Annotated in this window: 61 protein-coding genes, 4 pseudogenes and 1 riboswitch (2 of these 66 only partly in view); of the genes and pseudogenes, 35 read left to right on the top strand and 30 right to left on the bottom strand. The window is 34.7% G+C overall.

Annotated elements, in window-relative coordinates:
• The 4 genes from JCM15579_RS11970 to JCM15579_RS11955 all read left to right on the top strand — a co-directional run.
• Positions 1-1742 carry the 3' portion of a TonB family protein gene (locus JCM15579_RS11970; protein ID WP_054720395.1) on the top strand. The gene continues 70 nt to the left of window position 1, outside the view, so only the last 1742 of its 1812 coding nucleotides appear in the window; the start codon falls outside the window, past its left edge; its stop codon occupies positions 1740-1742.
• Between the two features lie 100 nt (positions 1743-1842).
• A complete protein-coding gene (locus JCM15579_RS11965) occupies positions 1843-2547 on the top strand; it encodes an energy transducer TonB (protein ID WP_054720393.1) in 705 nt (234 codons plus the stop codon).
• A 59-nt stretch (positions 2548-2606) separates the two neighbouring features.
• Positions 2607-3311: an energy transducer TonB gene (locus tag JCM15579_RS11960; RefSeq protein ID WP_054720390.1), complete on the top strand. Its 705-nt coding sequence runs from the start codon at positions 2607-2609 to the stop codon at positions 3309-3311.
• Between the two features lie 190 nt (positions 3312-3501).
• Positions 3502-4221 carry an energy transducer TonB gene (locus JCM15579_RS11955; protein ID WP_054720388.1) on the top strand — a complete coding sequence of 240 codons (720 nt, stop codon included), beginning with the start codon at positions 3502-3504 and terminating at the stop codon, positions 4219-4221.
• 76 nt (positions 4222-4297) lie between these two features.
• Here the strand turns inward: JCM15579_RS11955 and JCM15579_RS11950 are convergent, their stop codons facing one another.
• The gene (locus JCM15579_RS11950; RefSeq protein ID WP_054720386.1) at positions 4298-4957 is read right to left on the bottom strand and encodes a B3/B4 domain-containing protein; all 660 of its coding nucleotides are present in this window, start codon (positions 4955-4957) and stop codon (positions 4298-4300) included.
• Positions 4958-5113: 156 nt separating this feature from the next.
• Here JCM15579_RS11950 and JCM15579_RS11945 point away from each other — a divergent pair, with 156 nt between their 5' ends.
• The 3 genes from JCM15579_RS11945 to folK are packed head-to-tail and all read left to right on the top strand — an operon-like array spanning position 5114 to position 6584.
• Positions 5114-5836, top strand: a complete 723-nt coding sequence (locus JCM15579_RS11945) for an SDR family NAD(P)-dependent oxidoreductase (RefSeq protein WP_054720383.1) — start codon at positions 5114-5116, stop codon at positions 5834-5836.
• Positions 5837-5845: 9 nt separating this feature from the next.
• Positions 5846-6208, top strand: a complete 363-nt coding sequence (folX, locus tag JCM15579_RS11940) for a dihydroneopterin triphosphate 2'-epimerase (protein ID WP_054720381.1) — start codon at positions 5846-5848, stop codon at positions 6206-6208.
• 4 nt (positions 6209-6212) lie between these two features.
• On the top strand, positions 6213-6584 hold the full coding sequence (gene folK, locus JCM15579_RS11935) for a 2-amino-4-hydroxy-6-hydroxymethyldihydropteridine diphosphokinase (RefSeq protein WP_054720380.1): 372 nt from the start codon (positions 6213-6215) through the stop codon (positions 6582-6584).
• On the opposite strand, the gene JCM15579_RS11930 is transcribed toward folK, so the two are convergent.
• A complete protein-coding gene (locus tag JCM15579_RS11930) occupies positions 6569-6970 on the bottom strand; it encodes a (deoxy)nucleoside triphosphate pyrophosphohydrolase (RefSeq protein WP_054720378.1) in 402 nt (133 codons plus the stop codon). The two genes, folK and JCM15579_RS11930, sit on opposite strands and share 16 nt — an antisense overlap.
• On the bottom strand, positions 6967-7350 hold the full coding sequence (locus JCM15579_RS11925) for a C-GCAxxG-C-C family (seleno)protein (protein WP_054720376.1): 384 nt from the start codon (positions 7348-7350) through the stop codon (positions 6967-6969). Before JCM15579_RS11925 ends, JCM15579_RS11930 begins: the two co-directional genes overlap by 4 nt.
• Before the next feature lie 184 nt (positions 7351-7534).
• Here JCM15579_RS11925 and JCM15579_RS11920 point away from each other — a divergent pair, with 184 nt between their 5' ends.
• Entirely contained in the window at positions 7535-8209 is a 675-nt protein-coding gene (locus tag JCM15579_RS11920; RefSeq protein WP_054720374.1) for a hypothetical protein, read from the top strand.
• 6 nt (positions 8210-8215) lie between these two features.
• Here the strand turns inward: JCM15579_RS11920 and JCM15579_RS11915 are convergent, their stop codons facing one another.
• Positions 8216-8626 carry a hypothetical protein gene (locus JCM15579_RS11915; protein ID WP_054720372.1) on the bottom strand — a complete coding sequence of 137 codons (411 nt, stop codon included), beginning with the start codon at positions 8624-8626 and terminating at the stop codon, positions 8216-8218.
• A gap of 220 nt (positions 8627-8846) precedes the next feature.
• Here JCM15579_RS11915 and JCM15579_RS11910 point away from each other — a divergent pair, with 220 nt between their 5' ends.
• The 10 genes and pseudogenes from JCM15579_RS11910 to JCM15579_RS20835 all read left to right on the top strand — a co-directional run bounded on the left by JCM15579_RS11910 (position 8847) and on the right by JCM15579_RS20835 (position 14351).
• Positions 8847-9212, top strand: coding sequence for a hypothetical protein (locus tag JCM15579_RS11910; protein WP_157471450.1), 366 nt, complete (start codon positions 8847-8849; stop codon positions 9210-9212).
• Positions 9213-9223: 11 nt separating this feature from the next.
• Positions 9224-9323, top strand: a riboswitch (TPP riboswitch).
• Between the two features lie 94 nt (positions 9324-9417).
• Positions 9418-9870, top strand: a complete 453-nt coding sequence (locus tag JCM15579_RS20845; RefSeq protein WP_218186155.1) for a class I SAM-dependent DNA methyltransferase — start codon at positions 9418-9420, stop codon at positions 9868-9870.
• Positions 9855-10118 carry a hypothetical protein gene (locus JCM15579_RS20840; RefSeq protein WP_218186154.1) on the top strand — a complete coding sequence of 88 codons (264 nt, stop codon included), beginning with the start codon at positions 9855-9857 and terminating at the stop codon, positions 10116-10118. The genes JCM15579_RS20845 and JCM15579_RS20840 overlap by 16 nt, the downstream gene beginning before the upstream one ends.
• Positions 10119-10215: 97 nt before the next feature.
• Positions 10216-11012: pseudogene (gene thiM, locus JCM15579_RS22315) on the top strand (hydroxyethylthiazole kinase).
• On the top strand, positions 11009-11662 hold the full coding sequence (thiE, locus tag JCM15579_RS11895) for a thiamine phosphate synthase (protein WP_054720368.1): 654 nt from the start codon (positions 11009-11011) through the stop codon (positions 11660-11662). Before thiM ends, thiE begins: the two are co-directional and overlap by 4 nt.
• A complete protein-coding gene (gene tenA, locus JCM15579_RS11890; RefSeq protein ID WP_054720366.1) occupies positions 11659-12306 on the top strand; it encodes a thiaminase II in 648 nt (215 codons plus the stop codon). Before thiE ends, tenA begins: the two co-directional genes overlap by 4 nt.
• A gap of 15 nt (positions 12307-12321) precedes the next feature.
• Positions 12322-13140 (top strand): bifunctional hydroxymethylpyrimidine kinase/phosphomethylpyrimidine kinase, encoded by an 819-nt coding sequence (gene thiD, locus JCM15579_RS11885; RefSeq protein ID WP_054720364.1) that lies wholly within the window; start codon positions 12322-12324, stop codon positions 13138-13140.
• A complete protein-coding gene (locus JCM15579_RS11880) occupies positions 13128-13805 on the top strand; it encodes a TenA family protein (RefSeq protein WP_054720362.1) in 678 nt (225 codons plus the stop codon). The genes thiD and JCM15579_RS11880 overlap by 13 nt, the downstream gene beginning before the upstream one ends.
• Positions 13789-14205 (top strand): isochorismatase family protein, encoded by a 417-nt coding sequence (locus tag JCM15579_RS11875; protein ID WP_218186153.1) that lies wholly within the window; start codon positions 13789-13791, stop codon positions 14203-14205. Before JCM15579_RS11880 ends, JCM15579_RS11875 begins: the two co-directional genes overlap by 17 nt.
• Positions 14172-14351: a cysteine hydrolase family protein gene (locus JCM15579_RS20835; protein ID WP_218186152.1), complete on the top strand. Its 180-nt coding sequence runs from the start codon at positions 14172-14174 to the stop codon at positions 14349-14351. The genes JCM15579_RS11875 and JCM15579_RS20835 overlap by 34 nt, the downstream gene beginning before the upstream one ends.
• A 148-nt stretch (positions 14352-14499) precedes the next feature.
• On the opposite strand, the gene JCM15579_RS11870 is transcribed toward JCM15579_RS20835, so the two are convergent.
• From JCM15579_RS11870 to JCM15579_RS21485, 5 genes are all read right to left on the bottom strand, one after another.
• On the bottom strand, positions 14500-15744 hold the full coding sequence (locus JCM15579_RS11870; RefSeq protein WP_054720360.1) for a S41 family peptidase: 1245 nt from the start codon (positions 15742-15744) through the stop codon (positions 14500-14502).
• A 233-nt stretch (positions 15745-15977) separates the two neighbouring features.
• Positions 15978-16742 carry a LytR/AlgR family response regulator transcription factor gene (locus tag JCM15579_RS11865; protein ID WP_054720358.1) on the bottom strand — a complete coding sequence of 255 codons (765 nt, stop codon included), beginning with the start codon at positions 16740-16742 and terminating at the stop codon, positions 15978-15980.
• Complete coding sequence (locus JCM15579_RS11860) at positions 16732-18435, bottom strand: sensor histidine kinase (RefSeq protein ID WP_172677424.1); 1704 nt, start codon at positions 18433-18435, stop codon at positions 16732-16734. Before JCM15579_RS11860 ends, JCM15579_RS11865 begins: the two co-directional genes overlap by 11 nt.
• A gap of 224 nt (positions 18436-18659) precedes the next feature.
• Positions 18660-19916, bottom strand: a complete 1257-nt coding sequence (locus JCM15579_RS21490) for a (Fe-S)-binding protein (RefSeq protein WP_245625885.1) — start codon at positions 19914-19916, stop codon at positions 18660-18662.
• 26 nt (positions 19917-19942) lie between these two features.
• Positions 19943-21589 carry an FAD-binding oxidoreductase gene (locus tag JCM15579_RS21485; protein WP_245625884.1) on the bottom strand — a complete coding sequence of 549 codons (1647 nt, stop codon included), beginning with the start codon at positions 21587-21589 and terminating at the stop codon, positions 19943-19945.
• A 219-nt stretch (positions 21590-21808) separates the two neighbouring features.
• Here JCM15579_RS21485 and pta point away from each other — a divergent pair.
• The 8 genes and pseudogenes from pta to JCM15579_RS11825 all read left to right on the top strand — a co-directional run bounded on the left by pta (position 21809) and on the right by JCM15579_RS11825 (position 31166).
• A pseudogene (gene pta / locus JCM15579_RS11850) lies at positions 21809-22809 on the top strand (phosphate acetyltransferase).
• A 51-nt stretch (positions 22810-22860) separates the two neighbouring features.
• Positions 22861-24069 (top strand): acetate/propionate family kinase, encoded by a 1209-nt coding sequence (locus JCM15579_RS11845; protein ID WP_054720355.1) that lies wholly within the window; start codon positions 22861-22863, stop codon positions 24067-24069.
• Positions 24070-24543: 474 nt separating this feature from the next.
• A complete protein-coding gene (locus JCM15579_RS11840; protein ID WP_054720353.1) occupies positions 24544-27576 on the top strand; it encodes a sensor histidine kinase in 3033 nt (1010 codons plus the stop codon).
• A gap of 221 nt (positions 27577-27797) precedes the next feature.
• The gene (locus tag JCM15579_RS11835; RefSeq protein ID WP_054720351.1) at positions 27798-28703 is read left to right on the top strand and encodes a bifunctional enoyl-CoA hydratase/phosphate acetyltransferase; all 906 of its coding nucleotides are present in this window, start codon (positions 27798-27800) and stop codon (positions 28701-28703) included.
• 57 nt (positions 28704-28760) lie between these two features.
• Positions 28761-28883 (top strand): hypothetical protein, encoded by a 123-nt coding sequence (locus JCM15579_RS21990; protein WP_262493518.1) that lies wholly within the window; start codon positions 28761-28763, stop codon positions 28881-28883.
• A 23-nt stretch (positions 28884-28906) separates the two neighbouring features.
• A complete protein-coding gene (locus tag JCM15579_RS20830) occupies positions 28907-29134 on the top strand; it encodes a phosphate acetyl/acyltransferase (RefSeq protein ID WP_218186151.1) in 228 nt (75 codons plus the stop codon).
• Positions 29134-29670 carry a phosphate acyltransferase gene (locus tag JCM15579_RS20825; protein ID WP_218186150.1) on the top strand — a complete coding sequence of 179 codons (537 nt, stop codon included), beginning with the start codon at positions 29134-29136 and terminating at the stop codon, positions 29668-29670. Before JCM15579_RS20830 ends, JCM15579_RS20825 begins: the two co-directional genes overlap by 1 nt.
• Positions 29671-30011: 341 nt before the next feature.
• Complete coding sequence (locus tag JCM15579_RS11825; protein WP_083464657.1) at positions 30012-31166, top strand: twitch domain-containing radical SAM protein; 1155 nt, start codon at positions 30012-30014, stop codon at positions 31164-31166.
• Between the two features lie 121 nt (positions 31167-31287).
• On the opposite strand, the gene JCM15579_RS11820 is transcribed toward JCM15579_RS11825, so the two are convergent.
• The 12 genes and pseudogenes from JCM15579_RS11820 to JCM15579_RS11760 form a co-directional block, all read right to left on the bottom strand.
• The gene (locus JCM15579_RS11820) at positions 31288-31704 is read right to left on the bottom strand and encodes an RDD family protein (protein ID WP_054720347.1); all 417 of its coding nucleotides are present in this window, start codon (positions 31702-31704) and stop codon (positions 31288-31290) included.
• 31 nt (positions 31705-31735) lie between these two features.
• Positions 31736-32323, bottom strand: coding sequence for a hypothetical protein (locus JCM15579_RS11815; RefSeq protein WP_157471449.1), 588 nt, complete (start codon positions 32321-32323; stop codon positions 31736-31738).
• A 108-nt stretch (positions 32324-32431) separates the two neighbouring features.
• Positions 32432-33181, bottom strand: a complete 750-nt coding sequence (locus tag JCM15579_RS11810) for an energy transducer TonB (RefSeq protein WP_083464656.1) — start codon at positions 33179-33181, stop codon at positions 32432-32434.
• An 80-nt stretch (positions 33182-33261) separates the two neighbouring features.
• Positions 33262-33696 (bottom strand): hypothetical protein, encoded by a 435-nt coding sequence (locus tag JCM15579_RS11805; RefSeq protein ID WP_054720340.1) that lies wholly within the window; start codon positions 33694-33696, stop codon positions 33262-33264.
• A 61-nt stretch (positions 33697-33757) separates the two neighbouring features.
• The gene (locus JCM15579_RS11800; RefSeq protein ID WP_054720339.1) at positions 33758-34171 is read right to left on the bottom strand and encodes a hypothetical protein; all 414 of its coding nucleotides are present in this window, start codon (positions 34169-34171) and stop codon (positions 33758-33760) included.
• Positions 34172-34226: 55 nt separating this feature from the next.
• Positions 34227-34841 (bottom strand): hypothetical protein, encoded by a 615-nt coding sequence (locus JCM15579_RS11795; RefSeq protein WP_054720337.1) that lies wholly within the window; start codon positions 34839-34841, stop codon positions 34227-34229.
• Between the two features lie 76 nt (positions 34842-34917).
• Positions 34918-35637, bottom strand: coding sequence for an ABC transporter ATP-binding protein (locus JCM15579_RS11790; RefSeq protein ID WP_054720335.1), 720 nt, complete (start codon positions 35635-35637; stop codon positions 34918-34920).
• 20 nt (positions 35638-35657) lie between these two features.
• Positions 35658-37042, bottom strand: a pseudogene (locus tag JCM15579_RS11780) (DUF5687 family protein).
• Positions 37043-37202: 160 nt separating this feature from the next.
• Positions 37203-37619: a flotillin-like FloA family protein gene (locus JCM15579_RS11775; RefSeq protein WP_054720329.1), complete on the bottom strand. Its 417-nt coding sequence runs from the start codon at positions 37617-37619 to the stop codon at positions 37203-37205.
• An 85-nt stretch (positions 37620-37704) separates the two neighbouring features.
• Positions 37705-38118 (bottom strand): hypothetical protein, encoded by a 414-nt coding sequence (locus JCM15579_RS11770; protein ID WP_054720327.1) that lies wholly within the window; start codon positions 38116-38118, stop codon positions 37705-37707.
• Positions 38119-38354: 236 nt separating this feature from the next.
• Positions 38355-38666: a hypothetical protein gene (locus JCM15579_RS11765; protein ID WP_054720325.1), complete on the bottom strand. Its 312-nt coding sequence runs from the start codon at positions 38664-38666 to the stop codon at positions 38355-38357.
• A 10-nt stretch (positions 38667-38676) separates the two neighbouring features.
• Positions 38677-39153: a hypothetical protein gene (locus JCM15579_RS11760; protein WP_054720323.1), complete on the bottom strand. Its 477-nt coding sequence runs from the start codon at positions 39151-39153 to the stop codon at positions 38677-38679.
• A gap of 508 nt (positions 39154-39661) precedes the next feature.
• Between JCM15579_RS11760 and JCM15579_RS11755 the strand changes: the two genes are divergently transcribed.
• From JCM15579_RS11755 to JCM15579_RS20250, 3 genes are all read left to right on the top strand, one after another.
• Positions 39662-39862: a hypothetical protein gene (locus JCM15579_RS11755; protein ID WP_054720321.1), complete on the top strand. Its 201-nt coding sequence runs from the start codon at positions 39662-39664 to the stop codon at positions 39860-39862.
• 392 nt (positions 39863-40254) lie between these two features.
• Positions 40255-40701, top strand: a complete 447-nt coding sequence (locus JCM15579_RS11750) for a hypothetical protein (protein ID WP_054720318.1) — start codon at positions 40255-40257, stop codon at positions 40699-40701.
• Between the two features lie 74 nt (positions 40702-40775).
• Complete coding sequence (locus tag JCM15579_RS20250; protein ID WP_172677423.1) at positions 40776-41171, top strand: carboxypeptidase-like regulatory domain-containing protein; 396 nt, start codon at positions 40776-40778, stop codon at positions 41169-41171.
• Between the two features lie 381 nt (positions 41172-41552).
• Here the strand turns inward: JCM15579_RS20250 and JCM15579_RS11735 are convergent, their stop codons facing one another.
• From JCM15579_RS11735 to trhO, 3 genes are all read right to left on the bottom strand, one after another.
• Positions 41553-42158, bottom strand: coding sequence for a hypothetical protein (locus tag JCM15579_RS11735; RefSeq protein WP_054720312.1), 606 nt, complete (start codon positions 42156-42158; stop codon positions 41553-41555).
• Positions 42159-42261: 103 nt separating this feature from the next.
• Complete coding sequence (locus tag JCM15579_RS11730; RefSeq protein ID WP_054720310.1) at positions 42262-43272, bottom strand: tRNA dihydrouridine synthase; 1011 nt, start codon at positions 43270-43272, stop codon at positions 42262-42264.
• An 88-nt stretch (positions 43273-43360) separates the two neighbouring features.
• Complete coding sequence (trhO, locus tag JCM15579_RS11725; protein ID WP_054720308.1) at positions 43361-44401, bottom strand: oxygen-dependent tRNA uridine(34) hydroxylase TrhO; 1041 nt, start codon at positions 44399-44401, stop codon at positions 43361-43363.
• A 267-nt stretch (positions 44402-44668) separates the two neighbouring features.
• Here trhO and JCM15579_RS11720 point away from each other — a divergent pair, with 267 nt between their 5' ends.
• On the top strand, positions 44669-45715 hold the full coding sequence (locus tag JCM15579_RS11720) for an NAD(P)/FAD-dependent oxidoreductase (protein WP_054720307.1): 1047 nt from the start codon (positions 44669-44671) through the stop codon (positions 45713-45715).
• 217 nt (positions 45716-45932) lie between these two features.
• On the opposite strand, the gene JCM15579_RS11715 is transcribed toward JCM15579_RS11720, so the two are convergent.
• The gene (locus tag JCM15579_RS11715; protein ID WP_054720305.1) at positions 45933-46490 is read right to left on the bottom strand and encodes an SHOCT domain-containing protein; all 558 of its coding nucleotides are present in this window, start codon (positions 46488-46490) and stop codon (positions 45933-45935) included.
• Between the two features lie 11 nt (positions 46491-46501).
• Positions 46502-46708 carry a hypothetical protein gene (locus tag JCM15579_RS11710; protein WP_054720303.1) on the bottom strand — a complete coding sequence of 69 codons (207 nt, stop codon included), beginning with the start codon at positions 46706-46708 and terminating at the stop codon, positions 46502-46504.
• 774 nt (positions 46709-47482) lie between these two features.
• Here JCM15579_RS11710 and JCM15579_RS11705 point away from each other — a divergent pair.
• Genes JCM15579_RS11705 through JCM15579_RS11695 form a run of 3 tightly spaced genes read left to right on the top strand, consistent with a single transcriptional unit; the run spans position 47483 to position 50984 of the window.
• A complete protein-coding gene (locus tag JCM15579_RS11705; RefSeq protein ID WP_172677422.1) occupies positions 47483-48145 on the top strand; it encodes a polysaccharide biosynthesis/export family protein in 663 nt (220 codons plus the stop codon).
• A 30-nt stretch (positions 48146-48175) separates the two neighbouring features.
• A complete protein-coding gene (locus JCM15579_RS11700) occupies positions 48176-50560 on the top strand; it encodes a GumC family protein (RefSeq protein ID WP_054720300.1) in 2385 nt (794 codons plus the stop codon).
• 28 nt (positions 50561-50588) lie between these two features.
• Complete coding sequence (locus JCM15579_RS11695) at positions 50589-50984, top strand: BT0820 family HAD-type phosphatase (RefSeq protein ID WP_054720297.1); 396 nt, start codon at positions 50589-50591, stop codon at positions 50982-50984.
• 58 nt (positions 50985-51042) lie between these two features.
• On the opposite strand, the pseudogene rsgA reads toward JCM15579_RS11695, so the two are convergent.
• Positions 51043-51932: pseudogene (gene rsgA, locus JCM15579_RS22470) on the bottom strand (ribosome small subunit-dependent GTPase A).
• 549 nt (positions 51933-52481) lie between these two features.
• On the opposite strand from rsgA, the gene JCM15579_RS11680 reads away from it, so the two are divergent.
• Both JCM15579_RS11680 and JCM15579_RS11675 read left to right on the top strand, forming a co-directional pair.
• Positions 52482-53528 carry a 3-deoxy-7-phosphoheptulonate synthase gene (locus JCM15579_RS11680; protein WP_054720291.1) on the top strand — a complete coding sequence of 349 codons (1047 nt, stop codon included), beginning with the start codon at positions 52482-52484 and terminating at the stop codon, positions 53526-53528.
• A 364-nt stretch (positions 53529-53892) separates the two neighbouring features.
• Positions 53893-54972: a zinc metalloprotease gene (locus JCM15579_RS11675; RefSeq protein WP_054720289.1), complete on the top strand. Its 1080-nt coding sequence runs from the start codon at positions 53893-53895 to the stop codon at positions 54970-54972.
• 46 nt (positions 54973-55018) lie between these two features.
• On the opposite strand, the gene JCM15579_RS11670 is transcribed toward JCM15579_RS11675, so the two are convergent.
• The 3 genes from JCM15579_RS11670 to JCM15579_RS11660 form a co-directional block, all read right to left on the bottom strand.
• A complete protein-coding gene (locus JCM15579_RS11670; RefSeq protein WP_054720287.1) occupies positions 55019-55768 on the bottom strand; it encodes a L,D-transpeptidase family protein in 750 nt (249 codons plus the stop codon).
• A 10-nt stretch (positions 55769-55778) separates the two neighbouring features.
• Positions 55779-56270 carry a hypothetical protein gene (locus JCM15579_RS11665; RefSeq protein WP_054720285.1) on the bottom strand — a complete coding sequence of 164 codons (492 nt, stop codon included), beginning with the start codon at positions 56268-56270 and terminating at the stop codon, positions 55779-55781.
• A gap of 126 nt (positions 56271-56396) precedes the next feature.
• A protein-coding gene (locus JCM15579_RS11660) for a S9 family peptidase (RefSeq protein ID WP_054720283.1) crosses the window boundary here: on the bottom strand, positions 56397-56686 show its end. Its footprint extends 2218 nt past the window's final position; 290 of the gene's 2508 nt are visible here — the last part of the coding sequence; its start codon lies off the right edge, out of view; the stop codon is at positions 56397-56399.

Below are 56686 nucleotides of genomic sequence, written 5' to 3'. Positions count from 1 at the left end.
GGTTGTTTCTGAAAAGGGATACCTTTTTCAGGATCAACCGTGTGTTCTTGATGCTGACCTTGGCCGCCTCGTTACTAATTCCATCTCTTAAAATACCTTTTCAGGTAGAAACAAATCCCGTAACATCTGATTATGCAATGCTTGATGCAGTAGTACTGACTTCTCAGCAATATTTGAGTGCGAATATGTTGCAGGAAGTTGTTGTAACTGCTGATAATCATATTAATTGGTATCAATATATTGGATTTATTTACCTGATTGGATTATTACTACTGACGCTTCGCTTTGCCAAAAACCTAATTCAATTGTTTATTTGGACCAGAACGAATAATCGAATTCGTGAGAATGGAGTTCAGTTGGTAGTAATGAAGGATGATTATCCGCCATTCTCTTTCTTAAACGCCATTTTCATTAGCAATAAGGATTATAAAAAGCCAGGATTTGCATCAATATTGGCACATGAAAGAGTGCATGTTGATCAGTTGCACACCTTTGATCTTTTGGTATTGGAAGTACTTACGGTAGTGTTTTGGATTAATCCATTTGTTTGGATGTACAAGAGTTCCATTCAGGAAGTACACGAGTATTTGGCTGATGATAAGGTGGTAAATGGTTCGGTTAATCCGAACGAATACAAAATGCATATTGTCAATCAATTTGCAGGAGGCGATTTATTTCGATTGGCAAACAATTTTGGTCAATCAACATTGAAAAAAAGAATTTCGATGTTAGGCAAAATTAAAACTCCAAAGATTGCGTTGGTTAAACTTTTATTGTTGCTTCCAATTGTTTTGGTATTGCTATCTGCCTTTGCTTTTACGATAGAAGAAAAGGAAAAACTTTCCCAGGATTTTTCTTTTAATGAATTTATTCCTGATGGATTAAAGCAATTCTATTCTTTTTCAGATAGACAATATTCTAATTACGATGATGAATTGAATTTCGTTCATGGATCTGCTGTAAATGGTATTTCAGCCTTAAAGTATAAGGAAGAAGTAAGTCCGAATCAGATTTATAGAATTGCCGATGAAATGCCTGAATATCCTGGAGGTATAAATGTACTGAAGAAATATATCGCCAATGAAATGAGATACCCTAAGGCAGCAGAGAAGAACAAAACAGAAGGAAAAGTATTTATAAGTTTTGTTGTTGGAAAATCAGGGGAAGTTAAAAATGTATATGTGAATAAAGGAGTTTCCCCTGAACTCGATAAGGAAGCATTGAGAGTGGTAAAGGGATTACCTAATTGGACACCAGGCAAGCACAAGGGCAACTTGGTAAATGTTGCTTATACATTACCAATTGATTTTAAATTGAAAGACTTTGTACTTGAACAACCAATAGTGATTAGAAAACCAGTTCTTGCAAGACTTAAAAATGCTTCGGATTATCATACTGATAATTTAGCGAAATTGGAAAATTATAATCAAGAATATACTGTTGTTGAGAAAATGCCAGAATTCCCAGGTGGAAATGGAAGCTTAAGAACGTGGGTTGCTAGAAATTTAAAATATCCGATCCTAGCTGCTGAGCAAGGTTACGAAGGAAAAGTGTATGTGAAGTTCAATGTGAATAAAGATGGTAGTGTTTCGGATGCAAAAATTATTAAAGGTGCTAATGTGGAGTTAAATGAAGAGGCTCTTCGTGTTATAAATAGTATGCCTTACTGGATTCCTGGAGAGCAACAAGGAAGAAAAGTTAAGGTGAGTTATACAATTCCTATTCGTTTTGCTTTGAAATAATAAAATTTTTTACGTATATTAACTAAGAAATTAGTTCTAATGACTAATTTCTTAGGAATAAACACAAAACCAATTTATTGTCTAACCAAAATTCAATGTTATGGAAGTAAAAAAGAATCCCCGCTACGATTTAGAAAAGAAAAGAGGAATGTTCTTACAAATCGGTTTTTTACTTAGTTTTTTAATTGTTTTAGCCGCTTTCGAGTACAAAACACCAGTTTCTAAAACCGAGGAATTAACCATGGACGTCCTTGAAGAAATGGACGAGATTATTCCGATTACTGTTCAGGATAAACCAAAACCTAAAGAGCAGCCAAAAGTAAAGCTGATGGAGTTGGCAGAACTTTTATTGGCAGATGATGACGAAGAAATTGAAGATCTTGAGATTGAGGATGCAGACTTATCAGAAGATGATGAATTTGCTATTGTTGCTGTAAATGAAGATGAAGAGGAAGTTGATGAAGATACGCCATTTGTGAAAGTAGAACAGATGCCAGTTTTTAATCCCAGAAAGAACAAAACCTACGAACAGGGACAACGTGATTTATTCATTACCATGCAAAAAATGGCTCGTTACCCAACAATTGCGCAGGAAAATGGCATACAAGGAAAAGTGTTTGTAAGATTTGTTGTTACCAAAACTGGTGAAATTGCTAACATTAAAGTGGTTCGTTCAGTTGATTCATCATTGGATGAAGAAGCCATTAGAGTGGTTAGTAACTTGCCTAAGTTTAAACCCGGTATGCAAAGAAATAAACCTGTAAGTGTTTGGTTTAGCGGATATATTTCGTTTGTGCTGCAATAATTTTTTTATAGATATTAACTAAGAAATTAGTTGTTATTGAACCTTTAATTCTAAGAGCTATGAAAGAGAAGAAGAATGCTAAATATAATTTGGAGAAGAAAAGAATCATGTTTTTGCAGTTTGGATTAATTTTCAGTTTTGCATTGGTTTTAACTGCTTTCGAATATGAGGTTCCATTTGACGAACCTAAAGATGTTGTTCTCGAGGTATTGGATGATATGGATATGTTGATACCAATTACCTATCGTGAGCCTGAAAAACCTAATGAGCCGCCAAAAGTTAAAAAGATAGAATTGCTTGCGCCCTTATTAGTGGATAATGAAGAAGACGGAATTGATTTTGAGCCTGAGGATACATTTGGTGATCCTAATGATGAGGTACCATTAACAGTGATTGAGGAAGTTCCTGAAGAATTTGTTGAAGAAACACCGTTTGCAGTTGTGGAACATATGCCAGTTTTTAATCCTGATAAAAATGAGAATTACAAAGAGGGTAATATGGATCTTTTTAAGACTTTGCGATCCTCCGTTAGATATCCTGTTGCTGCACAAGAATCATGTATTCAGGGAAGAGTATTTGTAAGATTTGTAGTGACCAAAACAGGTGAGATTTCTGATATTCAAATTACAAGATCAGTTGATCCATTGCTTGACAATGAGGTGATTAGAGTGTTAAAAAGCTTGCCAAAATTTAAGCCTGGTATGCAACGATTAAAACCTGTTGCAGTTTATTATTCTGCTTTTGTGAATTTTAAATTGCAATAAGCTGAAAATCAAAATGCAAACACCTGTATTGCCGAAACAATAAAGATTAAAATTCGTACTATATAATAAATAAAACGTTCTTTGAACTCATCCTCTCATGAGGTTAGTATTTTGGAATGATTCCAGTGGGAATTATGCTATAAATGCACCTGTTGTTGATTATAATTTGTTACCATAAAAATGAACAGCTATGATTCCTAAAAAGAATCCAAATGTTGATTTGGAAAAACGGAAATCCTTATTCTTTGAAATTGGGATGGTCGTGGCTCTGGCTGTAACCTTTGTTTCATTTGAATGGAGATCCAATGTAAAACAAGCTACCCAATTTACTTCGGAAGTCGAATTTACAGTTGATGAGGAAATGGTTCCGATTACCAGACAGGAAGAAATAAAGGCTCCACCCAAACTACCTCCTAAAATCAAAATTGCGGATGTTATTACCATTGTTGATGATGATGTTGAACTGGAAGAAGAATTAGAAATTGTCGAGGAAGAAATCAATCAGGAAACAGAAGTGGATATTCAGCCTATTAGAGAAGTTGTTGCGGAAGAAGAGGAAGAGGATGAAGCTCAGATTTTTGTGATTGTTGAAGAAATGCCAATCTTCCGCCCAGATATCTGTAAAACCCAAAAGGAGGGAGATGCAGAACTTTATCGACACATTTATAAGAGCCTAAGGTATCCTGTATTGGCTCAGGAAAATGGAATTACCGGTAGAGTATTTGTAAAATTTATAGTAGGTAAAGATGGAGGCATTTATGATGTGGAAGTATTGCGAGGTGTGGATCCTTCTTTAGATCAAGAGGCAATTCGGGTAATAAAGAATTTGCCAAAATTTTCACCTGGAAAACAGCGAGGTAAACCTGTAAACGTATCTTATACATCGGTAATTAAATTTGTATTACAATAAACTAACCTTAGTAAGAGGTGAAATTACTACACAGACTTGAAATGGAAGTCCGCATTTGATGTGCGGACTTTTTAATTTAGATGATTTGAGTTTCAATATTGTTTGCTTTTGCATGTTTTTGTAGTAATGAAACAGCAAAGTTCATTGCTTTTTGCAAATCAATATCTCCCTGAAAGCTTAAAATGATCATTAAAAATTGTGTACAGTTCTTGGTGATGGCTGTACGATTAGAATCGCTGGTAGGACTTCCAAAGGCTCCTAATTCATCTCTGAAAATGGGTAAGAATTCAATATTTAATTCTCCACGTCCTATTCCTTTATAGGGTTCATTTTTCTTGCCAATTCCTAACTGAACCTCACCATTTATTTTCTCTGCATTGTAACCACCAATAGAAAACCCACTGCTAATCGAAACTAGATTTAGAAGATCTACAACATTGTTAATTTTGTATAATCCTTTGCCACTTGCAACTCTTCTTAGTAAAGACTCGGCAGACGGTCTATATCTGCTTGGATCTTTCCCAATTTTTCGATAGCCTAATTTTGTGCTTTTTACACTAGGTAGTTGTCTTATTTTTTCAGAATCCAATTCCTTTTCCTTTCTCTCAATGAACTCATTGATTTCTTTCCAAAGTTCTGGACAATTCTCAAGTGTTTCAACATCACATTGAATAACTCCTAGTTTAAGATCAGGCCATATACTTTTAAGTTCCTCCTCAATTCTAATATTTATCATCTTTTACCTATTAAATTTCAGAATGGTTAAATCCAACGATCAAAAATAGGAATTATAAAATGATATTTTCTGTGAATCTTTAAATTATCTTATCATAAATTTTTTTGGCGATTGAATATTTTTTAATTTTAATGGAAAGCGATAAAATCATCTGAAATGACAAAGAAAAATGTCCTAATAACCGGAGCAATAAAAAGAATTGGAAAAGAAGTGGCCGAACATTTGGCAGCTAAAGGATATAATATTGCATTGCACTATAACTTATCTAAAAAAGAAGCCCTCGAATTACAGGCAAAATTGATCAATATTTATCCATTACAAAAATTCAAAATATTTCAATGTGACTTAAGCGATGAGTTAGAATTAGAACAATTGATTGATAGGGTGATGAAGTACTTCAAGCGATTGGATGTACTGGTAAATAATGCTTCGGTTTTTGATCCTGGAGTAATTCGCGAAACAGATGTAAAACTTTTGAACCTACAGATGGATGTGAATTTAAAAGCTCCATTCATTCTGTCACGAGATTTTGTTTTAAATAACAATAAGGGATTAGTTATTAATTTTTTGGATACGAGAATTTCAGGATATTCAAACTCTCATGCAGCTTATAGCATTTCTAAAGTAGGATTAGCACATCTTACAAAAATGATGGCATTGGAATGTGGTCCAAACATACGAGTAAATGGAATTGCTCCAGGTGCGACATTACCTCCTAAGGGAAAAGGAGAGGAATATTTAAAGAATTTGGCCAATAAAACTCCGATGAAAGTACCTGGTGGACTACGGCCAATTCTTCAATCGATAGATTACATTTTGGAAAACGAAAACTTAACCGGGCAGATATTGTACTGCGATGGAGGAGAACAACTCTTATAAAATTAGATTATGGCAATTATTCGCGTTAAAAATTTACTGATTAGAACATACATTGGATTTAATCCTGAAGAACTAAGAAACAAACAGGATGTGGTAATTAACATGAGCATTAAAGCCGATGTTAGTAAGGCCATTAAGAATGATGATGTTGACAACTCGTACAATTACAAGGTGATTACGAAAAAGGTAATTGCTTTGGTACAGGAAGGCAAATTTAAAATGCTTGAAAACTTGACTCAGCAGGTTCTAGATTTGATCATGAAAAATCCCAATGTGGAGTGGGCAAAAGTTGAAGTGGATAAGCCACATGCGTTGCGATTTGCTGAATCTGTATCTATAGAACTTGAAGCGAACCGAATATCTAATTTATAAAAATATGAACTCGTGTATTATTGGAATAGGATCAAATATAAATCCTAATGAAAATATCAAAAGGATGTTATGTTTGCTCGCAAAAGATCATAGGGTGGGAAAGCACTCGTCTTGGATTAGAACTGCTCCAATTGGCATTACCGATCAGGATGATTTTATTAATGGAGCAGTTAAAATTGAAACACAACATGATATCGATGAGTTTCGAAATTACTTAAAACGACTTGAGGATAGGATGGGGCGCGACAGAAGTTTACCCAAATTTGGTCCAAGAGTGATTGATCTTGATATTGTAGTGTGGAATGGAGAAATCATAGATGAAGATTACCATACTAGAGATTTTTTGCGTGATTCGGTAAATCAATTGCTTGATTGAAAATGCTGAAGAAGTAAATCTACCAACTTGATATCGGCCGGAGCCCAATCTAGGTTTTCTAATTCATTGAAATGTACCCACTTGATATTTTGGTGTACTATTTTTTGAAATTCGCCAGATACATGTTCAACAAAAAATGCTTTTAGGCAAACGATTTTACTGCCATAATTGTGAGTGTTCTCGCCCAGAAAGCCTGTTACTCTTGATTGAATGCCAAATTCTTCATGAAGTTCACGCACCATGCATGCTTCAGCAGTTTCGTTTGCTTCGATTTTTCCACCAGGAAATTCCCATTTCAATCCTAAATCATCGTGGTGATTTCTTTGTGCTACCAAAATAAAATCACCTTTTTGGATAATTGCTGCAGTTACCTGAATGGGTTTCATTCTGAATCCTTTTGTTCAGAATGAATTTCGTCCAGCAAATTGGCAGCCAGTTTTACCAGGTTTTTGCATGACATTGAGTAATTAAACCTGATATCGAAGCAAGTCAAATAATCTGATTTTTCTTGAAATCTTCTGGTGAACTCCTCTTTTAAATCAGGATTATCTTTAATCAGTTCCAAAGCAGCATAGTAGGCTCCACAGTATCCATTGGGTGCTTTACCATTACCATATTTGGCAAGCTCAACGATTTGATTGTTTGTGATTTGGTATTCCTCCTGAAATGCTTTAAATATTGCTTGTGCACAATTGTAATATCCCGGAGGTTTATGAAAATATTTTAAAGCGGCATCTGCTTTTGTTCTCTTATGGAAAAAACTCATTACAAAGGTTCAAGTTGGTTATCAACAAATGTAGCGGTTTCCAAGATCAAACACCAATTAAATTAGGTCTTTTAGAACATGAAATTTATCATGTTTATATAATAATCAAGAAAAAATATTATATTTAACAATGTTTAATATGTAATTTGAATTATAGTTTAAGTGTAGTTAAATCTTTAGTCGTATGAATAAAATTAATCCATGGGCTTTTGGAATTGTATTTCTTTCTCTTATTGCTTTTTATGCATGGAATGGTTTTAAATTTCCAATCTTTTTTGGGGATGAAACATGTAAGCAGGATGCGGTGATCTATGATACAAAAATACATACCGTTTCTTTTGGTGGACAGGTTAATTGGAAACAGACAGTAAGATATTTTTATAGCGTGGATAATAACTGGTATGATGGTTCCTATACTTTAAAAGGGGGACAATCAAGACAAAAAATTGGAAACCTGATTTCTCTTGAAATTTCAAAATTGCAACCAGAAAAACATAGGGTTAGAGCATTTTATAAATTTGGCAGGAATGCTGGTGATATCGATAAACATTTTGAGACTAGGCAGTTATCTGGTTATAAAAAAATTAATCTTACCAATCGTGTCTTTAGTCTAATTGATTTTAGTGTACAGGAAGATTCGATATCCCAATATTATGGAATTATCCATGTAAGAAATGACTCAATTAAAGAATTGGTGCCAATTATTCATTATTATAAATCAAAAACATATTTAGAGTATCAATTAATTGATGAGACTTTAAGGAGTGAATTTCACAATAAGTATCAAATTATGGAATTCCAAAAAGATGAAAAATCAATCCATTTGAAACCTTTGGAGGAAACTTTTTATAAATCCTGATCGTTTTTAGATATCCAACTTTTTCTGTAGTAAGTTTATTTTTTGCTGCAAACCAAGTGAGAAGTTGGTAGAATTTTCGGCTACAAAACGAAATATAATTAAAGATTTCTCATAATATTCGTTTGCAAGTGTTTTTTGTTCTTTAGCATTCTGTATTTCAGCTTCAGCATAAAATAATTCTGCTAACACCTGCAAATGTTCATCGGTATAGTTGTGTTCTTGCAATAAACTGTTGGTAAGTTTATCTTTTGGCAAACTCCTAAAGAAAGAAGCATCTTCTTTAAGAAAATCACGATATGCATTCTCAAGAATCTGAGATGCTTTTTTTGTGTTCTTTTTTTTCAATAAACCTAAAATTAGAGCGATCAATTCACCAATCATCTCAATCATTCTTAAAACATAGTCTCTTTGATACATTTTTCTTATTTAAATTTTAACCGATGAACCTAAATTGGGGCAAAGTTCTTTTCTCCAAATTTACAAAATACAAAATTACATCCTACTTATTGTTATGTGATAGTTTTAAAAAATATAATAGCATAATATGTTTGACTTTTAATTAATTCTATTGTTGAATATCAAATTTGTTTAGATGATATGATAAATGTATATTTAAGTCATAATAATTGATATGAATATGAAAACGACAGTTTGTTTATTGGCATTTGTATTGGTTTCTCTTTCAGGTTTTACACAAGTATTAAATGATGAGGATTATTTAAGCAAGTGGCAAGAATATAAAGAACAAAAAGCTCCTTTTAATTTTGATGTAAAAAAGGAAGAGATTATAATAGAGTGTTTTAAGGAGTTTGATAAGTCAAATTTGGGTAATTTAAACTACCAGAAAGAATCGTTTACTGTTGGACAGGAGATAATTGGAGTTGCCTTACATCTGACAGAAGCAATTTATGAAAGTGTTCGATATCACGAACGAATAGCCCAGGATCCAGCCAAATATTTTATTCCGGGTTATTATACAAATACAAGAGATTTCATGAAATAATTTTACCTTTGTCAACACGTTAGGGGTGCTTGAATCATTTATTCAGGCTGAGATTTTACCCTTTTACCTGATCTGCATAATAGTAGCGTAGGGAAACGATTTGTCTGATATAAATTATTACCATATAGATATAACCGTTTCACTTTCGTGGAGCGGTTTTTTTGTTTCCTACTGTTGTGCACAATACTTAAAACAAAAGCATAAAATGGGATCAAAATTTAATCAATATGCATCGGATTATGATGCATGGTTTTTAGAAAACGAAAATGTTCTTTATTCGGAAGTAAAATTAGTGGCACATTTCTTAGAAAATGCAGGAGATGTATTCTCGGTAGGATGTGGAAGTGGACTATTCGAAACCATTTTGGACAAAGAATTTGGCATAAGCATTAAAAATGGAATTGAACCATCAGAAGGAATGGCTGCTCTTGCCAAAGAGCGAGGCTTAAATGTTGAAATTACTACTGCCGAGGAAATGGAATTGGGAGAGGAGAAATTCGATACGATTCTATTTAATGGTACACCAAGCTATATTACTGATTTACAAAAGGCTGTTGATAAAGCTTATGAAGCGCTACGTCCAGGAGGTAAAATTGTAATGATTGATGTACCAAAGAAAGTTCGTATGGGGTTCTTTACAATTTGGCCAAATCAGTAGGTACTTGGGAGCATGAATTATTAGGAGGAGTTCATCCCAGGGATCCATATCCAATAGAATTGGTAAAAGTTGCCAAGTGGAGAACGACTTTGGAGAAAATAGAAATGATTAAAAATGCTAACTTTAAGGATCTTCAATTTGCACAAACACTAACAAAGCATCCTCTGTATTCGAATCAGGTGGCCGAAGAACCAATTGAAGGATATGATTGTGGTGATTATGTTGCGATTTGTGCTGTTAAAAAATAGAAAGATGAAACGAGCATGATTAAAATAACTATTAAAGACTCAATACAATGATTATTTTAATCTTGAGGCTTCTATCTAACCTAAAATTATTAAACAAATGAATCACAAAGTAATTGTAGAAAACCTGGAAGCAATCAGAAAAAGTTCTCCTTTGGTGCACAACATTACCAATTATGTGGTGATGAATAATACCGCAAATGCACTTCTTGCCATTGGGGCTTCGCCTGTGATGGCACATGCTCAGGAAGAAGTGAAGGACATGGTTGGCATTGCTTCGGCATTGGTTCTAAACATGGGAACTTTATCAAAGGAATGGGTTGAATCAATGATTATTGCTGGATTGAGAGCTAATGAAAGTAAAATTCCAATTGTATTTGATCCTGTAGGTGCGGGCGCTACACCTTACCGCAATGAAATAGCCACGAGAATTATTAACAATTGCAATCCAGAAATTATCAGAGGAAATGCATCTGAAATAATGGCTTTGGTAAATCAGGAAATGAAAACCAAGGGGGTTGATAGTGTTGAATCTACGAGTTCAGCAATCGATTCTGCAAATATTTGGCTCAATTGCACGAATGTATTGTGGTAGTTAGTGGAGAAGTAGACTATATCACAGATGGTAATCGAGTTGAAAATGTTGCCTTTGGAACTTCGATGATGGAAAAGGTAACAGGAATGGGATGTACGGCAACTGCCATATTAGGAGCTTTTGTTGCAACCAATAGTGATATGTTCGAAGCAGCTGTTAACGGAATGACTGTAATGGGAATAACTGGAGAATTGGCAACAGCGAAATCTAATGGACCTGGAAGCTTGCAAATGAATTTCTTGGACTGTTTGTATAATCTAAGCAAAGTTGAAATTGAACAAGCATTTTGTACGGTAGAATGATAAGGGAAGATTTAAGTTTATATCTGGTAACAGATAAAGAACTGGCCAATGGGAAAGCCCTTGAAGATATTGTTGAAAAGGCAATAAAAGGAGGTGTTTCTATGGTTCAAATTCGCGATAAGAATTCTTCTACCAGAGAATTTTACAATCAGGCTTGTGCAATTAAGAAGATTCTGGAGCCATATAAAGTACCTCTAATTATAAATGATAGACTAGATATTGCTTTGGCAGTGGATGCAGATGGTTTGCACATTGGTCAGAGTGATTTACCTTTTGATGTAGCACGTAAGATTTTAGGGGCGAAAAAAATTATTGGACTATCGGTGGAGAATATTGAACAGGCAAAGCAAGCAAACCAGCTAGATGTTGATTACATTGGTTTATCGCCAGTATTTTCTACTCAAACCAAAAATGATATTGCCAAGCCATTGGAACTAGGTGGAGTGGAGGAGATTATGAGTTTTTCCAAGCATCCAGCTGTGGCTATTGGTGGTATCAATTCGGCAAATACAGCAGATATTATTAAGGCTGGAGCCGATGGAATTGCTGTTGTTTCGGCGATTGTTTGTGCAGAAGATCCGCGCAATGCAGCAAAAGAACTGAAGGAAATCGTTAACAAGAGTTTATCACTAAAAGCAATTGATTCATGAAATGGTCAGAAGAAGCCTGGAGAAGAATTGAAGGAATTTATACACAAATACTAGAGCATCCTTTTATAATTGAACTGATGAGTGGTGAACTGGACAAAGAAAAATTTAAATTTTATTTGACTCAGGATTCACTTTATTTGGCAGAGTTTGGTAAAGTGTTGGCTGGAATTGCTGTTAAACTGGAAGATTCGGAGCAAAGAAAAGACTTTTTAAACTTTGCCAGTGATACCGTTGCGGTTGAGCAAGCATTGCATCAGTTTTATTTAAAAGATAAAAGACAGAATGGTAGCGTATCACCTTCTTGTCTGCTTTACACCTCTTTTATTCATAAGCAATTGGCTACCGCCTCGGTTGAAGAAGCCGCAGCAGCTGTCTTGCCTTGTTTTTGGATTTACAAAAAAGTGGGAGATTATATTCTGAAAAATCAGGATCGAAAAGACAATCCATACCAAAATTGGATAGATACCTACGGAGGTGAAGAGTTTGCGATTGCGGTTGAAAAAGCAATAAAAATTTGTGATCATCTGGCTGTGCATACTTCCATAGAGAAGAGAAAGCGAATGTGGAATGCTTTTGTTAAAGCATCTAAAATGGAGTGGATGTTTTGGGATAGTGCCTATAAAAAGGAAACATGGCCTGTTTAAAATAAATGTTAAAAAATGAAATATAATAGAGTACTAAGCATTGCAGGAAGTGATTCTGGCGGTGGAGCAGGAATACAGGCTGATATTAAAGCCATTTCGGCATGTGGATCGTATGCAGCCACTGCTATCACTGCAATAACAGTACAAAATACTGTGGGCGTGAGCAATGTGCATGCAATTCCCAATCAGATATTAGCAGAGCAAATAGATGCGGTTTTGAGTGATATTGGTGCTGATGCCATAAAAATAGGAATGTTGCATTCTTCGGAAACCATTCATGTTGTAGCCGATGCTCTGAAAAAATATCAAATCAAAAATGTGGTTCTCGACCCCGTAATGTTGGCAACCTCGGGTGATAAGTTGTTGTTGGATGAGGCCATTACAACATTAAAAAAGGTGCTGATACCAATGGTGAAAGTGATCACGCCCAATATTCCTGAAGCAGAAATTCTTCTGGGAAGACAAATCCCAACACAGGAAGATGTGTTTGAATGTGCTGCTGAGTTGGCGAATCAATACGAGGTTTCGGTATTGCTTAAAGCTGGGCATTTGAATGAAGATGAGTTGATTGATGTATTTTACGATTTTGAAAAGCAGGAATGTGTAGAGATGAAGTCGAATCGATTGATAACAAAAAATACTCATGGTACAGGGTGCACCATGTCATCAGCATTTGCTGCTTTTCTGTCGCAGGGGTGTGATCTTCAGGAATCTGCTAAAAATGCCAAAGATTACATCAATAATGCAATAATTGCCGGAGCAGATTACGAAATAGGAGAAGGGCACGGACCTGTAAATCATTTTTACCATTTTTTGGAAACATGCAAGCAGTAGGCACTTTTACAAAAGAACTTTGGGAAGCTGCTTTCCCTTTATATCAACAATTAATTTCCTGTCGCTTTGTTACCGAACTGGCGGCAGGTACTTTAAGCAAAGAGAGTTTCTCTCATTATCTTACTCAGGATATTCTATATTTGAAAAAGGATGCCGAAGCGCTTGGAATGGTAGCAGCAAGAAGTCAAAATGATACGAATAGAGATTTCTTTAAAAGGCTTGAAAAAGATGGATTAGAGGTTGAGTTTGTGTTAAGGGATGAATATTTAAAGCATTTTAATCTGCAAGAGGCAAGAGTTCAGTCAAAGGCTTTTGCCGATTATTCCAATTTCTTGTTGAGTCATGCACAGAACTCACCTATAGAAGTAGCTTATGCTGCATTATTACCTTGTTTTTGGGTTTATGGTGCTGTTGCAAATACCATTATTCAAAAGAATGTTAGCAGTAATCCTTATCAGAAATTTATCGATACCTATACTGGTGATGAGTACCAATATTACACTCAAAAATTTATCGAAATAGTTGAGAGCAATTCTGTTGAATCAGAACATAAAGTGCAAGTAAAAGAAGCTTTTGTTGAAGCCTGTAAACATGAATTAGCTGTTTACGAAGAATCTTACGATATTGCTTTAAACTTAATCGTGAAGTATGAAAATAGACCATAAAACAGCATTGTTATTAATCGATCTTCAAAAAGGATTTGAAGATATTGAGTATTGGGGTGGAGGAAGAAACAATCCGGATGCAGAGCTGAATGCCTCAAAAATTCTAAAAGTCTGGCGCGATAAAGGATTGCCGTTATACCATATTCAGCATTGTTCTACTACCCAAGGTTCACCTTTGGAACCCAATATGCCTGGTAATGAGTTCATGGAATTGACAAAACCAATTGAGAATGAGCCCATCATTCAGAAGAATGTAAATTCTGCCTTCATTGGAACTGATTTGAAAGAGCAACTCGATGAAAAAGGGATCACAAAATTGGTGATTGTTGGTCTAACTACTGATCATTGTATTTCTACACAAGCAGAATGGCTGGGAACTTTGGCTTCGAAACCTATTTAATCGAAGATGCGCTTGCCACCTTCGATAAAATAGGAGTGAATGGAGAAAAATATCCTGCTCAGCTGATTCATGATACTGCATTGGCCAGTTTGCATGAGGAGTTTGCAATGGTAATTCAAACTTCAGATCTAATGAAATTGCTTTAAAATTTTTAGTATAAAAGCAACTACGTTTGCATAGATCATGTAACTACCTTTACATAGACAATGTAATTACCTATACATGGTCAAGGGAACTACCTTTACAGGGGCATGTTATCGACTTATACAGGGTATTGTAAAATATCATCAACTTTTATTCTTTATATTCTAAATAGTCCTTTACAAAATACACCCAATCATCAAGTCTGTCAAATAATTGTAATGTTGGTTCCAATGGGATATGAATATCTGGTGCAATTCCAATATTATCAATTGGATGATCAGGTAATCTTCTTGAACGTGTAGCTGGCAACCATAGTTTGTATTTTCCTGAGGGTAATTCTTTTGGCGTTATATTGGAATAATCTAAAACTCCAGCTGTATTTTCATTTCCAAACAAAATGACTTTTGAACTGTTCTTGGCAGTTAAAAGAAATTGTTCTGCTGAGGATGCATTTCCGCTATTTATTATTATGCCTACATTTTTAGGATAACTATAAACCGTATCGCGTTCAATTTTAGTGTCACCTTCGTGAAAAGGCTGGATTACAAATCCACCAACCTTTTCTTTCATTTTTTTTAGCAGAACATTAGCCCATTCCTCACCGCCTTTTTTTATATGACCTTTCTTTATTGCGTCTTCCCAATCTTCAATAATTCCTTTTGTGGAATACCATTCGACACCTTTACTTTCATATGGATTGGTGTAAATCAATTCTGCTAATTTTCTATAATAATTGTCTTGACCTCCACCATTGTTTCTAATATCAACGATTAAATTAGGTCTTTTAGTAATTTCATTCCAATGTTTTTCTACTAAATCATTGGCAGTATTCGTATAAAAACCAGGGACTCTCAAATAAAAAGTACTATCGTTTAGACTCAGAGCTACTGGATATGTATTTAAACCATTTGGATGTTTAGGGATGTATGATCGCAAAAATGCCATATCGGCTTTCTTATTTGCAGTTTTTCTGACAAACCTGGTATCATTGTGAACTTCAAGAACCGAATTGTTTAATAATAAGGATGCTTCTTCTTGGCGAGGTTTAAAACCTCTGTTATTTCGGTATGTGGTTAAATCAAATTCGTTGTTCTTTTTTTCAATAGCCTCAAAAATAATTTGATTTTTCTCATAACCACGCAGATCTATTGAAATGGCAGTGTATTTATGAAGCTCTTTTTTTACAGCAAAACTTCCTCGATATCCAATCCAAATTCCTTCAATTGCTTTGGGTGTTTTCTGCAATGAATCCAAATTGAATTCTGCATATTTTCTATTGTAAGATTCTCTTTTACTTGAATTTCTAATTTTAGATACCCGTAAATGATAATCTTTAAACCAAGCCGTATAATCTTTCAAATATTTATAACAAGAATCAGGATATTGGATCATCATTTTCCTTGTTTTCTTTTCCAGTTTTTTTAATTCTTGAATATTCTCGTCATTTACTTTATCAGAATATCCAGGGTAGTCATTCTTAATTTTGTTGATAACGAAATCAAAATCGGATAGGTGGTTTTGATCTTGTGCTTGACAATAAATGAACCAAGAAGAAGGGAGGTTGTTATTATGAATTGTTTCATATGTATTTATTTTATTGTTTATTCACTTTAGGCAAGGTGAATAAATTAGAAATTCATTAAACTCTTAATTTTATCGTGATAATTCTTTCCACTTGTGATTTTGGTTTGCCTTACATCATTAAGTTGAAGAATATATCGTCCTCCCAGGTATCGTTTTATTTCTTTTATATACATGGTATTTACGATACAGGATCTATGAACACGTAAAAAATTTTCATCTAACTTTTGTTCAAGGTAGTTCAAACTATGATCAATAATGAATTCCTTTCCTTCATTATTATTTATGCTGACATATTTATCTTCAGCTTTAAAATGAGTGATGTCTTCAATGGCGACAAAAGCTACTCGATCTCCTAGCTTAACTGGAATTGAGCTCAACTTTTTTTTTGTAATTGTACTGAACTGTTTTGCAAGAATTTCTTCCAGTTTACTTAAATTATTTTCCCTTTCGATGAGCCCTAGTTTTGCAATGGTTTTTTCCAAACGTTCTTTTTTTATTGGCTTTAAAAGGTAGTCAATGCTTGCAGTTTCGAAAGCCAAAAGAGCATATTCATCGTGTGCAGTACAAAAAATCACAAGAGGTTGATGATGCAGTTCCTTTAGTATATCAAAACCTGATTTTTCTGGCATTTGAATGTCTAAGAAAATTAAATCAGGTTTCAATTGGTTAATCATTTCAATTGCCTGCTTGCCATTGCCTGCCTCTCCAATAATTTCAACTCTGTCATTATGTGGAGCTAATAAGTTGATCAAACGCAGTCTTGCCAGTTGTTCGTCATCAATTACGATTGATTTGTATTTAGTTTTCATGTGATAAAGGTTTTTGTGAAAGTGGCAGGCTTATGCAAATGTGTTTGTTGGGCTGGTTCTGCCATGTGATTTTTGCTGATTTTTCGTAAATAATTTCTAATTTTTCATACAGACTTCTTAGGCCATAACCAGAAATTGGAGTGTCAGGGAAATCCGGACCATTATCATGAACTTTAATCGTCAATTCATCAGCTTTCTTTTTGATTTCCAATTTGATTTTGCCTTTATCTTGAATTTTCGAAATACCATGTTTTATGGAGTTCTCAATAAGTGGTTGTATCAAAAAGCGTGGAACCAAACTGGTTTCAATTTCTTCATCTATATCAATCTGAAAATCTAATTTTTCGCCAAAACGTACTTTTTCTATTTGCAAATAGGTTCTAGTGATTTCAACCTCCTTTTTTATTTCAATTATATCCTGATTGTTGTGGTTTATTGCATATCTAAAAAAATCAGATAGCTCAAGAGCCATATCTTCAGTTTTTTCTGGGCTGATATGGGCAAGTGTTGCAATCGAGTTTAATGAATTGTATAAGAAATGCGGGTTAATTCTTGAATGTAATGATTGAAGTTCAGCCTTGGTTTTTAATAGTTTCAATTTTGACAACTCCATATCTCGAAGTCTGATTTCTTGTATGTTTTGAAAATTGGTGAAGTTAAAAATCAGCCTAAAGCAAACTACCATGATTACAATTGTCATTTGCTCAAAACTCAATTCCCAATTCCAAAAAGTTTTATACGATAAACTTAAAGGCAAAATATAAGAATATCCAATAAAGAAGAAATAGGTAAAAACGGATGTTGTCACCGATTGTTTGATGAGCTTGGTTGAGATCTTTTGAACTTTGAATCTTTTCTCGATTAGATAAATGAATAACAATTCAAAAAATAACAATACTTGTGTTAGCAAAACGATTTTTAGAATGTCTGGCAAGGCAATGAATTTGTATGCAGTAAATCGTTGGGAAAGCAGATAAAAGAAAAGTATGCAATTGATGATCATAAAACCTTGTTTTACAAACTCTTTCCAATTTTTTGATTCGGTTTTAATCAAATGGAATTTTAGGAGTAAGAGCAGAGAAACAAATCCTAGTATAATTGCGATTGCTTCACTGGCAAAGCGAATTCTATCTCCAAACCGATAATAATAATAGTCAATAAGCGAACCATTAAAATTGGATTTAAACTGACTGTAAAAATCTTTTGAATATAGTTTTTGTATCAAAAATTGATCTACTTCAGTAAAACTTGTTTTATCGGGATCAACTTCATTAAATATACTTTGTGATATGCTTATATCTTCATGTGGGTTGTGCTGCTTTGCAGTTAAACTACTAATCAAATAATATTCTAAATATGGTTTTCGTACAGTTTGCTCCATATCATCAAATGAGAATTGATGCTCTTGAGATGTAATGGTTCCATACTTTTGTAGACCATAAAAATTATGAATTTTTCTAGCTCCAGTTCCACTTCTTATCCATAAAGTGATATTAGGGAGAGAATCATTGAGTTCAATGTTTACAGTATTGATAAGAGGTTTTACTTTTTCGATTAATTGTTGAATACAAACAGAATCTTGTTTGTTAAAACCCCCTTTAAGATGAACGCGAATATCTTTTTCGAATCGATAAGCTTTGGCATTTGGTGGTAAAATTTTAGCACGGATAAAGTTCCAGTATGTTTGTTCCATATTTGGGTGAATTTTATTTGATTGCCCAAATAGTAAAACTGGAGCTAAGTTGCTTAATAAAAATAGAACTACTAATATTTGCCTCATAGTTTATTGTTTTAAAGATTTCAAGATTAAAGAAGCCTTTAGAAGCTTAAAACTACAAGATAAATCGGATAAAGTATGTTAATATTCCGATAAACAGATTATTTTTTGTTGTTAAATCATAACAAGTAAATAAGTACTTATTTTTTTAATGCCTCCCACAAAATCTCAACTGGATGCTGTGCTTCACGCTCAGTCGCATCTTTAATCTGATGACGACAGGAAGTGCCTGAAGCTGCAATTAAAACAGATTGTGGTGTTTTTCGAACTTCCGGGAGTAAAATTAACTCGCCTACCTTTTTGCTTAAATCGTAATGCTCTTTTTCGTAGCCAAAAGAGCCAGCCATACCACAACAACCTGATTTTATCTCCACAGCGGAGTAGTTTACAGGAAAACTCAAAATCTCTTTAATTGGTAGGGAAGAAGCCAGTGATTTTTGATAGCAGTGAGCATGGAATTTAATCTCTTTTGCTTCTGTGGTAAATTGATCTTGGGTGATGTTGCCTTTTTGCATTTCATTGTGCAGAAATTCTTCAATCATGAATACATGACTTGCCAATTTCTTGGCTGATTCGCGCATGTTTTCCGGAACCAAATCGATATATTCATCTCTGAAGGTAAGAATAGCTGAAGGTTCTATCCCAATTAGAGGAGTTTCTTCGCTAATGATATCTTGCAAGAGGTTTACATTTTTAATGGCAAGGAATTTGGCCTTTTTCACCAATCCTTTAGAAAGATAAGTTCTCCCACTTTCTGCATGTTTAGGTATAATTACATCATATCCAAGCTTTTGAAGTAACTCAATGGTTTTGATTCCAATGGGTGTATCATTGTAATCGGTAAATTCATCGGCAAATAGATAAACTTTTCTTTTTGATTCAATATTGCCATTATTGGAATGCCATTTTTTGAGTGTTGTATTATGCAGCTTTGGTATGCTTCTCTCTTCTGCAAATCCCAAATTCCGTTTTACCATTTTTCCAATTACCGGATGCTGATTCACAAAATTGAGAAGGGAAGGAGCATAGCTACCCAATTTATTTATCCTACTGATATTGGCAATCAGTTTGCTTCTTAAAGGAACAGGATTCGAATCGTAATACTGTTGCAAAAATTCAGCTTTAAGCTTGGCCATGTCTACATTCGAAGGACATTCAGATTTACAGGCTTTGCAAGAAAGACACAAGTCTAAAATGTCGTACAATTCTTTATGATCGAATGGATTCCTCTGTTCTGAATTGCTAATGAATTCTCTAAAAAGATTTGCCCTGGCTCGGGTACTTAGCTTTTCATCTAAACTGGCCTGGTAACTTGGACACAAAGCTTTCCCCGTTAAATGAGTGTTTCTGCAATCTCCAGAACCATTGCAGCGCTCTGTTGCACGAACAATTCCCATATCGGACGAGAAATCAAAATAGGTATTTATTTCTTTGGTTTCCTGATTGGTTCATAACGCAAATGTGTATTCATTTTCGGCGTATCAACTATCTTTCCAGGATTGAAAATATGGTTAGGATCCCAAGCGTTTTTGATATCCCGAAGAAGCTCATAATTCTTTTCACCAATCATTACAGGAATAAACTCTCCTCGCAAGCGTCCATCGCCATGCTCTCCACTTAAGGATCCTTTGTATTTCTTCACAAGCTTGGCAGAATCTAAGCCAATAGCATGGAACTTTTCCTGATCGCCTTGATCTTTTAGGTTTAATACTGGTCGCAAGTGAATTTCTCCACTACCAATATGAGCATGAAATACACAGCTGATATCGTGTTTTCTCATCAACTCCTTAAATTCTGCAATGTAATTATATAATACCTCTGGCATAACCGATGTATCTTCGATAAGGGAAACAGGTTTGGCATCGCCAGGCATATTGGAAAGAACTCCTAAAGCCGATTTTCTCAAATCCCAAACTCTTGCAATGTTATCGGCTCCTGTAACCATGGGAAAATGATATCCTAAGGAACTGGCTTTGAAATCATCTTCCATTTTATTTGCAATCTCTTCGATTTCAGCCTTTGTTTCTCGTGCGAATTCTATAATCAATAAAGCTCCGGGATTTCCTTTTAGGAAAAACCTGTTTTTTGCTTGTAGAATGTTTCCTTCTGTAAGTTTAAGGATTTGATCATCCATAAGTTCTACCGCACCAGGTTTGTATTTTAGGGCAATAAGATTACCTTGAATTGCTTCTTCAAGACTTTCGAAGTGGGCGCATATTAAAGCTTTTTCTTTTGGAGGAGCTGGAACGAGGTTTAACTTTATTTCAGTCGTAAAAGCCAAAGTTCCTTCTGAACCAGCCAGCAGTTTACTAAAATTAAATTGGTCGCCGCCCTTTGTATACAAATTAGACTCGAGCAAAAGGTCAATTGCATAACCAGTGTTACGCCTTTTAATATTTATATCGGGATATTCTCGTCGAATACCTTTCTGATTTTCCTGATTGGAAAGGATGGAGTGTATATTATTATATAGTTTGGATTCTAAATTGGAGCCTGCACACTTTTGCTCAAATTCATTTTTGTTCAGATCTCCAAATACAGCTTTGCTTCCATCACTTAAAATGGCACTTACTTCCAGGGTATGGTCTCGAGTACTTCCATATATAATAGAGTGGGAGCCGCAGGAGTTGTTTCCGAGCATACCGCCCATCATGCATCGCCCCGAGGTAGAAGTTTCCGGACCAAAAAACAAATTGTAATCTTTTAAATACAGATTCAGTTCATCCAAAATGACCCCTGGTTGAACTTTTACCCACTTTTCTTCGGTATTTAGCTCTAATATTTTCGTAAGATGCTTTGATATATCTACCACAATTCCCTTCCCAACAACTTGCCCGGCCAGGGATGTTCCGGCTGCTCTGGGGATTAATGATAATGATTCCTGATTGGCAAACTGAACCAATGTTTTGATATCCTGTTCATTTTTCGGATAAACAACTGCCAAAGGCATTACTTTATAAGCTGAAGCATCTGTAGCGTATAAAATTCGTGTTGTATTATCGGTAAAAACTTCTCCTGAAATTTGTTTCTGCAATTGGATAAATCGATTCGGATGATTATCGGTGTTCATAGTAAATAAGCCTGTTTAAAGCAATTTTAGTGTAAGTGTGATTCTCAAAAATTGAAGTTACATTTTTATTTTAGAACCGAGCCTTATCAAGAATGATTATTTATTAAAAAAATGAAGCCAAAACTGACAAAAATTATGAATTTAGAAATCTACAGTTTACTTTTTATTCCTAAATTTGCAATGTCGAGATTACAAAACTGATTAATATATTGATCTACAATGGACTTATTGCAAAAGATTAAGGAAAACGCCAAATTACACAACAAGAGAATTGTTCTTCCAGAGGGAACAGAGGAGAGAACTTTGCAAGCAACAGATATCTTATTAGAGGAAGGTATTGCGCAAATTATTTTGATTGGAGCTCCTGAAGAAATCAAAGGAGAAGCTAATCGTTTAGGATTGAAAAATATAGATAAGGCAATTATCGTTGATCCTAAAAGTCATGAAAAAATGGAGCTTACGCTGAAATTTTGGTTGAATTAAGAAAGAAGAAGGGGATGACCATGGAACAAGCTATGGAATTGGTTCAAGATCCTCTTTACTTGGCTACCTTAATGATTAAGGCTGGTGATGCTGACGGAGAAGTTGCAGGTGCATTAAATGCAACAGGAGATGTATTGCGTCCAGCTTTCCAAATTGTTAAAACCATGCCAGGTATTTCGGTTGTTTCTGGTGCTTTCATTATGATTTTGAAAGACAAAAACTACGGAGATGATGGTATGATGGTATTTGCTGATTGTGCTGTTCATCCAAACCCAACAGCTAGTGAATTGGCTGAAATTGCAGTTGCAACAGCGAAAACTACAAAAGCAATTGCTGAAATGGAACCTCGTGTTGCAATGTTGAGCTTCTCAACTATGGGATCAGCAAAACACGAAATGGTTGATAAAGTTGCAGAAGCAACTCGATTGGCAAAAGAAATGGCTCCGGAATTCCAGATTGATGGTGAAATGCAAGCTGATGCTGCAATTGTAGAAGCTATTGGTGCTAAAAAAGCTCCAGGTAGCAAGGTTGCTGGTAAGGCAAATGTATTGGTATTCCCAACTTTGGAAGTAGGAAACATTGGATACAAATTGGTACAACGTTTAGCAGGTGCTGAAGCAGTTGGTCCAGTTCTTCAAGGTATGGCAGCTCCGATTAATGACCTATCAAGAGGATGTTCGGTTAGCGATATCGTAAATCTTGTTGCGATTACTGCAAATCAGGCAGCAGGAATGTAAATGAATATTAAGTAGTAAAATCCAAACTTAACAAATAAACATAAAAATCTAATGAACGTTTTAGTTTTTAATTGCGGTAGTTCTTCTTTGAAATATCAATTGCTAAACATGGGTGATGAGGCTACATTGTTAGCTAAAGGTCTAGTTGAAAGAATTGGTCTAAAAGAAGGAATATTAACTCACAAGCCAGAAGGAAAAGATAAATTTGAGTTGGTACAGGATATTCCAAATCATAGCGTAGGTATTGATTTGGTATTGAAGGCGTTGGTAAGTCCAGAGCATGGTGTAATTTCTGATTTGAAAGAAATTAACGCTGCGGGTCACCGTGTTGCACATGGTGGTGAGTTCTTTAAAGACAGTGCATTAATCGACGAAAAAGCTAAAGAAAACATAGCAGCTTGTTGTGAATTGGCTCCACTTCACAATCCAGCTAACCTTGAAGGAATTCTTTCAATGGAAAAATTACTTCCTGGTTTACCACAAGTTGCTGTATTCGATACATCATTCCACCAAACTCTTCCTGCTGAAGCATTTATGTATGGATTGCCATACGAATGCTACGACAAGTACAGAGTTCGTAAGTATGGTTTCCACGGAACAAGTCACAAGTATGTTGCAAGCAAAGCTTGTGATATCTTAGGATGGAATATTGAAGATAAGAAGATTGTTAGTTGTCACTTAGGTAACGGTGCTTCTGTATGTGCCATTGATGGAGGTAAATCAGTTGAAACTTCAATGGGATTCACACCAAATGAAGGTCTTTTAATGGGTACTCGTACTGGTAACCTTGATTTAGGTGCGCTTCTTTATATTGCAGAGAAGAAAAATCTTTCTATCGAAGAGACTAATAAATTAATTAACAAGCAGTCTGGTTTAGCTGGTATTTCAGGAATTTCATCAGACATGAGAGACCTTGAAATTGCGGCTGAAGGTGGAAACGAAAGAGCTCAATTGGCTTTAGATATGTTCGCATACAGAGTGAAGAGATTTGTTGGTTCTTATTCTGCATCAATGGGTGGTGTTGATTTGGTTCTATTTACTGGTGGTATCGGTGAAAATGATTCTGTTTCTCGTGAGAAAATCATTAAAGATTTCGGTTACCTGGGATTGGAATTTGATGCTGAGAAGAACGATGGTCTTCGCGGAAAAGATGCTGTTATCTCTAAAGAAGGATCAAAAGTAAAAGCTATGGTTGTAACTACCAACGAAGAATTGGTAATTGCTTCTGATACTCAAAGAATATTGAACGGATTGAAATAAGATATCCTTAAGATATAATTTTTAAAGCCTGGCGAATAGTCAGGCTTTTTTTCTGAAAGTCTTGGATGGTTGAAATAGTAAAAGATTCTGAAATTCAAGACCAAATTAATTAATAACGATAAGGTAATTCTAAATCCGCATTCACACAATAACAAATAACGTAAAATTTTCATTGCTGCAGGTGATTCTAATTTATTCTGCTTTTTTTTATGTTACTTTTTTTTAAAAAAATGGCTTGCAGCTTTTGGAGCGGTATCTTGTAGTAAATATCAATGTATCAATCATTTTTAAGTGCATATAGAACGTCACGAAGTGTGCGATTCATGATTAAAGGCATAAAATTACATGTGAAATTTGCATCTGATTTGATGAATAGTCGATTTTGCCGTATTTTACTGTAACAAATTAGGGTGATTACCGTTTAGAGCATTGAAAACTCACTGAGTTTGCGTGAATTCTTTTAATAATGACTATATGACCAAGCTGCTACCTTTTTGTAAGCTTTTGATTACAATACTTCTGCTAATTGTGTCCTGTGAGATTCACGCTCAGAGAACAAACTTTCGATTTCATGAATACAATAGGCAGAATAAGTTAAACGAAGAGCTTGTTAAGTATACCGTTCAGGATTCACTTGGGATTTATTACTTTGCTACCGATGCAGGTGTATATTCTTTGATTAATGATAATTTCTTTCTATATGAAGTTCCAAAAGGAAAATCACACTATTTTAAGGAGTTAATCAGGCTGAAAAGTGGTAATTTACTGGCTTTATCAGATGATGCAATTTACAAGATCAATCCTTCTTTTGAATCAAATGATTTGGAGTTGGTACTTGAATGTAACTTGGATCCGGTATCTCCAAAGTATCCAAAACATGTTTTTGAGGACAAGAAACAACAGGTTTGGATTTCAGATTACAATCATTTGTATCGATTAAATAATGGTACGGTTGAGAAGTATCATATGGATGAACAAAACCTAACGAGTTCTTATGCGAGGTCTTTTCAGTTCTTGGAGTGTGATAATGGCAATCTTATTGTAGTTTCTCAAAGGGGCTGGTTTTATAATTTTAATCAGAAAAGTAATTCATTTGAAAAGTCATCATATCAGCCAGGTTTTTTGGTTCACTCTTCATTTAAAATTGGTTCCAATGAATTTTTATTGGGTACATCTCAGGGGATCATAAAAATAATTTTTGATTTTAAAGGTAGGGTCGTTCATACAGAGACCATATCAAAGGATATTATTGCTTCCTGTTTTGAACAGATTGATCAGAACCGAATAATTGCAGGAACTTGGTTTCAGGGATTGGTTGAAATAGAATTGAATAAAAAGCACAAATTTTATCCTGTGGGAGGATTTTCATATTTCACAGTAAATGATATATATAAAGATGATTTTGGTAAGTTTTGGGTTTCTACAAATTCTGGAGTAATTGTTATGGAGAAGAAGTTCTTTACTTCCCAGTTTCTTACTGCAAATTCAGAATATATAGCCAATATAAAAAAATCGCCTGATGGCAAATTGATTTGTGCTGGCAGAAGTCATTTGTTTAAAGTTGTCGATGAACAACATATTGATAGGATTGATATAAAGTTTGAAGGATCTTTAAATGTATTTCAGCAATTTGAGGAATATACTTTAATAGGAACCGAACAAGGACAACTATTATTGTATTTAAGAAATGAATTGCTTAAAACCATACAAGTTAGTTCTCAAAGTATATCAGAAATCGAATTTGACAATGCTGATATTGCCTGGGTGGTTGCAGATAGAGAGTTGTTTCAGGTAAATTTAGATGATGGTACAATTAAAAGCTATTTCGAAGATTTTAATGAAAGAAGAATCGTTCAGGATCTATTTTTGAGTCCGACTAATTCATTATTTGTTGGTGGTGAATATCAGTACTCCTATTTGTATCAATACAACCGGAATAAAGATAAGTTTGAAAATATTAGTGTAGGTATACCTAATGTTGGTAATACGGATTTTTGGATTCGTGATATGTGGGTAGCAAAGGATACTTTATACCTTGGAAGTTCTTCTGGATTGTATAAATATTTCGACTCTGGCATTACGCAAGTTAATCTTGCCGAATACAGCGATAGCGAAATTAATGCGGTTGTGGTCGATCAGTTTAATGCATTGTGGGTCACAACCAGTCACGGAGTTATTCGAAAACGCAAAGATGAAGTCTCGTTATTTACTCCAGAGCAAGGATTACCATCAAAAACTTTTACCGTTGGAAACTTATTAATCGATGGTAAGGGATTTCTTTGGGTTGGCACATCTAATGGTTTGGCTTATGCTCGAATTACTGATATTATACCCAATACACCTAAACCAATTGTGCATATTGCTAAAGAAGAGTCTTGGTTTATTCAGCCGAATAGTTTTCTTGAAGTAACTTCAGGCTCAATGTTATTAATGGATGTAACCGCTATTATTTATCCTCAAAAGCAAAATCAGTTTCAATACTGTGTGATGAGGGGAGATGATAAAATAAAGGATTGGAAGGCCCTTTCGGATAAGAATCAGGTAATTGTATCAGATTTGGATCCGGGGAATTATGAAATTTGTATACGTTGCAAGCATGAAGGAAACTACTCTTGGAGTGAAAATAGGGTTATACCATTGCGAGTGAATCAGGTTTGGTATCTACGTTGGTACACCATTCTCACCGAAATGATTCTCATTCTATTGATTGTGTATTTATCAAGTCAATACAGTAAACGAAGAGCACGGCAGCAAATGATCGATCTGGAGAGAATTGTTTCCGAACGTACTGCTCAGCTTCAAGATGCCAACGAGAATTTGCTATTGGCCAATAAAGCAAAAGACAGATTCTTGTCAATTATAGCCCATGATTTAAGAAACCCATTTAATGCCATTCGTGGATTTTCAAAAATGCTGATACGCGATACTGATATGTTATCTGAAGAGGAGAAAAAGGAACTTACCGAGATGATATATAAAAGTTCGGATGATACCTTCAAGCTTTTGGAAAGTTTATTGGAATGGGCGAATGTTCAGAAGGGAAAATTTAAACTAAATAGGGTAGAATTCGATTTGGCTGAGGTCTTACAAACAAATCTGGAACTTCATAAAAGTATGTCTTCATTAAAGAATATTAATGTAAAGGGAGATTTTAAAAGTTTAAAAGTAAATGCTGACAAGTCAATGGTTGATACTATTATCAGAAACTTGATGTCGAACGCAATTAAGTTTTCCCATGTCAATCAAACCGTTTTGTTAAGTGCGATTGTGAAAGATAACTTTGCCATTGTTCAGGTGAAGGACGAAGGAGTAGGAATGACAGAGACTCAAGTTAAAAATCTGTTTAAAATAGATACTATAGTTGCCAGTGAGGGAACTGCGAACGAAACTGGAACTGGTTTCGGTCTGATGTTGAGTATGGAGTTTGTTCAAATGAATGGTGGACAAATTTGGGTAAAAAGTGCTAAAGGAAAAGGAACTTCGTTTTATTTTTCGATTCCACTATAGTATATACAAAGTCAGTTATCAATCATGTTTGCATATTAAACTTTTCTAGCATTGTTTAATATTTCTAAAATATCACATTGTTATAATAATTCTGTTATTTATAATTAATCGTAAGTTTTATATGCAGTATTAGATGTGATTCGTAATTATTTCATATTTTTGCCTTACAACTAAATCAAGGGGAATTAATTCCTTAAACAACACTAAAACATATAAAGAAGATGATTACACGTTTGGAGCAAATCATTGACGTTCTGAAAAGTAACGAGAAAAAGCGTTTGGTAGCTGCTTATGCTAACGATGCTCATACAATTGAAGCTGTTAACAATGCTGTAGAAAAAGGGATTGTTGATGCTACTTTGGTAGGTGATGAAGAGACCATTAAGAAGACTTGTGCTGAGCACAATATTGATGTTACTAAATTCACTGTAGTACATGAGCCAGTTGAAATAAAAGCTGCTCAAAAAGCAGTTGAGTTAATTCGCAACGGCGAAGGTGATATGATTATGAAAGGATTGGTTAGTACGGATAAGTACATGAAAGCAATCTTAAACAAGGAAACTGGATTAATGCCTCCAAAAGCTGTTTTGAGTCACGTTACAGTAATGGAGAATCCAAACTACCACAAATTATTGGTTTGTAGTGATGTTGCTGTTATTCCTCAGCCAGATCTAAATCAAAAAATTGCATTAACAAACTACGTAATCAATGTTGCGAGAGCTTTAGGTATCGATACTCCAAAAGTTGCATTGGTTGCTGCTTCAGAGCAAGTTTTACCAAAAATGGAAGCTTGTGTTGATGCAACGATTATCTCAAAAATGGCTGATCGTGGTCAGATTAAAAATGCTTATGTTGACGGTCCTTTGGCAATTGATGTTGCTATCGATAAGGAATCAGTGGAGATTAAGAAACTAGAATCAAAAGTTGCTGGCGATGCTGACTGTTTGGTATTCCCAAATATCGAGTCGGGTAATGTTTTCTACAAGACAAATACCAAATTAGCTAAAGCTGAACTTGGTGCATTTGTAGTTGGCGCAAAATGTCCAGCTATTCTTTCATCTCGTGGTGATAGTGTTCTTACAAAATTATATTCGATTGCTTTAGCAGCTTTAGTTGCTTCAAAATAATATATTTCATGTAGAGACGTACGGCCGTACGTCTCTAACTATTTAAACTAAAAATATATGTCCCCAATTCGTTCCTTGGACCAAATGGTCGACCATCTTCGCGAAAGCGGTAAGAAAAAGAAAATTGCTGTTGCATACGCACAGGATCCAAATACAATTGGCGCAATTGCAAAAGCATAAATGAAGGCTTTGTTGAAGCTGTAATGATTGGTGATGAAAAGGAAATTCGTACAAAGGCTGAAGCGGAAGGAATCAATCCGGAAATCTTTACCATTGTTCACATTCCTAACGATGTTGAAGCAACAACAGAGGCTGTACGTATGGCTCGAGAAGATGAGGCGGATGTTGTAATGAAAGGTTTGGTAGGAACAGATAAATTCCTTAAAGCAGTTTTAAACAAAGAAAAGGGCTTGTTGCTCCAAAAGCCGTAATGAGCTACGTTTGTGCTCTTGATTTACCAAAGTATGATAAGCTTCTATTTGTATCTGATACTGCAGTTTTGCCTTATCCTGATTTGAATCAGAAGGTTGCCATGGTGAACTATTCGGTAAAGATGGCGAAGAGATTCGGAATTGAGAAGCCAAAAGTTGCTTTGATTTCAGCTACTGAAAAGCCAAATCCTGCTTTCCAGGGATCAGTGGATGATTCAATTATCTGTAAAATGGCCGATCGTGGTCAGATTAAAGATTGTATTGTTGATGGACCATTGGATGTATTCCTTGCATGTGATCCTGCATCGGTTGAAATTAAAGGAATTCCAACGCCAATTAATGGAGAAGCAGATTGTTTGATTTTCCCTTCTTTGGAAGCATGTAATTCATTCTACAAAGGATTGATGTTGTTTGGAGGAGGAGAACTCGGAGGATTGATTCAAGGAACAAGCAAACCTGTTGTAGTAATGTCGAGAAGCGAGAGCGAAAAATCGAAATTCTACTGTATCGCTTTATCTGTTTTAATGGCAGACTAAAACAATTGAGAATTATCAGTTTCCAATATAGGAAGAGATGCGTTTTATAATGTGTCTCTTTTTTAATTTAACCACAAAGGAAAGACTAAGGATTTCACTAAGTTGCACAAAAGGTTAAGGTTTAGTAGCTTGGCATCCGACAATGAGCTGGGACCCATAGGTGTAAATGGCGTAAAACAAAATTCCATGAGTAAAGAACGAACGAATATTATTTTGTTTGGTCATTGAATCGTAATGGGTAGTGAAGTGTTGGGGCTTATACTTTTTGATTCTTTTGTGGTAATGAAAAAAGAATAGCCTGTCCAGCTTGAGGACAGATATTAGAATCTTATTTTTGTACTATGAACAACCAAACACCATACTGCTTAATGCCCTGGATCCACTATCACGTGGGAAATGAAGGGAAAGTAAAGGCCTGTTGTGTGGCCAATATTCCTTACGGGGATTGCAATACACAAAACTTTAATGAAATTTGGAATGGAGAAGCAATTATTGCAGTTCGTGAGAAATTCATGAAAGGAGAATCGGATAACAGATGTGGTGTTTGTCAACGCTTAGAAGCAGCAGGAGGGAAGAGCATCCGACAGGAAACTCATGAGAAGTACGGAGAACTGTTTGAAAGGAATCATTCTCAATTTCCCATTTACTTCGACATTCGTTTTTCCAATGCTTGCAATTTTGCTTGCCGCACTTGCTGGCATGGAGCCAGCTCAGCATGGTTTCCAGAAGCCAAACAATTAAAGCGTAATCTGGGAGAAATGGCTTTGCTACAAAATATTGCGGATTTCGATAACTTTATTGCTGAAACCGGAGAAGCCTTGCTGCAAGCCAAAGAAATCTATTTTGCAGGAGGTGAGCCTTTGGTTACCAAAGAGCATTATCAATTGCTCGACTGGTTGGTAGAGAACAAGGCCACACAAATGAAGTTGCGTTACAATACCAACTTTTCGGTGTTAAAGTTTGGTGATCATGATGTGCTTGAATACTGGAAGCACTTTCCCGAAGTAGAAATTCTTGCTAGCATAGATGCACATGGAAAATTAGGTGAATACATTCGTAAGGGATTTAATTGGCAGCAGTTTCAGCAAAACAGAGAGGCAATTCGATCGTTGAAACACATTCGTTTTGTAATTGCTCCAACCGTTTCAGTTCTATCCATTAAGAATTTACCAGAATTGTACCGTACATGTATAATGGAGCAAATCATTGAACCCGATGCACTCTACATCAATATGCTAGACAGACCAATGTACTACAATACCAAAGTAATGCCAGAGGAATTAAAGCAAGCCGTTGTTACAGAATATCACAAGTTTTATGACTGGGCAGAAAAAAAACAAATTCCACAATCGGTAATCAGCCAACTAAAAGAGTGTGAAGTATATATGCTAAGTGAAGACCTATCGAAACATTGGCCACAGTTTTTAAAAGAAACCAAATTGATGGATGAGATGAGGGGAGAAAGTTTCCTGCAATTTCAAATTGCGAATGAATAATTACAACCCCAGTGTGAGAGTTTTAGTAATTGTTCCACTAGGGTTGAATTAAAATATACGCTTTTGTGGATCAAAACTGTAGACACACGAAGTCTAAAACTAAAGAATGATATAGTGCTCTTTAGTTATCATCAATTTCTGGATTGGAATAAACCACTATTGATCCGACTAGATGATCATGAATGACTTTTCGCTTTTCGTTACCTGCTACTGTAAGTAAGGATATCCAACCAAGCGCTGTTTTTACAATAAATCTAATTAAAGCGAAAGGGAATAGAATATTCTTATCGTTGTTCTTTTCATTTTTAACCCGAATGCCAAGCATAAAGTGCCCAATTGTTCCCCCAAATAGGCTTGTGAAAATTGGATCGTATAATCCAAAGATGAAGACAAATGCAATTAATCTTGCATTATCAGGTACATTCTCGAATTTGGAGAACAAATAGCTTGCAGTAAACATGAATATAATAATAACAATGGAATCGCAGATTACAGCTTTAATTCTATCTGGTATTCCTGGATAGTGTTTTTCTGTCATTGTCTAAAATTAATGAATGGATTTAATGACTTTATTTTTCTTTATATATCTTCAAACTTTCCTCTGCTACCTTTTTCCATAGAGCTTGATTATCAGGATCTGCCCAGGCTTTTTTAACTGCCTTGACATATTCAGGATGATTACGATACTTAAACTCCAGCAGCTTTTCTTTTGGTGTAAGCATAAAAATAAAAGCAAACATGGCAACTATTGCAATTCGATTGATAACATTGGAATAAATAGCAGGATTCTTATCCCGAACTTTAATGAAGTAAATTAATGCACTTATTAATAATCCTCCTGATCCAATTTGAAGAAGGAATGAAGCATTTGGCCAGCCTTGTAATTTGAAAAGAATACCAACAAGAGTTGCTGATATGATCATTCCTATCATTACATTTACTGATTTTCGCCGATTACTATAGCCTGCATAACTTTCTTTTATGAATACCTTTTGAAGAGGAACTCCACAGAATATAGCGGAACCTAAATACATGTAAAGAACTGATAAACATGATAAGCTTATTACTGATAAAGTACTACCAAGGGGTACTAGGTTCAGGTTGAGTATTATAGATGCGAAAGCAATTATGCCTATTATTCTTTCTGTTCTTTTCATATTTAATAATCAGTTAGTCTTATTTTCTAAGCTTCATTATGAAGCTTAGAAAATAAATGGGGTACTTTTAATTTGCTTTATGCTTCTTACATATCGTGAAAGAATTACTTAGCTAGCAATACTTTTTGATGTAACACTATAGTAGACCATTTGGATGCACCATAAATAAGCTTTGGTAAGATCTTTTTTAGAAAGATTTGGACCATTTGAGAATTCAACAATAATGAACGACTTAGAATCAACAGCTTTTCCATCTTTTTTCGCAGGTATCCATGTGTAATTAAGTTCCTTAATAGTTTTGATCACTTTTTCATCATAGGCTTTGTCAATTGATTGTTCAACTTTAATATCTTTTAAAACCCCATCTTTACTAATTACAAAGGAGTAGGTAAATACTGCTGGAGTACCATTTTTGATTACTTTTTTTGGTACTGTAAAAGATTTCGCCAAATCATATTGAGCTTGATCTTTGAATCCAATCGGGATTTGAGGATTATCCACTTTATCTAGAATATATTTGTCTTCTTTTTTGATATAGGTAGAATCATATATGATTCTAGATCTATTGCTTAGCAATTCATTTTTGCTAAAATCATATACCATATAAGGTGATTTCCCCTTTCCATAATATTTCCAAATTCCTACTTTCTTGTCATCTTTATAATTGCCGATAACCAAGGTGTCTTTTGTATTGTTCTTAATTATGTAATAAAAACCATCTTTTATTTTATTTTTTTTCTCAATTTGATATACTTCTTTGTGAATGAGATTTAATTTATTCTTTACCGTTCTGTACTTTTTTTGTCCAAAACTAACGAATGAGAACATAAGTAAAATGTAGAGTAGTGTAAATTTCATGTGTTTTAAATTTTTAATGATTATATATTAATATTTTGCGATTGTAGATTATTAATTCTTGAAAAGGGTGCTACACAAGCTTACTCCATCAACTTCAACCTTTCCTCTCTGCGGAATATGATCTTGGCAGAAGGAGTAAGGCCAATTTCCAATTCGATTTCCTCCAGATTCATGCTGTCAATCTTTACTTCCCCTTTTATTTCTACAGCTTTAAACAGGCCCATTAGTATAAAGTTTAGAAACTTGTTCTTTTTGGTTTTAGTTAGAATGGCTTCCTTCTCTTCGTTGCTAATTGGATGCACTTGCTTAAATCGTGCAAACAAACGGGGTAGAAGAGCAATGTCAACGTCCAAACGAACCAAAACAAAACCTGCTTTCTCAATATCAGGCAGAGCATCATTTAACTTTTGTATGCCAATCTTAAGTTTATCCTTGCCCGAACTTTTAATATTGCTCCAAAGTTCAGAGCCTTTCTTTTTAGCATCGTCTAATAAGTCGTCCAGTCCGTTTGCCATCGTGTAACTATTTTAATGTTTTGATTTAAATGTATATCGGTGATAGAATTGTGCTGTCGTCTTATAAATTGATCAATATTACAATAAAGGTTAGGACTCCAATGATTGTAGTAAATACACCAGTTCTCCTTGATTTGGTCCAGCCAGAAAGAGCTATTAAAACAGAAAGAGCAATGATTCCCAATATAAATGCTATAAAACCAATGATCTTTGGAAGTGCAAGATCTGCATTCTCAACTTTGAAAGGGAAGCCATTGGTTGTCATCAATAGAATTTTAGTCATGGCAAACAAGGTGATTAAAAAGCAGGCTGCAGCAACGGTCGTAACTTTTAAAATATGATTTGATATTCTTTTTTCGGTATTACTAACCAAGATATTCGCCATTACTGCAATCGAAAAGCCGCTCAATAATGAACTAATTACAATTAACTGATTGGCAATTTTGTTTAAATACTCTGGTTCTAGTTCTAACATCTATTTTTGGGTTTATTTTGTATAAGTCTGGATACACTAATAGGAACAGCTCTTTCTATTTCATAATATCATTCACCTTTTTGATATTTCTTTTTAGCCTAAAAACATCAAAATTAATTCTGATTAAAAGATACAAGCTAATGCCAAATACAGCTACCGGAAATTTATTCCAGATTGGATTTAAGTCGAATACTTGAAAAAAGGCGGCTAGCATGATTACGATCAAAGGAATTCCTGTAACATATAGATATTTCGTACGATCGTTCAGTTTAGAGATCATGAATTCTAAATCCATGTTTACTTTTTCATCAAAACTGATGTTCGAATCTTTAATTTCCTTCGCATGCTTTTTTAGCAAAACTTCCAGGTAAGCAAAAGGAGCCTTAAATGCAAACAACATGGTAAACTGAACCAGCAATGCTGCATTATCCCACTTTTTCGATACAAAATCATACTCCAGATAGGTAAACAAACTTGCATATATAACCAAACAAAGCAATACCATTACAAATCCATAATCAAGAAAAGCATACTGCCTAAGCTTTTTATCCTTTTTCTCCTGGTTTTTGCCTTTCCATTGGTATGCAGGCCTGAAGCTTCGAGAATTTTTATTCGTTTCTCTATTGATTGTGTCATCTTCAATCTTTTCTTTACTAATAATGCGAATCAAGAATTGATGATTTCAGAAGCACATGCCAGGCACCTCAACGATGCCAGACATGTTTAGATCTATTTAAAGTTTTAGCTTAACTTTCTGTCTCAACAGCAGCCTCAGGATTGAAATAACCTTCCAATTCACCCAGAGTATCATTTGAGGTTAGTAGGTCCTTAACCACTTGACCTTTTTCCAAAATTACGATGCGCTCACTTACTTCGGCAATATGATTCAAGTCGTGACTGGAGATGAGCATGGTCAAGTTCTTTTTCTGGTGCAGATCCTTCAACAACATCTTCAGACGTATCTGAGAAGAGGGATCCAGGTTGGCAAAAGGTTCATCCAGAATTAAAACCTCAGGTTGACTAATGATCGCACCAAAAATGCCAATCTTCTTTTGATTTCCTTTCGAGAAATCGCGAACATACTTGTTCTTATTCAGAATTTCATCACCAAAGAAATCAGCAAAATCATTGTAAAATGCTTGTAATTCTTCTTTGGTAACACCATTTATATCAGCAATAAACTTAAAGTACTCTTCAGGTTTTAAGAAGTCAATTAAAAAGCCTTCATCCAGAAATGAACCTGTATAGTTTTTCCATTGACTGTCAGCGTGTACAGCAATATTTTTACTCAATACCTGTCCTTTGTCTGCCTTAATCAAATCGAGTATCAGTCTAAATAATGTGGTTTTTCCAGCTCCATTATTCCCAACCAAACCAAACGATTCGCCTTGTTGAATCTGCAATTGTTCTATGTCTAAAACCTTAACGGCATTATATGCTTTGCTTAAATTTTCTATATGTATCATGATATTAATTTCTTTTTTAATTACTTATTTCTAAATCCTTCCGACATTTGGTATCGCTTCTCAATAAAACGTTGAGTAATGATATCCAGCAATTTTTCGCGGAACAATAAACCCAATACGCCTAGTATGCCGATAACAGCAAAACCCAAATTGGCTTGATTGAACAAACCAAAAGGCAGATAGATGAATATTGGAATCACCAACAGTGGAATCATTAAAACAAAATGTCTTCCGCCAACACCTTGATAATTAAATGCTGAACCTTTCGAAAGATCCATGTGTTGGTTGTTGTTTGTTGCAAAGTAGAGAAGCAGCAGCTATTAATGCCAATATTAAACAAGAAGCACATGCTGTTTATAATCAGGATATCGATACCATAATAAACATAGAATGTTGATAAAAGGAAAATCACCGTACTGGTCGACATCATTAAATAGTATTTGGCTTTGATGTAATCCTTATAAGTATTATTGGCGGTCAGCATCAAATCAAAATGTCCCGATTCCCAGGCAAAGAAGTACAAACCAAAGCTCATCATAAAACCACCTGATATGAATATGCCTATAAAAATCAAAAAGCCATTCATTTCATGATAATCAGGTTTGGTATAAAAAAACAATCCATACAGCAGGAACAAAGGCGCCATAAATAGCATGGTTCTGGTTCGCTTATTTCTTACGCACATTTTGAGTTCCAGTAGGGCAAAGGTTCCAATTTTTCCGAAACGATCCAGATAATTCAGATTCTCCAAACTGCTTCTCTGGTTGGTATCGCCCTTTCCAAAATCTTCCAACGAAAAATGATTATATAACAATTGGAAATTCAGGTAATAAGCCACAACAAAAAGCAGCAGTCCAAGCAGTAAGAACAATGGCTGTTCAATTACTTGTATAAACACAAGTGACGAAAAGGCCTGCAGATCAATAATGCCAAACTGATCTAGGAAAAGCAATGCACCAACACTGGCCAGAAACAGGTAAAAGACATATTCATGCTTTATCTGCACTCTTTTGATGTAAATAGACAGGTAATTAACAAACAAATCTCCAACCATTACGCTGCCAACAATCACCCAAAAGCTATAAGTATCCATCTGCTTGTGTAAACCAAGGGTAATAGCCAAAACAAAACTAATCGGCAGGATGTTAAGACTGTTAAACAAAGGTTTGGTCAACATGAAGTTCACCAATTTGCTTTTTTTTATGGGTAAGACCAAGTAAGGCTTTACCATAAGGGTGGGTAGTTTCTGTAACATGTAGCGGAACAGAAGAATAGCCAAAAAGAAATACAATCCATAGCGCAATAAATCGGCTATAGGATTCGCAGAGCTTTTGGCAAGTGTTGAACCCACGTAAAAGCCTCCTCCAAGTAATTCAAGGAATAAAATAAAAAAGACAAAGCCCATAAAGACTTTGATGCCAATACTCTTGGAGACCGCCGCCGATCGGGTGGCCGCCTTCCATTGATGGCTTAGTAATGTGAATTTTTGCATACCTGTTTTATAAAATGTTCTTGTTTTGATTCATGTTAAATTCTTTTTCTTGCAATAGCTATATGAATAAGCTTCACTCAAAAATTTTCTCTTCTTCTTTTCTAGACTCCACCTCTTTATGCACTAACTTCACCAAATCGATGCCTTTAAAGTCTGATGAGCATGCATTTTTAAAAGACAATTTTAATCCAGCGTGTTTTGCGGCAACTAATCCATTAATAACATTTGCAGTATTGCCTCCAGCTAAGGCATGAGCTTCCAATTCAGTTCTGTTTATTGGAATACCACCTTTGGTTGCTGTAATCAAGCCCATTACAATATCCTGAACAGGAGATTTTCTCAGTCGCATAAATATTAATTCCATTAATGAAAGCTTTACCCCTGATAGAAGTGCAGAAAACCAGAGTGCAACTGGGACTAAATAGAAAAATACTGGTATTCCGATTAATACCGATACGATTAATAGAATAATTGTGCTTATGTCGTTCATAGTTTAGTTTGATTAGTTGTGGTGCTTTTATTTATCTGTATTCGAAGATATCGAGTTTTAAGCTTTTGCTAACCGTGTGTTTAAATCATTCAAATATTTCCTCCTTATACTCACTCAAAAGAATGATTAACTCTCGAATATTTTCTATCGAATTAATTCGATCCTTAAATCCCTCTACCTCTTCATTATCCAGGAAGTAAATTTGAGAAGCTTTTTGAATTCCCAATTGTTTTAAACTGTTCAAGTCAATGGATTCATTTATTGCAGTAAAATTCAAGCGAATCTCTTTTGTTCTACTGAAAAACGAACCAGATATCAATTCATAACCTGATATCTTAAATCCTTTCCCTTCTGAATCGTAATGAATTGTATTCAAGAAGTGTTTATTAAAGTCTTTAATCCTAATATTGATTACTGAAGAAGAGAGTACAGGAAAACAATCATCTCCTAAAAATCCTTCTTCTGTAATATCAATGATCGGAAAGTTTGGTTTTTTCATACTTTTGGGTTTATGCTTCATTTATTTTACCAAGCATATTGTCATTAACGATTGGCTATATAAAGCGTATGGAGATTTAACGAACTAAATCTTCCAAAACAATGCAGGTCAAATTTTTACTTATTTTTTCATTTCTAAAGGCAAATCAAAAGTATGGTGATGTTCAAATACTTGATTAAACTTTCCATGAATCATGAACGCGATAAGCTTTATACTAGTGCTTTACCTTCTGGTTTTTACTTTAAGAAAGCATTTAATTCTGTTATCTTTCTTGCTATTTCAGCACATTTAGTTTCGTCAATAACTTTTAATGTATTTTGAACTTTACCTTCAGTGACTTCACCATTTTTATCATATGATGGCTCTTCTCGTGTTAGGTCATTATAAATAGAATTCCAATATTCTTTTAACTCATCAGGGAAATCCTTTTCTGTCAATGTGTGAAATATTAAGAATGCACCCCAAAGCCGTGATTTAATGTCTCCTGTGCTATTTGCCATAGTTTCAACAGCTGCCGCGAATTTTTCTTTAGCATACGAATGTCTCATTTCAATATTCTTAATTTTGTGATGTTATATTTCCTTTCTTATTTAGTTGATTGAGGAAGTGCAGATGTTTCTTTGTTGAATGCTTATTGATGATAAATTGAGAATATCTACCAAGTAAGATTAGTTTATTTAAATCTTTCCGTTCTTTATCTGTAGCTCTTGTATCCAAAATATCAATATCTCTTGGTATTTCGTATTCTTGGAACTTCTCTTTGGAGCCTTTAAATTCAGAATTAATTTTTGTTATTAATTCATATTCATGATATGTTGCATAAGGGTTTAAAATATATTCCCATCCTTCAAATTCTGCAATAACCTCAAAAAGTTTTTCATTCTTATATTGTCTGATAACTTTAATTCCACCTTTTGTATGTGAATTTCCCAAAATTAACCCTCCTTTTGTTCCATCTATTATTTGCCTTGCTTCAATTAATGGTTCTAAGTCTGAAAGGGTATATAAAATTTTATTATTTCTTATTTCAGGCATCTTCATTTTCTTTATAAATAGCAGATAGCTTGTATATAAATACAACCAGTTACGTTAAATCTTTTTATAAAAAGAATTATCTTATTCATTTACATCTCCAATATTGGTTTGTAAACTCATAAAGCCAATTATAAGCCTACCAAATCTACTGTTTTTATTACACAATAACATTTATATGATACTAAAATGTAATATGCTTATGTAATTTAATTCCATACTAAATAATTATGATATTGCTAATTCCTTTGTAAGCCTTGTATATTCATGGACTCAGCGATATTTTGAGTGTAAATAGAAACTTAGAAGAGGAAAGATGGATTAGCCTGAACAACAATAAGATTATGAAATTGGGAAGGAGAGAAGCTCATTTAATGCCATGTCCAATAAATACTACAATTACCACTGCCTTTTTTTGTTCCTTTTTGAGCAAAACTACTAACCTGTAGAACAAAAGCTTTTAGTGAAAGTTTTTTATGTAAGTATTTATTCATAAATTAAATGTGTTTTAGTGAACCACTTTGTGCTAACTGAGAATATTGAGTCAGAACAATTAGAAACGAGAGATTTTGAGGGGGAGAGAGTTTATTCATCTTTTAAAGAATCGACCATGTCAGACCAACAAACTTTATTCGAATATCAGGTAGAAAACATTGTACTACCCGAAATCACAGACGAACAATTGTATGAACTCCTTAGCACCATTGCTTAATTGGCTTACATTCTCATATTGTAAGCTAAACCTATAAACCAAGGCATTTAAAGCTCTCTCGCAGCTATTAACAGTGCAGATCTGCAAAACAATACATCGGTTTTACCCAATGACATAGCTGTTTTATTGAAAGACATTGATGATTTATCAAACTACATAACTGATTTATAGAACGATATTTAAGATTTGGTCAGTGACATTAAAGATTTATAGAATGACATGCAGGTTATGATGAAAGACATTGCAGTTTTAAAGAAAGACACGGTAGATGGTTGGAACGACACAAGAGATTAGAAATGAAACACAGAAAACCATAAGACTATATTTAATGACTGGTTCATCAAATCAAATGCTACAACTACTTACTTAAAGAATCAATAAAACAAACACTTATGCACAAAAGAATTAGAGCCAAAATCGAAAGCTACATGTCAATCGAAAACATTTTAAACGAAAACCTGGACGTTTTTGAAACAGATCCTTCTGCCAAAACACAAATTAAAAGCTTTTTAGAGGATTGCAAAAAGCTAGAGAACATGTTCGTAAAACTGAATCAGCCTACAGAGTGGATTACCGCTGAAAACAACAAGTTGTTTAAGCTGCTTGTAAAGAATGCTCAAGTATTAGAGATCGCCATCAACCGTTTGGCAGCAGATACCAATGATTTGGAACTGCTAATCAATCTGAACAGACATCTTCGAAACATCAAACGTGGAATACATCTCCGAAGAATCAATTCAGGTTTCGCCCTGCACGATTTGTGTAAAAAATACCAAAGTCAATTGGCTACTTACGGCACAAGTGAAGAACTTTTGCAGGCTATCGCCAAATCCTCCTGAATATAGAAGGCAATATTCTGAAAAGAATACAAATAAAGGATCAGAACGATAAAGGCAGAAAGGAGTTCAACGAATTGGTTGCTAGTATCAATCAATTTCTAAAGCACAAACTCGATTGGACCATCAATTCCTACCAGGAATCCCAAGCCGAATTGTACTTCAAGTATTATTCAGCCCGAAAACTAAAAAAATACCATACACGACATTACAGTGTGCGTGGATTCATTGTCGACAAAGACACTGGTCAGCCCATTTCATATGGCATTGTTCGTGTTTTGGAAAACGATATGCAAACCAAAATTACCAAAAACGGCAACTTCAACTTCATGAACTTCCCCGAAGGTCAGTTCACACTCGAAGTGGAAAACCATGCCTACCACAGCTGCCAGCAAATCATAAGACGATACAGCAACGAACACCTAAACCTCAAAATCGAAATGCAGGCACTGCCTGTTGCTCATCCTGGGTGATAAAATTGGCTCAGTATGATTTATAGTAGGTAATTCTTTAAAATTATTATTACTGATCTTTAATTTGTTTCTGTGCTCAAAGTGGGCATTGAAAGGTCAAACTGATTAGATGTAGAAAAATTTCTAGTAAGACGGGGAAGCTGAGAACTTGTTCGAAGATCACCCCGCCGCACTTAAATTTTTCAAATATAAGTAGTTTGACCTTACTCGCCCTAGATTCTTTGTTTACTTTCTCATCAATGGAGAAAGTAAAAGCCCATCCGGCTTGAGGGTATAAAAACAGTCTGTTTGGCTTAAAGACAAACAACATGATCGAAATAATCTAAAATAAAACCCACCAGGAATCACTCCTGGCAGGCTTCTATTCAGATAAGTTAAATCCTACTTAAAACCATAAGTAACACCATCAATGGTCGCACGTTGAATGGTATCACTTACTCCCCATGCATTCGAAAAGCTGTTGATTTCCCCTATACCAGCAGCAAATACGATGGTATGCTCTTCATCAACAATTAGCAATGCATTGTAGAAGAGTCTTTTGCAGTTTTCCAATTCGGTATCATCAAACTCGAAAGTAATTTCAGGAAGAACTGTCACTGTCCATTCATCATCTCTACCATTCGAGTTGTTAATGTATGTCCAGCTTTCGTCAGCGCTTAAATTAAAATCAGCAAATAAATACTCTCCCGATTGATCACTGTTTAGTTGATATACCTTATTGTCTCCTGTGGTTCTAAAGTAGGTGTTGTAGGTATAATATAAAGTATCAGCACGATAAATTTCATGCGTAATCACCCTGTATTCTTTTTTATTAATTATTTCCGATCCGCAAACCTTTCGGATATGATCTTTGTACTCCCAGGTATCTCCAATGTGTAAAGGAAAATAATCTGTCGATTCAATTACAGGGATACTGGCATCATCATCACATGCAGTGAACAATGCAATGAGTGCCAATACGAATGGAACAAGTCTTTTGGCTTTCATTGAGCATCTGTTTTTGAATGGTTTCGATAAAACTTATATAAGTTAGATGCAGAAAATCCAATTGGTTGCGTGATGGGCTATATAAATTCCCTTACTATAGTCATCATGTATTTACTGATAACTGTTCATTGTTCAATGTAAACTGTTTCACCGCTTCATAAACCTCCTCAGCATTTCTGGTGTTCATCAAATCATTACGCAGGGAAGATGCACCACGGAATTCATTGGTATAGATTTTAAAGAAACGACGCAGAATGGCAAAGTTTTTAGAATTCCCCCAAGTTTTATCAAACAAACGTGTGTGTTCCAACATGAGATCAAGCTTTTCTTCCATTTCAATCTCTTCCTTTTCGGGATGAAAGAACCATGGATTCTTGAAAATTCCTCTTCCTATCATTACACCATCAACACCATAGGTCTCACACTTGTCCAATCCTTCCTGGTAGGATTCCACATCTCCATTGCCAATCAATTTGATGTGTGGAGCCAATTCATTGCGCAATTGCACCGCTTTTGCGATTTCGTTCCAATCGGCCATTCCTTCCGACATTTGTTTCTGAATTCTACCATGAATGGTCAGCGCATCAATAGGCGTTTGCAACAAATGTGAAACCCACGATTCGGTAACCACTTCCTTAAAACCGATTCTGGTTTTTACGCTCAATGGCAAATTGGTGGCTTCTTTCGTCGCCAGAATAATCTCTTGGGCCAAATCGGGTTGAGCAATTAAAGCAGAGCAACAACCATTTTTCACTACATTCTTCACTGGGCAACCCATATTGATGTCTATGCCATCAAAATCGGTCTCGTTCGCAATGTATTGTGCAGTCTTATAATACTTTTCAGGATCCTTTCCCCAGATCTGGGCAATCAGCTTTACATTCTTTTCTTTCAGCAGTTTCTTTTCCGATTCATTAATTTGTAGGCGATGCTTCACCTTCTCATGTCCAATGGGGTGACACATGCCTTCAACCGAGGTAAACTCTGAAAAAAGAAGGTTCACCTTGCCACTTGCTGCGCTTTGTAAAACAACCTCCCGAAAGGATGTATCGGTAACATCTTCCATGGGAGCAAGAGAAAAGTTTGGTGTTTGTATGTTGTGCCAGAAATTCATTCTATTCAGTTATCAGTTGATTTTATACTCTTCTCCTTATTAGGGGAAGTGCCGCAGGCGAAGGGGTGCTTATTATACTTTATCCTTATTACTTTGTACTTCTTTTTAGCTTTGGCCTAATCCTCTGTCTATAAATTTGGCTCTTGCTATACTTATCGTGGAATTTAGATCGCAATTTTACCCTTTCTTCCTCTGGCAATTCAATAATTTCTTTGCACTCATCTGTACAACATCCATTGTAATGCTCACGACATTCATCACACTGAATAAACAAAAGGTGACAATCGTCGTTGGCACAATTGGTATGCGTATCACATGCCTTTCCACATTGGTGACATTTGGCTATCACCTCATTATTGATGCTTTCGCCCAATCGCTCGTCGAAAACAAAGTTCTTTCCCCTGAATTTTGATTCCAATCCAAGCTGTTTAATTTCTTGTGCATAGGCAATTATTCCACCGTGCAATTGGTTCACATCTTCAAATCCATGATGCTTTAAATATGCGCTGGCTTTTTCGCAACGCACACCACCAGTACAATACAATAAGAACTTCTTGTCTTTATCCTTAGCAAAGTCACGAACTACCATGTCAATCTCTTCACGAAAAGTATCCACATCAGGACAAATGGCATTCTCGAAATGTCCCACTTCACTTTCATAGTGATTTCTCATATCGATAACAATGTTGTCCGGATTGCTTAGCTCCTCATGAAACTCAATAGGAGATAGATGTGTACCTACATTGGTGGTGTCGAATGTATTGTCATCCAAACCATCGGCAACAATTTTTGGTCGCACTTTAATGGTAAGTTTGTAAAATGATTTACCATCATCTTCAACAGCCCATTTAATTGGCATATCTACCAATTCTTTTCGGCTGTTCATATCAGTAAAGAAGGCATCCAAGTTATGCTCAGGTACACTCATTTGTGCATTAATTCCTTCCTTGGCAATATAGATTCTTCCTTTGCAGTTCAAAAGGAACCACTTCTTGAATAATTCGTCGCGGTAAGCTTTCGGATCCTCAAAATTCACATATCGGTAAAACGAAATGGTTTTGCGCGCAAAATCTTCGGCTTCCATTTCCTTCACAAGTTCTTCTTTGCTCAGTTTATTATACAGTTGCATAATTTAAAATATTCAATCTCCAAATTCTCAATTGTTATATGCTAGCATTTACAAATGTTTGGTGCTTATTTTTTGGAATTTGAAACTTTCGTTATCGCTATTTAGAATAAATAAATATTGCAAAAATAGTTCATTTGGATAAATCACAAAGCAATTGGTAATAAAAAAGGAGTTTTAACTCTTTATTTTAAGGAAAATGTTTAGGTTTACTTATGAAATTCTTAACTTTTATATAAGAAAGTACCAATTATCAATCTACAAAATCAAATGAACAAACAGTTTTTAATTGTCGGACAAGGTATTGCAGGCTCATTATTGGCTTATAACATGTACAAGGCCGGTTTAAGCTTTAAAATCGTATCGAGCCTTGAGCTTCGCAAAGCTTCGGATGTTGCTGCAGGTTTATTCAATCCGCTTGTGTTTAAACGACTAACCAAGAGCTGGATGGTTGATGACTGTTTGCCCATAATGTTTGAAACCTACCGTGAATTGGAAGATCTGTTGGGACACAAGTTTCTGTACGAGAAGGATATTTTAAAGCCATTATCAGAGCATGAAAGCTTGATGTGGAAGGAGAGAAGAACTCAAGATAACTTTAGTGATTTTATTTCTGATATTGAAATTAATAATGTTGGCAAAGGCATCAAAGGGATGCATGCTTATGGGAAAGTAACCCAATCGGGCCATGTTGATTTGCCAAAAATGTTGAAAAAACTACGCAAGTTCTTTAAAAGCGAAGGACTAATTGTTGATTCGTATTTTGATTACAAGGATTTGGGCTTCATCGACAATCAAATCTCCTGGCATGGATTAATGGCCGAAACCATCGTCTTTTGTGAAGGGTATCGTGCAACTGAGAATCCATATTTTAGTAGTTTGGATTTTAGACCAACCAAGGGAGAGTTACTGGAAATTCATTGTGATGAATTGCAGGAGGACTATATCTTGAATAAGAAGTTGTTTGTGATGCCCGTTGGAAATCATCGTTTCAAGGTAGGAGCCACCTACGATTGGACTCAATTGGATGAAGAAACAACGGAAGAAGCAAAAATAGATATCCTATCCAGATTGGACGATTTAATTGATCTGCCTTATAAAGTGATTAATCAGTGGGCAGGAATCCGCCCAACAGTTTCTGATCGTCGTCCTATTTTGGGAATTCACCCATTGCATGAACATATTGCCATTTTTAATGGTTTAGGTACAAAAGGGGTAATGTTAGCACCTTATTTTGCTAGAGAAATGACACGTTTTCTTTCTGTAAGCGACTATCCTTTAGCACCTGAAATTGATATTCGAAGGTTTTTGAAGTAATTGACTTATATTGCTTTGGCTAAAGAAATAGAAATAGGTGTTTAATGCAAGAAGCATAAGAAAGTAGTATCCCATAAAGTGTGATTGAAAAGTTTGACTTTCAGCCTAAAGGTATTTCCAATTTTTCTTAAGCTCATTTATTGCCTCCGAAGAAATCAGAATAACTTTAGTTACACACTTTATGGGATACAACTAAGATGCACTTGCAGATCTTTTTTTACTCTTCTGTGTCCTCTTGCTCGGTTAGCTTTTTCGCTTTCTTAATTTTTTCTTCCAAAGTTTTTACACTTTTTTCTGCTTTTTCAATTTTTGCTTTCTTTTCATTGAACTCTTCCTCAGAGATTTCCCCTTTATCTTTTGAGGCCTTTAATTTTTCTTTCGACTTTTTAATTTTATCCTTTGCCTCTTTTATTTTTTCATCCTTACTTTTAATTGTTTTTCTTAAAGCCTTCGATCGTTCTTCACGAATCATTTTAGCCTGTCTTGCTCTTTCTTGACCAAACTCTTTTCCTTTCAATTCACCTTTGTTTTCGCCATAAGCATGACCCTTTTTCTCCATTTCTTTATTTGAAGAATCTTGTTTCTTTAGAGCTTTCTCTTTTAGTCCTTTATGCTTCTCTTTTACATTTTTTTCAAGGCTATCTTTTTTTGCTTTGTGAATTTTCTCAGTTTTATTTTTTCCTTTATTTTTTTCTTTTCCTTTCTGAGCTAGAAGTTCTGAGTTTGCAGTCAGAATAAAGCAAAAGGACAATAGAATAATAATGTATTTTTTCATACAATTAGATTTTAAATTTCTTCTAATAATTTATCAACTTCTTCTGAAGCCTTTTCGATATCTTCTTTTGTGTTTTCAAGTTCAATGGCTACAGAATCTACTTCCACTTTTTCTTGTTTAGGAGGAGGAGGTGGTGTTTGTTTGTCTTTTTGTTTTGAATCGCCACATGATTGAAGGACAATAAATGCGAAACCTAGCAGCATAATGATTTTCTTCATAATTATTTTGTTTTGATTAGGATTCTTTAAAATAAGAATTATTTATAAATAATCATCTGATTAAAATAAGAATAAAAACTTTCATGAGGCAAGGAGAATCACCAACGAAAGTTTTTACGTTATAGTGATTTATGAATTACCTAATCACTCTTAACTTCTTCATGTCAATTTGATAAAATTTAACTGAAAGTTATCATCTTTTTTGTGTTGTTGACTTATGCATTTGCGCTGAAGATTGAAAAAGAATTCCGATGTATAGAACTAAATGGATCATCAAGTCAATTTTACTTATTTATTTAAATAAGATGCAAGTATAATCACATAATGGGGTAATTGACTTCGAGAATGCAATGAACAAAATTATAATGTTAATAGAATATGCGGAAACTTTTGGTACATAGTCAAATATAAGTTTGAACGTAATCCAAGTCTAGACTAAATGCATAACTATTCAATTATTATTGGTTATGTATTACATTATTAGTTTGTAATTGTTGCTATAGATAAAAGCCATTTTTATCAGGATAATCTGATTGTTAGTCAATGAAATTTGTATGACAACTTCTAAACAAAATTATTTTTTTAATTTCGCAGGCCTTGAGCTAATTAAGGGTGATAACTATAAAATTATAAGACCTACAATTTAATTTATTTATGAAAAAACATCTACTCTTTTTGTTTCTTATTTTAATATCGTTGATAAACTTTTCATGTAAAACAAGTAAAAATTTAGTTTACTTAAACAATACTCAGGATGATGAATTACTTGTTGATATGCCTGAGAGTACTGACGAATACAAAATAAAGGTTAATGACAATTTATTTGTAGATATAAAATCGCTAAGCCCTGAGGTAAATGCAATTTTTAATCCAGCACAAGGAGTAGGAACTCAAGGAGGAACTCAACAAAATTACGGGCAGATTTCAGGTCAATACCTAAATGGTTTTTTAGTTGATTTAAGAGGAAATATCAATTTGCCTATTATTGGATTTGTAAATGTATTGGATAAAACTCTTGAAGAAGCCAGAGTAGAAATACAAAGCAAAGCTGATGAATATATTAAAGAAGCAACGGTAAAGGTAAAACTTTTAAGTTTTAAGATTACGGTGATGGGAGAGGTAAAGAATCCTGGTGTGTACTACAACTATTCCAATAGCTTAACGGTTCTTGAAGGGATAAGTATGGCGAATGGAGTAACTGATTATGCACGAATAAAAAAAGTGCTTGTTTTAAGACCAACTCCCAAGGGAAGCAAGACCCATAGGCTTGATTTAACAGATAAAAGTTTTCTTAATTCGAAAGCCTTCTTTCTACAGCCTAATGATGTAGTGTATGTGGAACCTGACAAATACAAAAATGTGAAGTTGAATTCTCCTATGTATTCACTGTTCTTGTCAACAATTTCTACCTTAATATTGGTGTTCAATATACTTTAATCTCTCTATTTTTTAATCTTATTATAATTGATGATGCAATCAAATAGTGTTCAGGATATATCTGTAAATGAAGATGAAATTGATTTAAAAGAACTTTTTTTCAGACTTCTTTCTAAGTGGCATTGGTTTGTTATTTTTGGATTTCTGGGTATTGTGTTAGGCTTCCTATTTAGTAGGGTTTCTCAACCAGTTTATGATGCTAAATCTGTAATCCTTGTGGATGAGAATAAAAAAGGAATGGGGGTTGAAAACTTGTTTGAGGGAATGGAATTAGGAAATGGTCCTAACATGCAGAATCATGTAGGTATTTTGAATTCTTATACTTTAAATCTGCAGGCACTTAATAATCTTAATTGGAGAACTACTTTCTACAAGAAAAACTTCATGAAAAAAACTGACTTGTACAAAACGAGTCCGTTTAAGATTACTGAAAATGGAGGAGAAAACCTAACAGGGGTTGAATTGTTGATCACACCATTGGACGGAAATCGTTATTCTATTCAGGTTGATGATAAGTTTGTAGACGGAAATGTTGAATATGATGTGACATTTGAGGCAACAGGAGAGTTCGGTGTTCCATTCAAAAATCAATATTTTGATTTCACCTTAGAAAAAACGGCAGATCTTCATGCTGAAGAATACTCCTTCTATTTTAACAATCTCGAAGTATTAGCACTTGATTATGTAGAGAAAGTAGGTGTTAATCTGGTAGATAAGAATTCGGAATTAATTCAATTGGGTTTACAGGGAAGTAATTCTCAAAGAATTGTGGATTATTTGAATGAGCTTAGTGATGTATATCTTCAGTTTGGTTTAAAGAAAAAGAATCAGATATCTTTAAATACGGTGATGTTTATCGATAATCAACTTGATGGAATAGTAGATTCGCTTAAAACAGCGGGTCAAGAGTTCTCAGATTTTAGATCAAAAAACAAATCGATTGATTTGAGTCATGAAGCTGAACTGGTATTGGATAAGGTTGCAGAAATCGAAAAAGAACAATCTGAAATTGATTTTAGAATTGATTACTTTCGAAATCTTTTGAATTATATGGGGAATGCAAAGCAAATGGAAAAAGTTGCTGCTCCATCTTTCGTAGGAATTGCTGATGCTGGATTGAATACTCAAGTAGTGAAACTAGCAGAACTTTACGGGGAACAAACCAAACTTTCATTTGTTGCAAAAGATAAGAATCCAACTTTGATCATTTTGAATAAGGAAATAAACAATGTGATCAAGTCTTTGGAAGAAAATGTTAGAAACCTGTTGACTCACGCAGAAACAGAAGCCAGGACTTTAAAGAAAAGGAAAGATAATATTACCATTAGATTAGCCGGACTTCCTGAAACGGAACAGGAAATGATTAATATCAAGAGAAGGTTTGATCTGAATAATGAAATTTACACTTTTTTATTAAAGAAGAGAGCTGAAGCTTCAATTCAAACTGCATCAAACATATCAGATGTTCAGATTATTGATCCCGCAAGAGTTCGTACGGTAAAGAAAATAGGACCCAAAACAGTGCTACTAATGGTAATTGGTGGGTTTTTAGGAGGTCTGTTGCCATTGATTATTATTCTGTTGAAAGACTTTTTTAATGACTCTGTTAAATCTAAAGAGGATTTGGAGAAGGGGACAACTTTGCCTATAATGGGTGAGATTGCACGTAACAATTACAAACAAGAAATGGCAATTGTTAGCCATCCAAGATCTGGTCTTGCAGAATCATATAGAGGACTTAGAACCAATTTACAATATAAGTTCAAAGGTGATTTGAAGAAGGTTATTGGAGTTCACTCTATGATTCCTGGAGAAGGAAAAACTTTTACTGCCTCTAATTTAGCTACTATCATTGCAATGGATAATAAAAAGGTTCTCCTTGTTGCTTGTGATTTAAGAAAACCACGATTGCATGATGTATTTGGTGTTCCTAATGGAGCGGGTTTATCAACCTATTTAATTGGACAAAGTTCATTCAAGGAGATTCTTAATCAGACTCAATTGGAATGTCTTCAATTTGTAAATTCAGGAGCAATTCCACCGAACCCTGCAGAGCTGCTTGGAGGAAAAGAATTTGAAGAATTTTTAACGGAAGCCAAAAAACAATACGACTATATTGTATTAGATAATGCTCCGGTTACATTGGTAACGGATGGTGTATTGACAAGCAAATTTGCAGACTCTAATTTGTTTGTGCTGAGACAAGGATACAGTAAACAGAATCAGATAAAATTCATAAACCAACTGTCGAAAAAAGGTGATATGAATGAAGTTGGTATAGTTTTAAATGATACAGTTCATAAAGGATATGGTAACTCCTATGGCAGTTATGGATATGGAAATGGCTATTATGATGAAGACCATTCCCCAAGATCCTTTAAAGAGAAATTATTGGGAACTTTCTCCCGAAATTAAAATCTACTTATAACCAAAGTTTAGAAAAATGATTATTGCAGTTGATTTTGACGGAACTATTGTTGAACAGAAATATCCAAAGTTGGGTAAGGAAATTCCATTCGCAACACAAACTTTAAAGATGTTGCAAAACCAGGGACATCGTTTGATTTTGTGGACCTACCGATCAGGAAAAGAACTTAGTGATGCCATTGAATTTTGTAAATCAAAAGGAGTGGAGTTTTACGCAATCAATAAAAATTATCCAGAAGAGGTTTTTGATGGAAATATAAGTCGAAAAATAAAAGCGGATATGTATATTGATGATATGAATTTTGGTGGTTTACCTGATTGGGGACAAATCTTTGATAGCATTTGCCATGGTAACAAAACAATGTATTACAATAATAGGCGAAAAGGAATTTTGAGTAAAATTTTTGGCTAGATGATATGATATTACAAGGGCTCAGATTTTAAAATCTAAGCCCTTTATTTTTTAATGATTATCGGTTTTTATATCCCGATTTTTTCATGTTCTTAATGATTTTGGATAGTTTCTTCCCTTTTTGTTTTCTATCCTGTAAACTGCTTTCATAATGTTCCATTTCTCGGTTCAAACGCATAAAACTTTCGTATTCATCTTCTGAAATACCTCCAGTTTTGACGGCTTTTAAAATTTTACAGCCTTTTTCGTTGGTATGTGTACAGTTATGAAACTTACAGCCTTTAACGAGCTTGTCGATTCCATGAAAGCCAGATGATCTAGCTTCTGAACTTGGCGCTGTTAATCCAAATTCTCGAGTGCCAGGCGTGTCAATTACAACTCCACCACTCTTCAGAATATACAATTCTCTAGAAGTGGTAGTATGTGCTCCTTTCATGGTAGCTTGACTGATTTCTCCTGTTTTTATATTATTCTCTTCTTCCAGAGTATTTATTATTGAGGATTTCCCCACTCCCGATGCACCTATAAAACATACGATTTACCTGTTAGAATCTGATCTTTGAGCAATTTCATATTGCTTCCATGATATGCGCTAATGGGAATTGCCTGATAAGCATCTATCATGAAATTCATTGTAATCTGTTGTTCATCACTGATGGGTAGATCTGTTTTGTTAATCAGAACAATGGGCTCGATATTACAGTTTTGCAATTGCACTAGTGTGCGCTCCAATCGTCTTAGATTTAAGCCAATTTCAGGACATTGAACTATAACAGCATAATCGATATTTGCAGCTATAATTTGTTCTGCAATTTCTTTTCCTGATTTTTGCCTGGAAAGGCAATTGTATCGGGGTAAAATTTTCGATATTATCCCTAAATCACCATAATCAAGAAATAATACCCAGTCTCCTGTTTTTGGCTTTTCATTTTCATCTAATCCAAACATTAAATTACCTGCAAGTTCACAGGTTTTAATACCACTTTCATAAATAACAATATAATTCGTTTTATTTACAGTTGAAATGCGACCAATGGTTGTATTTTGTTTTTCGTCTGGAGTAAGAGAGGTTTCAAAAAAATCAGACCATCCCAATTTATTTAATGTATTCATTACATTCGGTTTAGGTTTCAGCCATAGTAATTGTTCGCTGAAATTAATTCACTAAAATTTATTGTATAAAAAAGTAGGCATCAAGTAAAAATGATGCAAAAGTGAAATGTCGGCAAGTTGATTTGAGACAAATCAAAAGACTTGCCTATAATGCGGACTCCGAATGATATGTAAAAGTTGTTCTTTTAATCATGAGCTGTAAAAATAGGAAAAATATTCTTTGGGAACTAATTTGCAAATTGTAATCGTTTGTGTAGAAAAAGTTTTCCAGATTAACCAATCTATGCCCTATATTTTTCATTCACTAAAAAATAACAACTAAATTCGGAGCGAATTGGAATACAGCTGTATTCTTTAATTATATTGACCAAATTGAATGCCCCTATGGTAGATCCAAGAATTGAAAACTTAAATGTAAGTGTTGAACAAGCCATAATAACTCCCATAGCTTTAAAAGAGTTGTACCCTCTAACGGAAAAATGTATTAATACAGTTCACAAGGGGCAAAGTACCATAAAAAACATTTTAAGTGGGAGAGATAAAAGAATCTTGGCAATAGTTGGTCCTTGTTCCATTCATGATATTAAAGCCGCTAAAGAGTACGCTCGAAAAATGAAAGATTTGGCTGATGAATTGACCGATCAACTTTTTCTTGTAATGCGGGTTTACTTTGAGAAGCCAAGAACTACTACAGGGTGGAAAGGCTTGATAAATGACCCTTTTATGGATAACACCTGCCAAATACAAGAGGGATTAAAACAGGCGAGGGAATTATTGGTATATATTGCAGAATTGGGATTGCCAGCAGCAGGTGAGGCATTGGATATTGTTACACCTCAATATATACAGGATTTATTTTCTTGGACGGCCATTGGTGCCAGAACAACAGAATCTCAAAGTCATAGAAATATGGCAAGTGGTTTATCTTCGGTTGTAGGTTTTAAAAATGGTACCGATGGGAATATTGATATTGCTTTAAATGCCATGCAGGCTGTTGCTGCACCGCAAAATTTTGTAAGTATCAATCCAGAAGGAAAAGTATCAGTTATTCGTACAAAGGGAAACCCAAATACTCACATTATATTGCGAGGAGGTAAAACTCCAAACTATGAAGCCAGGTATGTTAAGGAGATAGAAGATAAATTGAATGGATTTGGTATAATTCCAAAAATCATGATTGATTGTAGTCATGCCAACTCTGGAAAACAGGCAAGTAATCAAGAATTAGTACTTCAGGACATTGTAACTCAGTTGCAAAATGGGAGTCAATCTATCAAGGGCTTTATGCTTGAGAGCAACCTTGAATTTGGCAAACAAGATATTCCCGCAAACAAATCCGATTTGAAATATGGGGTTTCTGTTACTGATGAATGCTTGGATTGGAAATCTACGGCTCAGCTATTGAGATCTTTTAGTGAATCCATTAAATAATGTTTTGTTCCATTTTTTTTACAATAAAAATCAAATTGTAATCATTTCGAAACAAAACCCCATTCAAAATAAAAGCTCAAAAGAGTGATAAAAGAGCTCTTAAACAAAGTAAAATTTTGCTATTCTAAGATTCTTATTGATGTAAAATATGATAATTCAATAATGACATTCTCTTGTTTTAATTAATCAAAATGTTACTGTAGGATAAGCTTGTTTCTGTTGATGTTTAATTTTGAACAGTTGTATTGTGCATAAATACAGGTGATTGATGAGTAAATGTTAAAAAATGTGAAAAATAATTTTGGTTGGTTGTTGATTTTATTCTTAAATTGAGGAATCATTAACCATTTTAAACTAATTTTTTATGAAAAAGTTATTTTTCCCCTTACTTGTTTTAGGGCTATTTTTAGCTTCTTGTCAAAAAGAATCTAACGATCTAAAAGTTCAACAAGCAAATGACATTGCCGTAGACATGAGTGACTTTTATGTCTATACTGCTGAAACTGCTGATTCCCCTACAGATGTTAAAGCAGGTCATGAGCACGGTGCTACTTGTCGATGTGGATCGATGAAAGTCCTAAACAAAAAATTAAAAGAAAATCCTGGTTTGGAGCAACGTATGTTTGACATTGAAAAGCATACAAGACAATTAATTGCTGCGAAAGCAGATAAGGCAGTTACAGGTAAAAAACCTGCTCCGGATCCAGATCCTGTTCCAACTATTTACGAAGGAGCAATTACAATTCCTGTTATTGTAAATATTTTGGAAGATCCTGCACATCCAATTACTCAGGCTCATATCGATTCTCAGATTGATATCTTGAATGAGGATTACAATGATTTGAACCCTAATACAGGTGGTGTACCTTCTGAATTTAACAATGCAGTTGCAGATTGTAACATTACTTTCGTTTTGGCAGGTGTAAATAGAAAGGCTTCAACAAAAACTACTTGGGGAACAGACGATTCTATGAAACTTTCTAGCCAAGGTGGTATTGATGCTACTGATCCAACAAGTTTCTTAAACCTTTGGGTTTGTGAAATTGGTGGTGGTATTTTAGGATATGCTCAATTCCCAGGAGGTGCTCTAGCAACCGATGGCGTTGTTATTGGTAGTGATTTCTTTGGAGAAAATGAACGAGGAGGTGTTTATGGACACGGTCGTACAGCTACTCACGAAGTAGGTCACTGGTTGAATCTTCGCCACATTTGGGGTGACGGTAGATGTCGTCAAGATGATTTTGTTACTGATACGCCAAGTTCAGACCAACCTAATTATCAATGTCCTCCTTATCCAACAGTACATTGTCGTACTAATGATATGACTATGAATTATATGGATTACGTATATGACAACTGTATGTATATGTTTACCAATGGTCAGAATGACAGAATGAGAGCTTTATTCGCTGAAGGCGGAGCAAGAGAAGGTTTTGTTCAGTAATTTTAAACAGGATAAAATATTTAAGGCACCCTAGTGGTGCCTTTTTTTATTGTTTGGATTCTATAAGATGTTTTCCATTTTTTAAGAATGTTACCTTTGGAATTTGTCTTGTTTTATTGAATGAATCGTAGACACTTTTTAAATCTTTCCAAACGGTTATTTTGTCTTGATCCTCTTTGTGTTTGGAAACAAGCGCATCAAAGTTTTTGTTTGAAAGTTTGGCAGGGAAGATGTGAACCGGAATTTTCTGCTGACCATTGTTTTTGGCTTCCACGCAAAAGATGTATAACTCTTTGATTTGATCATCGGTAATTGGCAAGCATCCTACGGTTACGCATGATCCGTGAATGAAGATATCTCCACCAGGATTGGTTTTATCGGCCCAAAATAAATCTGATTGGTTTGGATAATTGATGCCCAAAGAAAGGTGAAAGTTGCTGGCAGGATTGAATCGGTCGATATAATAGAATCCTTCGGGAACTTGTAAGTCTCCTTGTTTTCTTTTGGGACCAAGTTTGCCTGATTTTCTGCAGACCTTATATTCTTTTATCAATTTGAACTTTTCATCTGATTTGTTTTTACCCCAGAGCTGAATTTTTTGTCCGAATTTAAAAGCACGCAAATACACTTCTAATTCATCAATTTTGATACTCTTATTGTTGAGAAGTTTCAGGATGCCATTTTCCTTTTCAGCATATGCTTCTCTAACTCTTGAATATTTTAATTGTTGAGATTTAAAACTTGAGGACATTGAAATGGATTGAAGTACTAAAATGAAAGTGAGAACAAGTTTCATGTATATATTATTAATTGTATACTGCTTCTATTTCTTTTTTTAGAATTTCAAGTTCTTCAATTGGTACTTTTACGACTGTTTCAATACTTTGACTTTCTGAAATAAATTTAAATGTTGCTAACTTTTCATTTGTCATAACAGGATTCACTTCAACAGTTAAATCTTCATTACTTATTTCAACTTTATTTGATTTGAACATTTTGTAATCAGCTTCATAAGAAATTTTGCGATGTTCAAGGTGTAGAATTTCTTTTCCATGTTTATTCCATAAGAATAATCTTAAAAAGTAGTATCCACACAAACCAAAGATAATATAGAATATTACAATAGCAGGAGATACTTCACCAAGCAACACAGCTGTTGAAACTGTAGCGAAAATAGGGATTGCAAAAAACAGGATCATAAAGGTTTGTAAAACAATTCTGGAAAAACGTGAAGATCTGGGAGAATTAAACGTGATTTTGCTTAGAGGATCATCTTGTAACTCAACGGTGCTTTTCATTGGAATGATATGTATAGAATTTATTTGACCTTTAAATCTAGCAATAAATTCTTAACATCTGGTTATGAAACCAAAAAATCCCGATCTGCATTGCAAACCGGGATTAAATATTATCTGATAAAAGGATTACCAGGTTTTAGGCGTTTCATTTTGCATTTCAATGAAATCAGCTCCTTCGCGGTAATCACCCAATAGGTGCTTACAGAAATATTCACTTCTTAACCAGAAAGAGTATTCGCTCATGTTGCCAAATCCATGTCGTTGACCAGGATAAATGAATAAATCGAATCTTTTGTTTGCTTTGATCAATGCATTTGCAACACGAATTGTATTTGCTGGATGTACATTGTTATCAATATCGCCAGTTACCAATAAAAGTTTACCTTTTAAATTTTTAGCCAAACTTGGGTTGGTTG

Source organism: Marinifilum fragile JCM 15579, assembly GCF_001310955.1.
Taxonomy (GTDB): Bacteria; Bacteroidota; Bacteroidia; order Bacteroidales; family Marinifilaceae; genus Marinifilum; species Marinifilum fragile.
Note: the sequence above shows the minus strand (reverse complement) of the source record. Positions and strands in the feature narration are given on the sequence as shown.

Excerpts from the sequence above, each read along its gene's own strand:
- JCM15579_RS11700 (WP_054720300.1), top strand. The coding sequence starts at position 48,176 with ATGATGCAATCAAATAGTGTTCAGGATATATCTGTAAATGAAGATGAA.
- JCM15579_RS11840 (WP_054720353.1), top strand. The coding sequence starts at position 24,544 with ATGACCAAGCTGCTACCTTTTTGTAAGCTTTTGATTACAATACTTCTG.
- JCM15579_RS11945 (WP_054720383.1), top strand. The coding sequence starts at position 5,114 with ATGACAAAGAAAAATGTCCTAATAACCGGAGCAATAAAAAGAATTGGA.
- JCM15579_RS11950 (WP_054720386.1), bottom strand. The coding sequence starts at position 4,957 with ATGATAAATATTAGAATTGAGGAGGAACTTAAAAGTATATGGCCTGAT.
- JCM15579_RS20835 (WP_218186152.1), top strand. The coding sequence starts at position 14,172 with ATGGCTGGGAACTTTGGCTTCGAAACCTATTTAATCGAAGATGCGCTT.
- JCM15579_RS11920 (WP_054720374.1), top strand. The coding sequence starts at position 7,535 with ATGAATAAAATTAATCCATGGGCTTTTGGAATTGTATTTCTTTCTCTT.
- JCM15579_RS11680 (WP_054720291.1), top strand. The coding sequence starts at position 52,482 with ATGGTAGATCCAAGAATTGAAAACTTAAATGTAAGTGTTGAACAAGCC.
- JCM15579_RS11965 (WP_054720393.1), top strand. The coding sequence starts at position 1,843 with ATGGAAGTAAAAAAGAATCCCCGCTACGATTTAGAAAAGAAAAGAGGA.
- JCM15579_RS11880 (WP_054720362.1), top strand. The coding sequence starts at position 13,128 with ATGCAAGCAGTAGGCACTTTTACAAAAGAACTTTGGGAAGCTGCTTTC.
- JCM15579_RS11875 (WP_218186153.1), top strand. The coding sequence starts at position 13,789 with ATGAAAATAGACCATAAAACAGCATTGTTATTAATCGATCTTCAAAAA.
- JCM15579_RS11860 (WP_172677424.1), bottom strand. The coding sequence starts at position 18,435 with ATGGAACAAACATACTGGAACTTTATCCGTGCTAAAATTTTACCACCA.
- JCM15579_RS11955 (WP_054720388.1), top strand. The coding sequence starts at position 3,502 with ATGATTCCTAAAAAGAATCCAAATGTTGATTTGGAAAAACGGAAATCC.
- JCM15579_RS11670 (WP_054720287.1), bottom strand. The coding sequence starts at position 55,768 with ATGAAACTTGTTCTCACTTTCATTTTAGTACTTCAATCCATTTCAATG.
- JCM15579_RS11730 (WP_054720310.1), bottom strand. The coding sequence starts at position 43,272 with ATGAATTTCTGGCACAACATACAAACACCAAACTTTTCTCTTGCTCCC.
- JCM15579_RS11825 (WP_083464657.1), top strand. The coding sequence starts at position 30,012 with ATGAACAACCAAACACCATACTGCTTAATGCCCTGGATCCACTATCAC.
- JCM15579_RS11925 (WP_054720376.1), bottom strand. The coding sequence starts at position 7,350 with ATGAGTTTTTTCCATAAGAGAACAAAAGCAGATGCCGCTTTAAAATAT.
- JCM15579_RS11705 (WP_172677422.1), top strand. The coding sequence starts at position 47,483 with ATGCCTGAGAGTACTGACGAATACAAAATAAAGGTTAATGACAATTTA.
- JCM15579_RS11820 (WP_054720347.1), bottom strand. The coding sequence starts at position 31,704 with ATGACAGAAAAACACTATCCAGGAATACCAGATAGAATTAAAGCTGTA.
- folX (WP_054720381.1), top strand. The coding sequence starts at position 5,846 with ATGGCAATTATTCGCGTTAAAAATTTACTGATTAGAACATACATTGGA.
- JCM15579_RS11735 (WP_054720312.1), bottom strand. The coding sequence starts at position 42,158 with ATGAAAGCCAAAAGACTTGTTCCATTCGTATTGGCACTCATTGCATTG.
- JCM15579_RS11665 (WP_054720285.1), bottom strand. The coding sequence starts at position 56,270 with ATGAAAAGCACCGTTGAGTTACAAGATGATCCTCTAAGCAAAATCACG.
- JCM15579_RS11715 (WP_054720305.1), bottom strand. The coding sequence starts at position 46,490 with ATGAAAAAATACATTATTATTCTATTGTCCTTTTGCTTTATTCTGACT.
- JCM15579_RS11865 (WP_054720358.1), bottom strand. The coding sequence starts at position 16,742 with ATGAAAACTAAATACAAATCAATCGTAATTGATGACGAACAACTGGCA.
- thiD (WP_054720364.1), top strand. The coding sequence starts at position 12,322 with ATGAAATATAATAGAGTACTAAGCATTGCAGGAAGTGATTCTGGCGGT.
- JCM15579_RS11760 (WP_054720323.1), bottom strand. The coding sequence starts at position 39,153 with ATGCCTGAAATAAGAAATAATAAAATTTTATATACCCTTTCAGACTTA.
- tenA (WP_054720366.1), top strand. The coding sequence starts at position 11,659 with ATGAAATGGTCAGAAGAAGCCTGGAGAAGAATTGAAGGAATTTATACA.
- JCM15579_RS11915 (WP_054720372.1), bottom strand. The coding sequence starts at position 8,626 with ATGTATCAAAGAGACTATGTTTTAAGAATGATTGAGATGATTGGTGAA.
- JCM15579_RS11720 (WP_054720307.1), top strand. The coding sequence starts at position 44,669 with ATGAACAAACAGTTTTTAATTGTCGGACAAGGTATTGCAGGCTCATTA.
- JCM15579_RS11765 (WP_054720325.1), bottom strand. The coding sequence starts at position 38,666 with ATGAGACATTCGTATGCTAAAGAAAAATTCGCGGCAGCTGTTGAAACT.
- JCM15579_RS11800 (WP_054720339.1), bottom strand. The coding sequence starts at position 34,171 with ATGTTAGAACTAGAACCAGAGTATTTAAACAAAATTGCCAATCAGTTA.
- thiE (WP_054720368.1), top strand. The coding sequence starts at position 11,009 with ATGATAAGGGAAGATTTAAGTTTATATCTGGTAACAGATAAAGAACTG.
- JCM15579_RS11675 (WP_054720289.1), top strand. The coding sequence starts at position 53,893 with ATGAAAAAGTTATTTTTCCCCTTACTTGTTTTAGGGCTATTTTTAGCT.
- JCM15579_RS11910 (WP_157471450.1), top strand. The coding sequence starts at position 8,847 with ATGAAAACGACAGTTTGTTTATTGGCATTTGTATTGGTTTCTCTTTCA.
- JCM15579_RS11775 (WP_054720329.1), bottom strand. The coding sequence starts at position 37,619 with ATGAACGACATAAGCACAATTATTCTATTAATCGTATCGGTATTAATC.
- JCM15579_RS20825 (WP_218186150.1), top strand. The coding sequence starts at position 29,134 with ATGAGCTACGTTTGTGCTCTTGATTTACCAAAGTATGATAAGCTTCTA.
- JCM15579_RS11845 (WP_054720355.1), top strand. The coding sequence starts at position 22,861 with ATGAACGTTTTAGTTTTTAATTGCGGTAGTTCTTCTTTGAAATATCAA.
- JCM15579_RS11815 (WP_157471449.1), bottom strand. The coding sequence starts at position 32,323 with ATGAAAAGAACAGAAAGAATAATAGGCATAATTGCTTTCGCATCTATA.
- JCM15579_RS11695 (WP_054720297.1), top strand. The coding sequence starts at position 50,589 with ATGATTATTGCAGTTGATTTTGACGGAACTATTGTTGAACAGAAATAT.
- JCM15579_RS21490 (WP_245625885.1), bottom strand. The coding sequence starts at position 19,916 with ATGGGAATTGTTCGTGCAACAGAGCGCTGCAATGGTTCTGGAGATTGC.
- JCM15579_RS11770 (WP_054720327.1), bottom strand. The coding sequence starts at position 38,118 with ATGAAAAAACCAAACTTTCCGATCATTGATATTACAGAAGAAGGATTT.
- JCM15579_RS21485 (WP_245625884.1), bottom strand. The coding sequence starts at position 21,589 with ATGAACACCGATAATCATCCGAATCGATTTATCCAATTGCAGAAACAA.
- JCM15579_RS11870 (WP_054720360.1), bottom strand. The coding sequence starts at position 15,744 with ATGATGATCCAATATCCTGATTCTTGTTATAAATATTTGAAAGATTAT.
- JCM15579_RS11790 (WP_054720335.1), bottom strand. The coding sequence starts at position 35,637 with ATGATACATATAGAAAATTTAAGCAAAGCATATAATGCCGTTAAGGTT.
- JCM15579_RS11810 (WP_083464656.1), bottom strand. The coding sequence starts at position 33,181 with ATGAAATTTACACTACTCTACATTTTACTTATGTTCTCATTCGTTAGT.
- JCM15579_RS11805 (WP_054720340.1), bottom strand. The coding sequence starts at position 33,696 with ATGGCAAACGGACTGGACGACTTATTAGACGATGCTAAAAAGAAAGGC.
- JCM15579_RS20830 (WP_218186151.1), top strand. The coding sequence starts at position 28,907 with ATGATTGGTGATGAAAAGGAAATTCGTACAAAGGCTGAAGCGGAAGGA.
- folK (WP_054720380.1), top strand. The coding sequence starts at position 6,213 with ATGAACTCGTGTATTATTGGAATAGGATCAAATATAAATCCTAATGAA.
- JCM15579_RS21990 (WP_262493518.1), top strand. The coding sequence starts at position 28,761 with ATGTCCCCAATTCGTTCCTTGGACCAAATGGTCGACCATCTTCGCGAA.
- JCM15579_RS20845 (WP_218186155.1), top strand. The coding sequence starts at position 9,418 with ATGGGATCAAAATTTAATCAATATGCATCGGATTATGATGCATGGTTT.
- JCM15579_RS11710 (WP_054720303.1), bottom strand. The coding sequence starts at position 46,708 with ATGAAGAAAATCATTATGCTGCTAGGTTTCGCATTTATTGTCCTTCAA.
- trhO (WP_054720308.1), bottom strand. The coding sequence starts at position 44,401 with ATGCAACTGTATAATAAACTGAGCAAAGAAGAACTTGTGAAGGAAATG.
- JCM15579_RS11960 (WP_054720390.1), top strand. The coding sequence starts at position 2,607 with ATGAAAGAGAAGAAGAATGCTAAATATAATTTGGAGAAGAAAAGAATC.
- JCM15579_RS11750 (WP_054720318.1), top strand. The coding sequence starts at position 40,255 with ATGCACAAAAGAATTAGAGCCAAAATCGAAAGCTACATGTCAATCGAA.
- JCM15579_RS11835 (WP_054720351.1), top strand. The coding sequence starts at position 27,798 with ATGATTACACGTTTGGAGCAAATCATTGACGTTCTGAAAAGTAACGAG.
- JCM15579_RS11930 (WP_054720378.1), bottom strand. The coding sequence starts at position 6,970 with ATGAAACCCATTCAGGTAACTGCAGCAATTATCCAAAAAGGTGATTTT.